Source organism: Streptomyces sp. NBC_01341 (genome assembly GCF_035946055.1).
GTDB lineage: Bacteria > Actinomycetota > Actinomycetes > Streptomycetales > Streptomycetaceae > Streptomyces.
This window is the reverse complement of the sequence record NZ_CP108364.1, coordinates 5,489,082-5,546,752: the sequence shown is the minus strand read 5'-3', so window position 1 is coordinate 5,546,752 and position 57,671 is coordinate 5,489,082. Positions and strand designations below refer to the sequence as shown.

The window sequence follows — 57,671 nt, the reverse complement described above, 5'->3', positions numbered from 1 at the left end:
TCCGGGTCGTCCTGGTCCGCGGCGGCGAGCCCGCACAACAGCAGGGACACCGCCACGAATCCGAGGAAGATGACCACGGCCAGGGACCGCGCGTCGATCGCGCCGCTCACCGGTTTCGCTCCGCCGGTACGGCTCTGTGTGCAGCTGAGGACATGCGCGCCATGGCACCAGCCGGGTCGTGTCCGGCACAGGGGACGGGAGCGGGACGCGGCGCGGGTACAGCCGGCGCGGTGAGGATCTGTGCGTCCGCACAGCCGGGTCGCTTGAACTCCGCTGTATACAGTCGGACGTGTGACGGGTCAGGACGTCGGCGTCCGGCACGCGCCGGGCCGCGCGGCGACCGCGCGGCCCGGCGGTGGCGGCGCGGCCTGCCGCCGGGCCGCCTGCCTGGGACGTCGCCCCGGCCCGGGGAGGGGTCAGCCCGCCAGCAGCCGACGGGCGGCCAGCGCCAGCGAGACCTCGACCGCGTCCGTGGGGCGGGTCAGGCAGCGCCCCGTCAGCTGCTCGAAGCGCCGCAGCCGGTTCAGCACGGTGTTGCGGTGGCAGTACAGACGGGCCCCGGCCCGCTGCGCCGATCCGTCCGCGTCGAGCCACGCGGTCAGCGTCTCGACGAGCACGTCACGGTCCGCCGGGTCGAGCGCGTCCAACTGCCCGAACACGCGGTCGGCGAGCGCGGCTCCCAGGCCGGGCGACGACACGACGAGTGCGGTGGGCAGGTGTTCGTCCAGCAGGACGGTTCCGCCGGAAGCGGGGCAGGCGCGGAGCGCCGTCTCTGCCAGGACGCGTGCGTCCCCGACGGAGGCGAGTCCGTCGACCACGGAACTGATGCCCACTCGGGTCCCCGGAGGCACCGTCAGTCGGGCTGCCAGCTCGGCGAGTTCGTCAACGGGCCCGGTACCCGCGTCCGTGCCGGGGCCGCCGGCCGTGGCGGCCCCTGACGGGTCCGTGCCTTCCTCCCCGCCCGCCACGCCGGCCTCCGCGGCGAGCGCGCCCGTACCGAGCGGGAGGACGGCCAGTTCCACGTCGCCCGCGGTGTGCCAGAGCGCCGGGACGCCCTCGGCCAGCGTCAGGGGCGGGCGCCCCGCGCCGTGCGGGGTCCGGCTCGGGCCCGTCACCGCGAGTACCGCGTACCGCCCCTGGACCGGCAGGCCCAGCATCAGCGCGGCGTCCGGCAGGTCCGCGATCCGGGCGGTGCCGTCCAGCAGGGCCGCCGTCATCAGTCGCTGCCGGTTCTCGCGGCGCCAGGACAGGCGCCGTTCGGCCTGCCGGTACGCCTCGGCCACGACCGCGCAGTGCTCGTCGACGAAGTTCCACACGTCCGCGGCGACATGGACCAGCAGCCGGGTGTCCTCGGGGTGGCGCCGGGCGGTGTCGTCGACCAGGTCCTGCCAGACCATCGCCCCGCCCATCCGGAAGGCGTGCATGACCGCGTCGAGGGGTACGCCCTGCTCGGCCCGGCTCTCGCCGATCCACCGGGAGGTGCGGTGGGCGGCCTCCCTGAACTCCCGTGGCTGGATCAGGGAGGCGACGTTGTGGCGCAGGGAGTGGTGGACCTCCTGCCAGATCTCGGCCGGCTCGGTCTCGATCGCGGCGCGATAGGCGGGCTCCTGCTCCCGCAGTGCCTCGACCAGTCGGTCGGTGAGCTCCGGCAGCGAGTCCAACAGCGTGCGGGCCGCCCGGTGGAGCACCGCTAGGGCCTCACGGTCGGCCAGGGAGCGGAAGCGGTGCGGCATCTGCGGGACCGGGGGCGGTCCGTGCAGCGCCCTGATCCGTGAACGTACGACCTGTGGCATGGCGGCCCTCCACCCGGAATCGGCCGGCTGCGGTTGGGCCGGCCCCGGCGTGCGCCCGGTCCCGCATTGGGCGGGCGCACACCGATCGATCCTGACGACCGCAGAATGGCATACCGCCCGGTCGGTACCTAGGGGTGTGCGCGGTTCTTCTCATCACGGTCCTGCAACCTCGCCCCGGACCCGCGGTCGAGCAGCCGCGCGAGTTCGGTCCGGGACCGGACGCCGAGCGCCGAGAACACGTTGCGGAGGTGGTGGTCGACGGTCCTGGGGCTCACCGAGAGCCGCACGGCCACCTCGCGGTTGGTCGCTCCCTCCGCGACGCAGCGGGCGATCCGCTGCTGCTGCGGGGTCAGTCCGGCCAGGGGGCCCGGCCCACCCCGGGCCGGGCCGTCCACCGCCTCCCCGGCGGCGCGCAGTTCCCCGCTCGCCCGGTCCGCCCACGCACGGGCCGAGCAGCGCTCGAAGCCCACCAGTGCGTCGCGCAGGGGGCCGCGCGCCTCGCGGGTGCGGCGCAGCCGGCGCAGCAGCTGGCCGTGGAGCAGCCGGGTGCGGGCGCGCTCGAAGTCGCCGCCGGCCCGGTCGTGGTGGACCAGCGCCTCCTCGTAGCGTGTCGCGGCCTCCTCGGGCGGCGCCAGCAGGGCGCGGCAGCGCGCCAGCTGCGCCGGGACCTGCGGATCGATGGTGCGGGCGGTCCACAGCGCGAACTCCTCGACCGCCACTGCGAGTTCAGCGGCTCCCTCGTCCGCGCGCCCGGAGAGCACCATCGCCTCGACGTAGCACGGCACCGCCAGCATCCGGGTGGCGAAGTGCCCGGTTCCCGGACCGGGCCTGACCAGTGGCCCGAGCCGGGCAGCCGCCTCACCGGGCCGTCCGGCCGCGAGATCCGCGCGGGCGACCGCCCAGGTGGCGAGCGTGGCCGCCTGGGCGAGGCCGTGGGGTCCCGCACCGGCCAGGGCCGCGTCGGCGTGGGCGGCACAGGCCTCGGCAGGTCCCTCCACGGAGGCCGCGAGCGCGAGCACGGCGTGCAGGTGCGTCGCGGCGTTGGGCTGCCCCGTGCGCCGTGCGGCGTGCAGTCCTTCCAGCGCGTGCGCCCGCGCCCTCGCGTGCCGGCCGGTCCGCAGTTCGGCGTAGGCGAGCTGTTCCAGTGCGTGCGGCAGCAGGGACTCGGGGCCCCGGGTGCGTACGGCGGCGAGCGCGCGGGCGCCCGCCCGGCAGGCGGCCTCGACCTCGCCGAGCACCAGCGCCGAGGCCGCCGCACGCAGGAGTTCACCCGCGTCGTCGGTGCGGTCCGCCGAGTCAAGGCAGCACCGCAGCAGCGCGTGGCCGCGGCCGGGGTGGCCGGCCAGCACGGCGCACATGCCGGCGCGGTACTGGGCCATGGGCCGGTCGGCGGCCTCCACGGGAATGCGGTTCATGGCGTCGAGGTAGGCGATGGCGTCGCCCATGGCCCACGCCGCCTCCGCCGCCCCGAACAGGGCGTCCAGGGTGCGGCGCGGATCGTGCGGGGCGAGGAGTCCGGCCGCGGTCAGGAGCGCCTCGCGGGCGTCGGCCGCCGGCCCGTCGCGCAGGGCGAGCATGCCGCGGACATACGACGCGGCGCCTCCGGCCACGTGCGGGCCGACGCGGGCCAGCATGGCGCGGGCCCGGCCGGTGTCACCGGCCAGCCTCGCCTGCTCGGCCGCGGCTGCGAAGCGTGCCCCGCGCAGGGAGTCGTCGGTGGAGAGCGCGGCGGCGCGGGCCAGCGCGGCGGAGCGTTCGCCGTGCGGGTACGGGGCGACGGCGGCCGCCTCCAGCCGCTCCGCGAGGGCCGCATCGGGCCCGGGCGCCGCACAGGCCCGCTGGACGAGGGCGGGCAGCGGTGGCGAGCCGGGACGTGTGAGCAGGCCCGCGAGCAGTTCGTGCACCGCACGGCGGAGGCCGGGCGGTGCCCGGTGCAGGACCGCACGGCGCAGTAGCGGATGGCTGAAGTGCACCCGGCTGCCCGCGCGTTGCAGGGCCCCGGCCGTCCCGGCGGGGGCGAACAGCACCCGGTCGAGCTGCGCGGTGGCGAGCCCGGCGCGGGCACCGGCCCGCAGCAGCAGGGCCGCGTCGGACCCGGCCCCGTCCGGCTCGTGTTCCTCCGCGGCGGCGGCGAGCAGCAGCAGGGTGTGGGTGTCGGCGGAGAGCCCGCCCAGGTGTTCGGCGTGGGCGTCGAGGACACTCTCGGCGCCGGGGAGGGGATACGGAAGCGCCGTGCGCCCCGCCAGCTGACCCGGGGTCAGGCGGCCGACGAGACCGGCCAGCAGCCGCGGGTTGCCTGCCGCCTCGCGCAGGAGCTCGCTGCGTACGACGGGGTCGACGTCGCCGGTGGCGGCGGTGAGCGAATCGAGCAGCGCGGTCGCCGCGTCGTCGTCGAGCGGGGCGAGGCGCAGCGCGGGCAGTCCGGCGAAGGCGGTCTCGTCGGCCGAGCCGATCACCACCGCGACCCGGCTGCCCGCGCCGAGTCTGCGGGCGGCGTATCCGAGGGCGGCTCGCGAGTCCGGGTCCCAGGCGTGGGCGTCGTCCACGCAGACCAGCAGGGGTTCCTCGGCCCCCAGGCCGCGCAGCACGGCGAGGAGCCCGCCCGGCGTGACGCCGGACCGCAGGAGTGTGTCGGGCAGCGGGCGCGGCGCGGAGCACAGCAGGGTGTGCAGCCCGCTGTGGGGCAGCCGTTGTTCGGTGGGGGCGGCGGCGGCGTACAGCAGGGTCCCTCCGTGCCTGCCGTGGTGCTCGGCGGCGGCGCGTCGCAGCAGGGCGGTGCGGCCCAGGCCGGGCGGCGAGGTCAGCACGAGTGCTCCGCCGTCACCTGCCCGGAGCCGTCCCAGCAGGGTGTCCAGGATGGCGAGTTCGCCGCTGCGGCCGTACAGCCGGGGCGGACTGTGCACGGTCGTCGATGGGGTCACCTCGTCGACGTTACTTCCGCGTAAACAGCGTCGGAAGGTGCGCGTCCGCTCCTGGTTCCCGGGCGGCCCTGTGCGGTGCGGGCTCCCAACAGAACGGCGCGGGCGCTGTGCGGGGGCACAGACGCGGCGCGTTCGGGTGCGGCACGCCCTTAGCGTCGCCGCATGACGGATGAACTGCGCACGCACGACGGCCTGACCCTGCGGTACCGGTCCTGGTCACGGGATCCGGACGGCGCCCTGCCGCCGGTCGTGCTGCTCCACGGCTTCGCCGCCCACGCCCGGCTGAACTGGGAGGGCCCCGGGGTCGTGGAGGCGCTGGTGGCGCGGGGCCGGCGGGTGTACGCCCCGGATGCGCGCGGGCACGGCGATTCGGACGGGCCGCACACCGACGCCTGCTACGGCGAGTCGCTGATGGCCCGTGACGTGCGGTTGCTCATCGACCGGATCGGCGCGGACCGGGTGCACGTGGCGGGGTACTCCATGGGCGCCGTGGTCGCGATCCTCGCCGCGGCCCAGGACGCCCGGATCAGCCGTCTGGTCGTGGGCGGGATCGGCGCGGGTGCGGTGGAGGTGGGCGGGCTCGACACCCGGGTGATCCCGCCGGACCTGGTGTCGGCGGCGCTGACGGCCGAGGACGCTGCGGACGCACCCGCGCGGACCCGGGCCTTCCGCGTCCTGGCGGACACGGCGGGCGGCGACCGGCTGGCGCTGGCCGCGCAGATACGTTCGGTGCACCGCGACGCGTTGCCGCTGGACCGGATCGTCGTCCCGACGCTGGTGCTCGCCGGTGCGGACGACCCTCTCGCGACCCGGCCCGAAGTGCTGGCCTCGGCGATCGCGGGCGCGGAGCTGGCCGTGCTTCCGGGGGATCACCTGACGGCTGTGCGCGATCCCGGATTCGCCGTGAGCATCGCGGGTTTCCTCTCCCGGGACCGAGCACACCCGCACACCTGAAGGGGCCGGACCGCGGTACGCGCGGTCCGGCCCCCGGTTCCCCCGTCGTCAGGAGGTGTGCGGGCAGGTGCCCCGGTACTCCGCGATGGTCAGGCTCGCCGAGGGCAGCGGGCAGAGGAACTGCTCGTAGCGGGTGTCGTTGTCGATGAAGCGCTTCAGCCACGAGATGCTGTACTTCGCGATCGTCGTGTTGGAGGAGTTCGGGGTGAAGTGGCTCGCCCCGCGCAGCTCCAGGTACGCCTTGTCCAGCGAGCTCGGCAGCGAGTTGTAGAAGGGCTCCGAGTGCGTGGCCACCGGGGCGACCGTGTCACCGTCCGCCCCGATGACCAGGGTCGGCGTCTGCACCTCGGGCCAGGTCTTGTCCGTGTTCCAGCCGGTCAGCGGGATGGCGGCCTGGAGCGACGGCCGGTCCTTCGCGGCTTCGAGTGTGCCGCCGCCGCCCATGGAGTGGCCCATCACACCGAGCCGCGAGGAGTCGATCCGCGTACGCGCGGAGCTCCTCTGGGTGAGGTAGTCCAGGGCGGCCAGCAACTGGTCGCCCCTGCTCGCCGGCTGGTCCACCGTCGTGTTGGTGTCGATGGTGAAGACCACGAAGCCCTGGGAGGCCAGGCGCGGTCCGAGCCAGGCGATGCTCGACTGGTAGGCGGTGAAGCCGGGCGCGATGACGACCGCGCCGAACGTCCCGTCCGCGGTCGACGTCGGGTAGTAGATCGTGCCGCCGCCGAACCCGCTGACGCTCAGCGAGGAGACGGTGGTCTGCGAGGTCGCGTAGGAGCCGCGGCTCGCCTCGATGCTGGAGTTGCTCGGAGCCGGGCCGCGCTCGTACGGGTTGTCCGCGGCCTGGGCGCCCGGTATCAGGGCGGTGACCAGGCCGGCGGTGGCCGCGGCGGCGGCCACGGCGAGCTTGACCGTACGGGAGCGGCTCTTCGACATCCGGTGGCGCGGGGAGATGTCGCCGGAGGGGAGGTGCTGCTGCACGAGGGGGGATCCTCTCGGTCGGGGCGGCACCGCACGCGCCGGCCCCCGGCCCGTCGTCCGGGGGCCTCGGGGGAGCACCGCGTGGGTGGCGCCGTCATTCGCTGACGCCGCCACTTTCGCGGTGCACCCCCGCCCAGGACATCGGCGAGATCGCCGGTCTTCGGCTCCCGGTCCGCTCCCCCGCGGGTCAGCGGACCGGGTGACCGGCCTCTCGCAGCGCACCCTTGACCTCAGAGATCCGCAGGTCACCGAAGTGGAAGACGGATGCGGCCAGGACCGCGTCGGCACCCGCGCCGACGGCCGGAGCGAAGTCCTCCAGCCGGCCAGCACCGCCCGAGGCGATGACGGGGACGGTGACGTGCGCCCGTACGGCCTCGATCATCTCGGTGTCGTAGCCGTCCTTCGTGCCGTCGGCGTCCATCGAGTTGAGGAGGATCTCCCCGGCGCCGAGCTCGGCAGCCCGGTGCGCCCACTCGACCGCGTCGATGCCGGTGCCCTTGCGGCCGCCGTGCGTGGTGACCTCGAAGCTGCCCGTGGGGGTGCGGCGGGCGTCGACGGAGAGCACGAGCACCTGCCGTCCGAACCGCTCCGCGATCTCACGGACGAGGTCGGGGCGGGCGATGGCCGCTGTGTTGACGCCGACCTTGTCGGCCCCGGCCCGCAGCAGCTTGTCGACGTCGTCGGGGGTGCGGACGCCGCCGCCGACGGTGAGCGGGATGAAGACCTGCTCCGCGGTGCGGCGCACCACGTCGTAGGTCGTCTCGCGGTCACCGCTGGACGCGGTGATGTCGAGGAACGTCAGCTCGTCGGCGCCCTCGGCGTCGTACAGCTTGGCCATCTCGACGGGGTCACCCGCGTCGCGCAGGTTCTGGAAGTTGACGCCCTTGACGACCCGGCCGTTGTCGACGTCGAGGCACGGGATGACCCGTACGGCGAGGCTCATCGCTCACCCGCCCGGTAGGCCTCGACCTCGACCTCGACGACGAGGGACGGGTCCACCAGACCGGCCACGATGATCATCGAGGCGGCGGGGCGGACGTCGTCGAACAGCTCCTTGTGGGCGCGGCCGACCTCGTCCACGTCGCGGGCGTGGGTGAGGTACATCCGGGTACGGACGACGTCCTCGCGTCCCAGGCCCGTCTGCTTCAGCGCGTCGAAGGCGACCTGGAAGGAGGCGACGGCCTGCTCGTACGGACCGCCCCGGGCGATCTCGCCGTTGACCACGGAGGTGCATCCGGCCACGAGGACCAGACCGCCCGGGAGCTCCACCGCGCGGGAGTAACCGAACTTCTCCTCCCACGGGGCGTCCGAGGAGAAGCGGCGCACGGAGTCCGTCATGCGGAGACCGCCTTCAGTGCCTCCTCGAGCGTGAACGCCTTGGCGTACAGCGCCTTTCCGACGATCGCGCCCTCGACACCCTCCGGGACGAGCAGGGAGATCGCCCGCAGGTCGGCCAGCGAGGAGACGCCGCCGGAGGCGACGACGGGCCGGTCGGTGGCCGCGCAGACGTCGCGCAGCAGGCCCAGGTTCGGGCCCTCCAGCGTGCCGTCCTTGGCGATGTCGGTCACCACGTACCGGGCGCAGCCCTCGGAGTCGAGGCGGGCGAGCGTCTCGTAGAGGTCGCCGCCGTCGCGGGTCCAGCCGCGGCCGCGCAGGGTCGTGCCGCGGACGTCGAGGCCGACGGCGATCTTGTCGCCGTGCTCGGCGATGACCTTGGCGACCCACTCGGGGGTCTCCAGGGCGGCGGTACCGAGGTTCACGCGGCGGCAGCCGGTGGCGAGGGCCGCCTCCAGCGAGGCGTCGTCGCGGATGCCGCCGGAGAGTTCCACCTTGATGTCCATCGCGCCGGCGACCTCGGCGATCAGGGCACGGTTGTCGCCGGTGCCGAACGCGGCGTCCAGGTCGACGAGGTGAAGCCACTCGGCGCCGGAGTTCTGCCAGGCGAGGGCCGCCTCGAGCGGCGAGCCGTAGGAGGTCTCGGAGCCGGATTCGCCGTGCACGAGGCGGACGGCCTGGCCGTCGCGCACGTCTACGGCGGGGAGCAGTTCAAGCTTCGGCATTACAGCGTCTCGATCCAGTTGGTCAGCAGCTGGGCGCCGGCATCGCCGGACTTCTCGGGGTGGAACTGGGTGGCCCACAACGCGCCGTTCTCGACGGCCGCGACGAACCGCTCTCCGTGCGTCGCCCAGGTGACCTTGGGGGCACGGATCTTGGCGTTGGTCACTTCGAGGGACCAGTCGTGCGCCGCGTACGAGTGCACGAAGTAGTAGCGCTCGTCGCGGTCGAGGCCGGCGAAGAGCCGGGAGTCCTCGGGGGCCTCGACGGTGTTCCAGCCCATGTGCGGGACGATGTCGGCCTTCAGCGGGCCGACGGTCCCGGGCCACTCGTCGAGGCCCTCCGTCTCCACGCCGTGCTCGATGCCGCGCTCGAACAGGATCTGCATGCCGACGCAGATACCCATGACGGGCCGGCCGCCGGACAGCCTGCGCCCGATGATCCATTCGCCGCGGGCTTCCTTCAGCCCCGCCATGCAGGCCGAGAAGGCACCGACGCCGGGGACGAGCAGCCCGTCCGCGTTCATGGCGGTGTCGAAGTCGCGGGTGATCTCCACGTCCCCGCCGACATGGGCGAGGGCCCGCTCGGCGGAACGGACGTTGCCGAAGCCGTAGTCGAAGACGACGATCTTCTTCTTGTCGCTCACAGATTCCTCAGTCCCGGGGTCACTGGATCCGCAGGATGCCGGAGACCAGGCACATCACGGAGCCGAATCCGAGGAGCACGACGACGCCCTTGGGCATGCCCTGCTTCCAGAAGGAGTAGACGCCGCCGGCCAGGAAGAGGCCGACGACGATGAGAATGGTGTTGAGGCCGGTCACAGCGCGCCCTTCGTGGAGGGCAGGATGCCTGCGGCGCGCGGGTCGTGCTCGCTGGCGTAACGGAGCGCGCGGGCCAGCGCCTTGAACTGGCACTCCACGATGTGGTGGGCGTTGCGGCCGTACGGGACGTGGACGTGCAGGGCGATCTGCGCCTGGGCGACGAAGGACTCCAGGATGTGCCGGGTCATCGTCGTGTCGTACTCGCCGATCATCGGCGCCATCTTCTCCGGCTCGGTGTGCACCAGGTAGGGGCGGCCGGAGAGGTCGACGGTGACCTGGGCGAGCGACTCGTCCAGCGGGACCGTGCAGTTGCCGAAGCGGTAGATGCCGACCTTGTCGCCCAGTGCCTGCTTGAAGGCGGCGCCGAGTGCGAGGGCGGTGTCCTCGATGGTGTGGTGCGAGTCGATGTGCAGGTCGCCCTCGGTCTTGACCGTGAGGTCGAAGAGTCCGTGCCGGCCGAGCTGGTCGAGCATGTGGTCGTAGAAACCGACCCCGGTCCCGACATCGACCTTGCCGGTGCCGTCGAGATCGATCTCGACGAGCACGGAGGTCTCCTTGGTGGTCCGCTCCACCCTGCCTACGCGGCTCATGCGTCGTGCTCCTTCTTCAGTTCGCGCACCGCATCGAGGAACGCGTCGTTCTCTGCCGGGGTTCCCGCGGAGACCCGCAGCCACCCCGGTACGCCGTTGTCCCGGACCAGGACGCCCCGGTCGAGGATCTCCTGCCAGGCGGCGTGGCTGTCGGCGAAGCGGCCGAACTGGACGAAGTTGGCGTCCGAGTCCGTCACGGCGAAGCCGAGCTCCCGCAGCCCGCCGACCAGCCGGTCGCGCTCGCTCTTGAGCTGCGCGACGTACCCGAGCAGCGTATCGGTGTGCTCCAGGGCGGCGAGCGCGGTGGCCTGGGTGACGGAGGACAGGTGGTACGGCAGGCGCACCAGCTGTACGGCATCGACGACGGCCGGGGCCGCTGCGAGGTAGCCGAGGCGCAGGCCCGCGGCGCCGAAGGCCTTGGACATGGTGCGCGAGAGCACCAGGTGGGGGCGGCCCTCGATGAGCGGGAGCAGCGAGGGGTGGTGGCTGAACTCGCCGTACGCCTCGTCGACGACGACCATCGAGGGCCGTGCCGCCTGGGCCGCGTCGTACAGGGCGACGACCGTGTCCGCGTCGACGGCGGTGCCGGTGGGGTTGTTGGGCGAGGTGATGAAGACGACTTCCGGCCGGTGCTCGGCGATGGCCTTCTTCGATGCCTCCACGTCGATGGTGAAGTCCTCGTTGCGCGGGCCGGAGATCCAGCCGGTGCCGGTGCCGCGGGCGATGAGGGCGTGCATGGAGTACGAGGGTTCGAAGCCGATCGCGGTGCGCCCGGGTCCGCCGAAGGTCTGCAGCAGCTGCTGGAGGACCTCGTTGGAGCCGTTGGCCGCCCAGACGTTGACCGCGGCCACCTCGTGTCCCGCGGTGCGGGTGAGGTAGCGGGCGAGCTCGGTGCGGAGTTCGACGGCGTCGCGGTCGGGGTAGCGGTTGAGGTCGCGGGCGGCCTCGCGGACGCGCTCGGCGATGCGGTCGACGAGCGCGTCGGGCAGCGGGTAGGGGTTCTCGTTGGTGTTCAGCCGGACGGGTACGTCGAGCTGGGGCGCGCCGTACGGGGACTGGCCGCGGAGCTCGTCGCGGATCGGGAGCGCGTCCCAGGCGTTGCTGCTGTTCGTCACGCTTGCGGAACCTTCCAGCCGAACCTGGCCTTGAGCGCGGCGCCGTGGGCGGGGAGGTCCTCCGCCTCGGCCAGGGTCACCACGTGGTGGGTGACGTCGGCGAGGGCGTCGCGGGTGTAGTCGACGATGTGGATGCCGCGCAGGAAGGACTGCACGGACAGGCCCGAGGAGTGGCAGGCGCAGCCGCCGGTGGGCAGGACGTGGTTGGAGCCGGCGCAGTAGTCGCCGAGGGAGACGGGCGACCAGGGGCCGACGAAGACGGCCCCCGCGTTGCGGACCCGGTCGGCGACGGCGGCGGCGTTCTCCGTCTGGATCTCCAGGTGTTCGGCCGCGTACGCGTCGACGACCCTGAGCCCGTCCTCGATGTCGCGGACGAGGACGATCGCGGACTGGCGGCCGGCCAGCGCGGGCTCGATCCGGTCGGTGACGTGCCGGGTCGCGGCGACCTGGGGCTTCAGCTCGGCCTCGGTGGCCGCGGCGAGTTCCTCGGAGTCGGTGACGAGGACGGCCGCGGCCATCGGGTCGTGTTCGGCCTGGCTGATCAGGTCGGCGGCGACGTGCACGGGGTCGGCGCTCGCGTCGGCGAGGATCGCGATCTCGGTGGGACCGGCCTCGGCATCGATGCCGACACGGCCCTTGAGGAGGCGCTTGGCTGCGGCGACGTAGATGTTGCCGGGCCCGGTGACGAGGTTCACGGGCGGGCAGTCCTCGGTGCCGTACGCGAACATCGCGACGGCCTGGGCGCCGCCGGCGGCGTACACCTCGTCGACGCCGAGGAGGGCGCAGGCCGCGAGGATCGTGGGGTGCGGCAGGCCGCCGAACTCCTTCTGGGGCGGGGACGCGACGGCGATGCCCTCGACGCCCGCCTCCTGGGCCGGTACCACGTTCATGACGACGGACGAGGGGTAGACCGAGCGGCCGCCGGGGACGTAGAGCCCGACACGCTCGACGGGCACCCACTTCTCGGTGACGGTGCCGCCGGGCACGACCTGGGTGGTGTGCGTGGTGCGGCGCTGCTCGCGGTGGACGAGGCGGGCACGGCGGACGGACTCCTCGAGCGCCGCGCGCACGGCGGGGTCGAGGGCTTCCAGCGCCGCTCCGACGGCGTCCGCCGGCACCCGGACCGAGGCGATCCGCACGCCGTCGAATTTCTCTCCCCACTCGATCACTGCCGCCGAGCCACGATGGCGTACGTCCTCGCAGATGGGCCGCACCGTCTCCAGGGCGGCTTCCACGTCGAACTCGGCACGGGGCAGCAGGTCGCGCAGGGCGCCGCCCTCGGGGAGGGCGGTACCGCGCAGATCGATTCGAGAGATCACACCGCAATTCTCTCAGACCGGTTACGGCGCCCGGTCGCCCGTATCACTGGCTGATACATGCCCCGGCTGTCACTGCTGACCGTTAGCGTTCACGTCGTCACACAGTGGGAAGAACGGCTGTACGAAGCGCGGGGCGGTCCGCGCGGGCGGAGGTGGGGCAGTGACCGAGCCGCACGACGGCGAGATCCCGGACGGGCTCAGCGCGGCGGAGCTGGGCATGTGGCAGTCGTTCCGGAACGGCACGACCTACGATCTGCGTTCCCACGACCCGGTGCGTGACGATCCGTTCGCGCCGCACGTCTGGGGACCGGAGCGGAGCGTCGGCGCGAGGACGGTCGCGCGGCTGCTGCTGAGCGGGCCGGCGGCTCGGCCCGGACGGGTGGCCGCACTGAAGCTCCGGGGGGTGCGCATCACCGGGAAGCTGGACCTGGCGGGCGGGCGTGTCTCGCCGTACGTGGAGCTGACGGGCTGCCGCTTCGAGCAGGAGGTGGTCCTGCCGGAGTGCCACTTCACGACCCTGCGGATGGTGGGCTGCGCGGTGCCGCGCCTGGACGCGGCGCGGCTGCACACGGAGGGCGACCTGCATCTGCCGCGCTGCCGCATCGAGCGCGGTATCCGCCTGACCGACGCCCAGATCGGTACGGACCTGCTGATCAACCAGCTGTTCGCCGGTCCGGACCGGCGCGGGCGCGCCTTCGTCGGCGACGGCATGTCGGTGGCGCAGGACCTGCAGGCCGAGATGATCGACACGCGCGGCGAGCTGAGCCTGCGCGGGGCCAAGGTCGGCGGTTCGCTGAGCCTGCGCGGCAGCAGGCTGCGCGCCTCCGACGGGCGGCGGGCGCTGAACGCCCCGCAGCTGAGTGTGGAGCGCACGCTGTACATGACGGAGGCCTGGGTCAGCATCGAGACGGGGAACCAGGGCACCACACCGCCGTACGGCATCGCGCGCGGCGGCGGCCCGGCCCGCGGGACGCGGGCGCAGGTCTTCACGTGCCGGGGCGCGGTGCGCCTGGACGACGGCCGGTTCGGGGACGCGGTGGACCTGCACAAGGCCCGTTTCGTCCTCACGGGCCGTGAGGAGCTGTCGCTGCGCAGGATCGTCACCCCTGAGCTGCGCTTCAACGCGGAGCGCCCCCGTGAGGGCCGGGTCGTGCTGAACGGTGCGAGGGTGGTGACGCTGATCGACGTGTCGACCAGCTGGCCGGGCCCGGGCGGTCTGGCGATGGGCGGCTTCGTCTACGAGAACCTCGTGCCGTACGGCCACTTCCCGCTGTCGAGGCGCCTCGACTGGGTGCTGGCCGCGACCCCGGAGTACGTACCGGAGCCGTACGAGCGCCTCGCGACGGTACTGCGCAACTGCGGCGAGGACGCAGACGCCCGCGAGGTGCTGCTGGCCAAGCAGCGGCGCAGGCGCGAGACGCTCCCGCCGGCGGGCAGGATCTGGGGCTATCTGCAGGACTGGACGGTGGCGTACGGCTACCGTCCGGGCCGCGCGCTGGTGTGGATGGCGGTGCTGTGGGCCGCGGGGGCGGTGGCCTTCTCGCAGTACCGACCGGAGTCGATCAAGGGGAGCGAGCATCCTCAGTGGAATGCCGCGCTCTACGCACTGGACCTGCTGGTCCCGGTGATCGATCTCGGGCAGGACGGCTACTGGCTGCTCGAGGGCGGCTGGCAGTGGACGGCGGCGGCGCTCGTGCTGCTGGGCTGGATACTGGCCACGACGGTGGCGGCGGGGGCCTCCCGGCTCCTGCGGCGCGGTTGACCGCCGCTCCCCCGCCGGACCCGGCGGATCCCTGCCGGCGCAGGGATCGAAAGGTCTGTCGAGACCCGGCAGGACGGGCGGTGCGCGACCACCGTACGGTCGGGATCGAGCCGATGCGGAACGTTTCCTTTGCTTTTTCTTGACTCGATGCGGGGCAACCCTCCCACTCGCCACAGAAGCTTCACAGTGGCCCTCTGGCGCCGCCCCGACCTGCGCTTTTCAATGGTCTGCACCATGGCTTCCCTCCGTGCACTGCTGAGTTCCGCGCGCACGTTCCGGTACGGCCCCGGGCTCGCGGCCGGGCTGCCGTCCGACGACGCGGTGCTGCTCGACGCGCCCGACGAGCAGCTCTCCCCCGCGCTGGTCGCCGCGGCCGTGGGGGACTTCGGCCCGGCGGCCAAGCTCCTGGCCACGACCAGGGACGCCGCCGACTGGGAGACCCGCGACCGCTGCCTGTCCCGGCTCACCGCCTTCGCCCGCGGCCGGGACGGCTGGCTGACCGGCTGGCTGGCCGCCTCCCCGCGCGATCCGGACGCCCTGCTCGTCAAGGCCGAACTGGCGGTCCGCCGCGCCTGGGATTCCCCCGCGCACGCCGAGCTGCTGCGCGAGGTCGGTCCGCTGATCACCGCGGCGGCCGAGGCCGACCCGAGGGACCCCGTGCCGTGGCGGCTCGCACTCGACCACGCCCGTGGCACGCACGCCCCGCACACGGTCTTCGAGTCGCTGTGGGAGCAGGCGGTTCGCCGCTCCCCGCACCACTACGGCAGCCATGTCGCGGCGCTGCGGTACCTCTCGGCCGCCTGGTACGGCTCGCACCGGGAATGCTTCGACTTCGCCGAGCGGGCGGCGGAGGACGCCGCCGCCGACTCCCTGGTGCAGGCGCTGCCCGCACGGGCCGCGTTCGCGCTGCTGCGGGACGAGAAGGCCGCCGCACGGGTGACCTCGGTGCAGCGGGACAGGATCGACGCCGCCGCCGACCTCGCGATCGGGCTGTCCGCCGGGTTCCCGGCCGGTGACCCCTGGCCGGCCGAGGTCCGCAACCTCCTCGCGTACGTCCTGGTGGCCCGGGGCCGCACGACGGAGGCGGTGGAGCAGTTCCGGCTGATCGGGCCGTACGCCACGTCGTTCCCGTGGGCCTCGGTGGCCGGCGAGGCGCTCGGCGGATTCCTCGACGCGCGGGCGGACGCCCGGCTCCGGGCGTCGCCTTCCGTGTACGCGCGGCGCAGGCCGGAACACAGCGGGCGCCGCGGCCATTAGGCTTGCCCGTTGTGACCACCGCTCGCCTGCCACTCTTCCCGCTGAACGCGGTGCTGTTCCCCGGCCTCGTGCTGCCGCTCAACGTCTTCGAGGAGCGTTATCGCGCCATGATGCGCGAACTGCTCGCGATCGACGAGGACGAACCGCGCCGGTTCGTGGTGGTCGCGATCCGCGACGGCCGCGAGACGGCACCGACGGCCACCGGCATGCCGGACACCGTATCCGCGGCGCCGCCCGCGGAGCGGGCACCGGCCGACGGCTTCGGACCCGATCCCATCCAGACCTTCCACCGGGTCGGCTGCGTCGCGGACGCGGCGAAGATCCGCGAGCGCTCCGACGGAAGTTACGAGGTCCTGGCGACCGGCACCACGCGGGTCAGGCTGCTCTCCGTCGACACGAGCGGTCCGTTCCTGACGGCCGAGGTCGAGGAGCTGCCCGAGGATCCGGGGGGCGCCGAGGGGGACGACGAGGCGGCGGCCGAGGCCGGGGCCCTGGCCGAGGGGGTCCTGCGGGCCTTCCTCAGCTACCAGAAGCGGCTCGCGGGGGCGAGCGAGCGGTCCCTGACGACCGGCGCGGACCTGCCCGACGACCCGTCCGTGGTCTCCTACCTGGTGGCAGCCGCGGCGGTACTGGACGTGCCCGCGAAGCAGCGGCTCCTCCAGGCGCCGGACACCGCGACCCGGCTGCGCGAGGAGCTGGCGCTGCTGCGCAAGGAGACGGCAGTCATCCGGCACCTGCCGTCGCTGCCCGCGATCGACCTGACCCGCGCTCCCACGCACCCCAACTGACCCGAGGACCGGCCCGGTGGCGAAGAAGTCCAGGAAACAGCAGCCCGGCGGAACCCCGGCCACCGTCGCCCTGACCTCGGCCGGCACCGCCTTCACGGTCCACTCCTACGACCACGACCCGTCGTCGCCGTCCTACGGCGAGGAGGCGGCCGAGGCGCTCGGGGTCGCGCCCGACCGGGTGTTCAAGACCCTGGTCGCGGAGGTGGACGGCGAGCTGGTCGTCGCCGTCGTCCCGGTCGCCGGCTCCCTGGACCTCAAGGCCCTGGCGTCGGCGGTGGGCGGCAAGCGGGCGGCCATGGCCGACCCCGCCGCGGCGGAACGCACCACGGGTTACGTACGGGGCGGGATCTCTCCGCTGGGCCAGCGCAAAAGGCTGCGCACGGTGCTCGACGCGTCGGCCGGGGCGCACCCGACCATCTGCGTCTCGGCGGGCCGCCGCGGTCTGGAGGTCGAACTGTCGCCGTCGGACCTGGCGGCCCTGACCGGCGCGGCCCTGGCCCCGATCGGCCGCGGCTGACCCGCGCGGACGTCCGTCAGGAGCGCTCGGGCCACTGTCCCGGCGTGCCGCCGTGCTCGGGATCGGGGCCCACCGGCCCCGGACCGAACGCCGACGCGGGCCCTGCGGCGGGCGGGGCCGACTGCTCCGGCGCGGCCGACGACGGCTCCCCGTAGGGCACGCCCCACTCGGGCTCGGGGTCCTTCGGGCCGAACAGTGCCGTCAGTCCCAGGTGCACGATCATCGCGGCGATCGGCCAGGCGAGCACGGCCGCCCCCACCGCGTGCAGTTCGAGAGGTGCGTCGAAGGTGACGCCCTTGCCGACCTCCTTGGCGTGGGCGACCACGTCCGAGGTCGGCCCGAACCAGGTGCCGATCCCCCACGCGAGCAGCGAACCGAGGAGCCCGCCCAGGGCGAGCCCCACCACCAGCGGGATACCCCCGCGCCGGCGGAGGACGAAGACGGCGACGGCCGACACCAGGCCGAAGGCCAGGGCGAGCAGCACGAACGTGCCGTCCGCGCCGATGGCCTGCTCGCCTTCGCTGTTCTTCAGGAACACGGCCGTCTCGTCGGAGACCAGGGGCACCCGGGGCGCCAGCAACAGCCACAGCAGCCCGAGCGCGACACCGGCGACCGTCAGCAGCACGGCGACCACGGCGCCCTGCCGCAGCTCCGCGCGTCGCTCGGACGCCTCCGGCTTCTCTCCGCCGGGCACGGCGTGGGACCCGGACGGCGGATCCTGCCACGGGTCGTGGGGCTGGGGCTCGTGCGGCGGCGTCAAGGGTGCTGTCACGGTGCCATCGTGCCAGGCCGCCCCGCGTACCGCCTCACCGGACCGCCGCTGGAAGGACCACACCGGCGCTCGGGCCGCCGCACCCCGCCAGGGGTGCGGAACGGGTCAGCGCACGGCCGCCCGGCGGTACGCCCATGTGGCCACGGCCAGCGACAGCACGCCGACGGCAGCGCACACCGCGAGGTCCAGACCGACGACCGCCCAGTCGGGGTGGGCGTCGAAGGAGCGGGACAGCGCCTCGACGCCGTACGTCGACGGGAGCAGGTCCCGCGCCCAGCCGACGGGGCCGGGCAGTCGCTCGGCCGGCAGCACGCCCAGCAGCAGCGCGGCGGACATGCCCAGCTGTCCGAGCAGGGTCGCCAGCTCCTGCCTCGGTGCCAGCAGCCCGAGCGCGGCGCCCAGCCCCGAGAGGGCGGCGCCGGAGAGCGGGATGACGGCGACGAGCACCCAGAGGTGGGTCATGGGCAGCCCGAACAGCACGCTTCCCGCCACCGCCGTGACGATCGTGCCCGGCACCGTGAACGAGGCGTACGCACCCGCCGCCCCCAGCACCACCGCGGCCGGCGGCACCGGGAGTGTGGCGTAGTGGTCGAGGCCGCCGTCGGCCCGCAGCCGGCCGAAGTACTGGGCGAGCAGGTTCAGCGCCACGAAGGCCACGACCAGGACGCTCGACCCCGCGACCACGGCCCGCGCCTCGGCACCGCCGTCGACGACCCCGCGCATCAGCACCATGATCCCGATGGACTGGAACGTCGCGACGAACAGCAGCGGGATCCGGGCGACCCTCGCCCGCGAGAGCTGCGCCCGGTAGACGGCCGCGAGCGAGGGCAGCAGCCTGGCCCTCGGCGCGAGGACGGCGGGCGCGGTACGGGCGGCCCTGCCGGTCCGGACCGCGGAGGTCCGCACCTTCGGCCCCGTCATCTTCGCGGACTCCGTGGGAACGATGCTCGTCACCTGGCGCTGCTCCCGTTCGACTCCGACTCGTATCCCGACACGCTGACCGTCACACTCACGCCTTCACCAGTCCCTCGGTGGCCCTGGCCGCGTCGCCGCCGAGCGCCAGGTAGACGTCCTCCAGGCTGGGCGTGGCCAGGGTGAAGTCGTCCAGCGAGGAGAACGCCGCCCCGCCGGTCACCGCGGCCACCGCGGCCCGCGCCTCGTCGGGCCCGAGCCGCAGCACCCACCGGCGCCCGGACTCCTGCGCGGAGGCGCGCAGCGCGGCGACCTCGGGCACGTCCAGCGGCGCCCGCTCGCGCCACACCAGTTCGACCCGGACCTCTCCGGCCACCCGCTCCTTGAGCCCGGCCGGGGTGTCACAGGCGATGACCTTTCCGCGTTCCATGACGGCGACCCGGTCCAGGACCGTCTCCGCCTCGATCACGTTGTGGGTCACGAGCAGCACCGTCGCGCCGTTCTCCTCCCGGCGCCGGTCCACGGCGGACCAGACGGCGCGCCGGGCCACGGGGTCCATCCCGGTCGTCGGCTCGTCCAGCACCAGGACGGGCCGCTCACCGACCAGCGCCGCCGCGAAGCAGGCGAGCCGCCGCTGGCCGCCGGACAGCTTGTTCAGCGGCCGCCCGGCGAGCGCGGTCAGCCCCAGCTCCTCCAGCACGTCGTCGCGCGCGGCCCGCGCCTGACGCACGGGGAGGCCCCTGAGGCGCCCGGTGGTCTCGGCGGCGAGCGACACGGTCAGCTCGTCGAGGGCGGTGGACTCCTGCCCGAGGTAGCCGATGAGGCGTGAGGCCCGCTCGGGGTGGCGCACAAGGTCGTGCCCCAGCACCTCGACGCTCCCGGAGTCCGGGCGCATCAGCCCGGTGAGCTGGCGTACGAGCGTGGTCTTGCCCGCACCGTTCGGCCCGAGCAGACCGAAGATCTCGCCGCGCCGGACATCGAGACCGACGCCGTCGGTCGCGCGCACCTCGGGGGTGGCGGCCCGGCCGCGCCGGGCGCGGACGGCGGGATAGGTCTTCACCAGATCACGCACCGCGCACACGGTCCCGGTCCCGGTCTGCGCCTGTGCTGTGCCCGTACTCACGAGGAATGAGCCTACGGGGTCGGATGCCCCGGATTGCGCCCGGGGCCGGGCAGTGCCGCCCTTTCGGCGCCGGGGTCAGTTCCCCGCGGGAGCGTGTTCGGCCGCTGCCCGGACGTCGATCTCCCGCCAGAACCCGGCACGGATGGCATAGCGGTCGTGCTCGTCGATCTGGTCGTCCTTGTGCGCGAGCAGCCCGAATCGTGCCGCGTATCGCAGGAGCTCGCCGTCGATGCGGTGCGGGATGCGGGGGTACATGGTGGACAGTTTCTGCAGGTGGACCGTCTCCGGGAGGCGTTCCATCCAGCGCCGGGCGAAGACCTGGCCGACCTCGAAGGGGTCACCGCCGACGGTCGTGATGTCCTCCTCACGGTCCGCCCAGCGCTGCTCGGCACTGGTGAGCTGGGCCAGGGTCGGCAGCGACGCGGTCTCGGCCGGCTCCCCCAGGGGACCTCCGCGTTCCACCCAGCCCTTGTCCGACGACCAGCGCAGAGTGGCGTTGCCGACGGGCGGCTGCACGGGGTGGTGTGCGGCCTGCGGCCCGGGGGCGCGCAGGCTCGCGAGGTCCTTGGGGGTCGGGACGCCCTTGTGGCCGGGCGGGGGCTGGTTGTGGGGGGCGGCCTCCTCGGCCGCCGCACCGGCGCCGTCGCGGGCCGCGGCCTGTGCCTCCGACGCGCGCTCGGCCGAGGCCGCGAGCGCGGCCTCGGGCAGCGGCGCGGAGAGGATCGCCGCGATCTCGGGACGGGGTACCGGCGGCGGGGCGCAGATTCCGCCCGTCTCCTTGGCACGTACGGCCTTGGTGATCCACGCGCGGTCCAGCACGCGCCGCTCGTCGGCCTCCGCGACCAGGTCCTCGGACTGGTTGTAGTCGCCGTCGGCCGCCTGCACGGCCCACAGGTGGACGGCGACGCCGTGTTCCTTCGCGGACATGAGCCCCGGCAGCAGATCGCCGTCACCGGTCACGAGCACCACATCGGAGCAGGCGCGGTTTCTGGCCAGCTCGGTGAGCTCGGCGTGCATGGCCGCGTCGACACCTTTCTGCGCCCACCGTCCATCACTCCGTGTGAGGGCTCCCAGCCGGACCGTGACTCGTGGCATGACGCGCAGCCGCCGGTGCTCGGGCTGCGGCACGCGGTCGGGAGCGCCGTCGAACCAGTAGATGCGCAGCAGCGGCTGTTCCGTGTCGGCCTCGGCCCGCTCGCGGAGCCCCTGGATCAGCGCCGCGTGGTCCACGGTGATGCGGGAACGGGCGGGTTCTCCGGCCAGCAGACTCGCGGCTGCGCCCAGCAGGTAGCCGGCGTCCACCAGGACGACGCAACGGTCCACGCGTTCCACCCTCTTCCGGGAATTCGTGAGCGGATCAGCGTGGCCCGGGTACGGGGGTCGGTCTGCTCACCCGGGGTTCGCTCACTCAGGGTTTCCTTCGAGTCTGCCCGACGGCGAGGGGGTTGAGGTCCGGAACTCGATCATCGGCGTGGCGGATCCGGAAAACGGCGCATCATACCTTCCGAATCACGTTGAGTGATGATCCAACATGCGGCTTATACGGTGCTATGTGAGTCTGACAGCGGTTCTGGACCCCCCGGATCCCTCTCCCTCACAGGAGGCATCAGCACCATGGCCAAGAACAAGAACCGCAAGCAGGGCAGCCAGCACGACCGCGCGTCCGCCGCCGAGCGTGGCGCGGAGGAGGCCAAGTCGACGGCGTACGAGTCGCAGACCCAGCCGCAGTCGCAGGCTCAGGGCAGCCCGTCCGACGTTGCCCGCAAGCACCAGAAGCGCTTCGGCCACAACTGACCGCCGGCAGGGCCGGCAGGCCGAGAGGGGCGCCCCGCCGACCGGCGGGGCGCCCCTCTCGCGGGTGCGGGGTGACGGCCGTCAGCCGGCCAGGCAGGACGGGCCGAGGAGCACCTTGAGGTCGCCGAAGAGGGCGGGGTCCGGCTTGACGCGGTGCCGGTCGAGCCGGAGCACGGTGGTCTTGCGCGGGCCCTGGAGCCTGATGCGCACCTCGGTGTCGCCCCGGTGGTTGCTGAGGACCTCACCGAGCCGGCTGACCATGGGCGGGGTGACCCTGACCGTGGGGATGGTCAGCACGACGGGCGCGTTCGACCCGGCGTTGGAGATGTCGGGGACCTGCATCTCCATCGCGACGAGGCGCGGCACGTCCTCCCGCTTGTCGAGGCGGCCCTTGACGAAGACGACGGTGTCCTCGACGAGCTGCGTGGAGACCAGCTGGTAGGTCGCGGGGAAGAACATGCACTCGATGGAACCCGCGAGGTCCTCGACGGTGGCGATGGCCCAGGCGTTGCCCTGTTTGGTCATCTTGCGCTGGAGGCCGGAGATGATGCCGCCCACGGTGACGATCGCCCCGTCGGAGTGCTCCCCGCCGGTGAGCTGCGAGATCGCCGCGTCCGACTTGTCGGACAGGACGTGCTCCAGCCCGAAGAGCGGGTGGTCGGAGACGTAGAGGCCGAGCATCTCGCGTTCCTGCGCGAGCAGGTAGGACTTCTCCCACTCGATGTCGGAGAACTCGACGTCGAGGCCGAAGCCCGGTTCGTCGCTCGCCTCGTCGCCCATGCCGCCGAAGAGGTCGAACTGCCCCTCGGCCTCCTTGCGCTTGACCTGCACCACGTTGTCGATCATCGGCTCGTGGTGGGCGACGAGCCCCTTGCGGGTGTGCCCCATCTCGTCGAAGGCGCCGGCCTTGATGAGCGACTCGACGGTCCGCTTGTTGCAGACGACCGCCTCGACCTTGTCGAGGAAGTCGGGGAATGTGGAGTACTTCCCCTTCGCCTTGCGGCACCTGATGATCGAGTCCACCACGTTCTGCCCGACGTTGCGGACGGCGGTCAGCCCGAAGAGGATCACGTCGTCACCCTGGGCGGCGAAGTTCGACTCGGACTCGTTTACGTTCGGCGGGAGCACCTTGATGCCCATGCGCCGGCACTCGTTGAGGTAGACCGCGGACTTGTCCTTGTCGTCCTTCACGGACGTCAGCAGGGCCGCCATGTACTCGGCGGGGTAGTTCGCCTTGAGGTAGGCGGTCCAGTAGGTGACCAGGCCGTACGCCGAGGAGTGCGCCTTGTTGAACGCGTACCCGGCGAAGGGCACCAGGACGTCCCACAGCGCCTTGATGGCCGCGTCGGAGAAGCCGTTCTTCTTGGCGCCGGCCTCGAACAGGACGAAGTTCTTCGCCAGCTCGTCGGCCTTCTTCTTGCCCATCACGCGACGCAGGATGTCGGCCTCGCCGAGCGAGTAGCCGGCGACGATCTGGGCGGCCTTCTGGACCTGCTCCTGGTACACGATCAGGCCGTACGTGAGCCCGAGGACCTCCTTGAGCGGCTCCTCCAGCTCCGGGTGGATCGGGGTGATCTCCTGCCGGGCGTTCTTGCGCTCGGCGTAGTTCGTGTGCGAGTTCATGCCCATCGGGCCCGGCCGGTAGAGGGCCGAGACGGCGGAGATGTCCTCGAAGTTGTCGGGCTGCATCTGGCGCAGCAGCGAGCGCATGGGCCCGCCGTCGAACTGGAACACCCCGAGCGTGTCGCCGCGGCAGAGCAGCTCGTACGTCTTCGGGTCGTCCAGCGGCAGGGCGAGCATCTCCAGCTCGACCCCCTTGTTGGCCTTCACCATCTTGATGGCGTCGTCCATGATCGTCAGGTTGCGCAGGCCGAGGAAGTCCATCTTCAGCAGGCCGAGCGACTCGCACTGGGGGTAGTCCCACTGCGTGATGGTGACGCCGTCGGTGTGCCGCACCCAGACCGGGGCGTGGTCGACGATCGGCTCGCTGGACATGATCACGCCGGCCGCGTGCACACCCATCTGCCGGACGAGGCCCTCGACGCCCTTCGCGGTGTCGATGACCTTCTGGACGTCCGGCTCGTTCTCGTACATCCCCCGGATCTCGCCCGCCTCGCTGTAGCGCGGGTGCTTCGGGTCGGTGATGCCGCTGAGGTCGATGCCCTTGCCGAGGACGTCGGCGGGCATGGCCTTGGTGAGCCGGTCGCCCATCGCGTACGGGTAGCCGAGGACGCGCGCGGAGTCCTTGATCGCGTTCTTGGCCTTGATCTTGCCGTAGGTGCCGATCATGGCGACCTTGTCGGCGCCGTACTTCTCGGTCACGTACCGGATGACCTCGACGCGCCTGCGCTCGTCGAAGTCGATGTCGACGTCGGGCATGGACACACGCTCGGGGTTGAGGAACCGCTCGAAGATCAGTCCGTGCGTGATCGGGTCGAGGTCGGTGATGCCCATGGCGTACGCGACGATCGAACCGGCGGCGGAGCCTCGGCCGGGGCCGACCGCGATGCCGTTGTTCTTGGCCCACATGATGAAGTCGGCGACGACGAGGAAGTACCCCGGGAACCCCATCTGGATGATGATGTCCATCTCGTACTCGGCCTGCTTCTGCCGGTCCTCGGGGACGCCGCCCGGGTAGCGGCGGCCCATGCCGACCCTGACCTCCTCCTGGAACCAGGTGACCTCGGTGAAGCCCTCGGGGATCTCGAACTTCGGCATGAGGTCGCGCTTCTCGAACATGCCCGCGGTGTCGATCTGCTGCGCGACCAGCAGGGTGTTGGCGCAGCCCTCCTGCCAGGCGTCCGAGGAGTCGACGCCGTACATCTCGTCCGTCGTCTTGAGGTAGTAGCCCGTGCCGTCGAAGCGGAAGCGGTCCGGGTCGGAGAGGTTCTTGCCGGTCTGGATGCAGAGCAGGGCGTCGTGCGCGGTCGCCTCGTTCGCGTACGTGTAGTGCGAGTCGTTCGTCACGAGCGGCGGGATGCCGAGCTTCTTGCCGATCTCCAGGAGCCCGTCGCGGACCCGGCGCTCGATCTCGATGCCGTGGTCCATCAGCTCCAGGAAGTACCGGCCCTCGCCGAAGATGTCCTTGTAGTCGGACGCGGCCTGCACCGCCTCGTCGAACTGTCCGAGCCGCAGCCGGGTCTGCACCTCGCCGGAGGGGCACCCGGTGGAGGCGATGAGGCCCTCGGACCACTGGGAGATGGTCTCCTTGTCCATGCGGGGCCACTTCTGCAGCCAGCCCTCGGCGTACGCGTCCGAGGAGAGCTTGAACAGGTTGTGCAGTCCGGTGCTGTTCGCCGCCCAGATCGTCTTGTGGGTGTAGCCACCGGAGCCCGAGACGTCGTCGCGCTTCTGGTGCGGCTGGCCCCACTGGATCTTGCGCTTGTGCTTGCGCGACTCGGGCGCGACGTAGGCCTCGATCCCGATGATCGGCGTCACCCCGGCCTTCTTCGCCGAATGGAAGAAGTCGTACGCCCCGTGGAGGTTGCCGTGGTCGGTCATGGCGATGTGCGACATGCCCATGTCGTTGCACGCCTCGAACATGTCCTTGAGCCGCGCGGCACCGTCCAGCAGCGAGTACTGGGTGTGGACGTGCAGGTGCGTGAAGGGCGGCTTGCTCACTGCGCTGTGCCTCCGGAATTCGGGAACGGGTGGGGCGCGGAGCGCCTCTGCGACGAGTGGTGATCGGGCGACGGCCGGGAGATGACGGCTTGGGGGGACAGCGTGGAAGTCTACGTCTCCGAGGTGACAAGCGGCGGGCACTCCGGGGTACGGTCGCGCGTTGGTAGACCGGGACGCCCGTCCCATTTGTCATGAACGCAATGCACCCAGGAGGCACCCAGCGATGTCGGACACGCAGACCGGCGCAGAGCAGCGCGGGGAGCAGATTCTCGCCGTTTTCGACACCGCGTTCGGCGAGCTCCTCGCCGCGGATCCCGCAGCCTTCCGGGTCAAGTTCCGCAAGATGGCGGGTTCCGCGTTCGCCTTCTACCGGGGCTCGGCCGGCCTGTTCTACTCCGACCTGGACCGCGAGCAGAACGGCGGCCCGTACCTGGACGAGCGGACCAGCCGGGTCTGGATCCACGGCGACCTGCACGCCGAGAACTTCGGCACCTACATGGACGCCAACGGCCGCCTCGTGTTCAACGTCAACGACTTCGACGAGGCCTACGTCGGCCCGTTCACCTGGGACCTCAAGCGCTTCGCCGCCTCCGTCGCCCTGATCGGCTACGCGAAGGCGCTGGGCGACGACCAGATCTCCGAGCTCGTCCGGGTCTTCGCCGCCGCCTACCGTGAGCGGATCCACGCACTCGCGACGGGCGCCAAGAACGACGAGGTGCCGCCCTTCACCCTGGACACCGCGGACGGCCCGCTGCTGGGAGCGCTCCGCGTGGCCCGTTCCCTCACCCGGTTCGGCCTGCTGGACTCGATGACGGAGATCCGGGACTTCGAGCGCCGCTTCGGGGCCGGCGGCGGTGCGATCGACCTGGACGCCGCCACGCGCTACAAGGTCCTCGCCGCGTTCGACGGCTACCTGGAGACGCTGCCGGAGTCGAGCCTGACCCGGCCCGACTCCTACCGGGTCAAGGACGTCGTCGGGCGGCGGGGCATCGGCATCGGATCGGCCGGTCTGCCGTCGTACAACATCCTCCTGGAGGGCAACAGCGACGCCCTGGAGAACGACGTCGTGATCTACCTCAAGCAGGCGCAGACCCCCGCGGTCTCCCGGCACATCACCGACGCGGCCGTGCGTGAGTACTTCCAGCACGAGGGGCACCGCACGGTGATCTCGCAGCGCGCGCTCCAGGCCCACGCGGACCCGTGGCTGGGCTGGACCGAGCTGGACGGCTCCGGTCAGCTGGTCGCCGAGGTCTCCCCGTACGCGGTGGACCTGGACTGGTCCGACATCGACGAGCCCGAGGAGATCGCGGCGGTGGTCGCCGACCTCGGCCGGGCCACGGCGACGATGCACTCGGCGGCCGACGACGAGAGCGGTCACTCGCTGGTGCCGTTCTCCACCGAGCGCGCCATCGACGCGGCCATCGCGGCGGACGAGGAGGGCTTCGCGGAGCTGCTGGTCGACTTCGCTCACAGCTACGGCGCGCGGGCCCGTGCCGACCACCAGATCTTCGTGGACCTCTTCCGCAACGGCCGTATCCCGGGCCTGTAGGCCGGGCCCGGCAGGGTCCTTAGGGCTCGCTTACAGGAACGCATGGCACACTCTCCGGCGATGGACGTATCAGGGACCCAGATCAGAGCGGTACGCGCGGCGCTGTTCACCGCGCTCGTCGTCACGCTCTCCTCCGCGTCCCATGTGCTGCTCTCCCGGGTCCCTCTGCCGGTGACGGCGGTCGCCCTGCTGGCTGCCGCCGTCTTCGCCGCGGCCTTCGCACTGGCGGGCCGGGAGCGCGGTTTCGGGGCGATCGCCGGGCTGCTGGTTCCGCTGGAGCTGGCGGCCGACACGGTGTTCACCACGGGCCAGCACCTCTGCTACGGCGCGGCGGGCGGTCCGATCGCGGGGCCGCTGCGCTCCGTGGGCGTCGACGTGCTCTGCGGCGGTGAGGCCGGGGCGGGCCCCGACGGGATCTCCGGTGTCGCCTCAGTCGGCACACCGCTGGCCGGGGTGGCCGCCGCCGGCGCCGGCGGTCACGCCGCCCTGCTGGCATCGCCCGGACCGGCCGTGCCGTGGCTGCTGCTGGCCGCGCACGTCTCGGTCGGGCTGCTGGCCGCGGCCTGGCTGCGCCGCGGGGAGTCGGCGCTCGCCGGGCTCCTGCGCTCCGCGGCCGACTTCGCCTTCCGGCCGCTGCTGACCGCCGCCGCCGCGACCCGTGCGACGGGACGGCGCACCCGGCCGGGCATCAGCCGCGCCGCCCGCCCCCACCCGCTCGCCCCTGCCCGCTTCCTCGTGCACTCCGTGGGACGGAGGGGCCCTCCGCGCTCGGCCCGCACCTTCGCCTGAGTACGCGGAAGGACCCCTGAGTCACCCCCACACCTACGGAGTACACCCATGAGCAACCGCAACAGCCAGGCCAACAAGTCCGCCGCCCGCGAGCGGCTGCGCGTGGAGCGCGAGCGCCAGGTCAAGAAGGACAAGACCCGCAAGCAGATCGTCGTCGGCGTCTCCGTCCTCGCCGTGCTGGCGATCGCGGGCGGCGTCAGCTACGGCGTGATGCAGCTGAACAAGCCCTCCGCCTGGGAGGCCGCGGCCGACGCGAAGAACGTCACCGCCCCGAAGAACACCTCGGGCGCCGACGGCACGACCGTCGTCATCGGCAAGGCCGACGCCAAGAAGACCCTGGAGCTGTACGAGGACTCGCGCTGCCCGATCTGCGCCACCTTCGAGCAGACGGTCGGCAAGACGGTGACCGGCGACGTCGACGCCGGAAAGTACAAGATCAAGTACGTCGGCGCGACCTTCATCGACAACTCGGACAGCGGCGAGGGTTCGAAGAACGCCCTGAGCGCACTGGGCGCGGCGCTCGATGTGAGCCCCGAGGCCTTCCTGGAGTACAAGGCCGCGCTCTACTCCGCGAAGTACCACCCCGAGGAGACCAGCGACAAGTTCGCCAAGGACAGTTACCTCATCGAGGTGGCGGACACGGTGGACGCGCTGAAGGGCAACGCGGCGTTCAAGAAGGACGTCGAGGACGGCACGTACGACGCCTGGGCGATCAAGATGTCCAAGGCGTTCGACAAGAGCGGCGTCCAGGGCACCCCGACCCTGAAGATGGACGGCAAGACACTCACCGCGGAGGGCAGCAAGAACGCCCCCATGACGGTGGCCGACTTCGACAAGGCGATCACCGCGGCTCTCAAGGGCTGACGGGAGAACCGCCGCCCGCCGAGGGCGACGGGAACAATTCCAGGCGTCATCCGGCCAACGGGCGGGCGAACGTACCCAGTTCGCCCGCCCGTTCGCTCTACTCGCCAGTAGGGTCATCGTCCGTGACCAGACACCTCTCAGCAGCACCCAGCCGCCGCACGGTCGTCAAGGCCGCCGCCGCCACCGCAGTCGCCGCTCCCGTCCTCGCGGCCGCCACCGCCGCACAGGCGGCCGACGGCCCTGCCTTCCTGCACGGCGTCGCCTCCGGGGACCCGCTGCCCGACGGGATACTCCTGTGGACCCGCGTCACCCCCACCCCGGACGCGGTGCCCGGTTCGGGCCTGGGCGCCGACACGGAGGTGGACTGGGAGATCGCGGAGGACAAGGCGTTCTCCCGGATCGCCACCCGGGGCACGACGGTGGCCCGGGCGGCCTCCGACCACACCGTCAAGGCCGACGTCCGCGGGCTGCGCCCCGCCACGGCGTACTGGTTCAGGTTCTCGGCGCGCGGCACCGGGCAGACGGTGCTCTCCCCCGCGGGCCGCACCCGCACGGCGCCCGCCAGGGACGCGGCCGTCCCCGGGGTCCGCTTCGGCGTCGTGTCCTGCGCCAACTGGGAGGCGGGCTGGTTCTCGCCGTACCGGCACCTGGCGGCCCGTGCCGACCTGGACGCCGTCCTGCACCTGGGCGACTACATCTACGAGTACGCGTCGGGCAGTTACCCCACGCAGGACACGGTCGTACGCCCGCACGCCCCGTCGCACGAGATCCTCACCCTCGCCGACTACCGCACCCGGCACGCCACGTACAAGACGGACACCGACCTCCAGTCCCTGCACGCCGCCCACCCGGTGATCGCGATATGGGACGACCACGAGTTCGCCAACGACGCCTGGTCGGGCGGGGCGGAGAACCACACCCCCGGTACCGAGGGCGCGTGGACCGCCCGGGTGGCCGCGGCGAAGCAGGCCTACTTCGAGTGGATGCCGGTCCGCGCCTCCACGGAGGGGACCGTATACCGGCGCCTGGGCTTCGGCAGCCTGGCCGAACTGCACCTGCTCGACCTGCGCAGCTTCCGGTCCGAACAGGCGTCGGTCGGCAACGGTGCCGTGGACGACCCGGAGCGTTCGATCACCGGGCGGGCTCAACTGGACTGGCTGAAGGCCGGGCTCGCCGGATCGGACGCCGCGTGGAAGCTGGTCGGCACCTCCGTGATGATCTCCCCGGTCGCCTTCGGCGCACTCCCGGCCCATCTGCTGGCCCCCCTCGCGGAGCTGCTGGGACTGCCCGCGGAGGGGCTGGCGGTCAACGTCGACCAGTGGGACGGCTACACGGACGACCGCAAGGAGCTCATCTCCCACCTGCGTGACAGGGGGATCCGCAACACGGTCTTCCTGACCGGGGACATCCACATGGCATGGGCCAACGACGTCCCCGTGAAGGCGGCGACCTACCCGCTGTCCGCCTCGGCGGCGACCGAGTTCGTCGTGACCTCGGTGACCTCGGACAACCTGGACGACATCCTGCGGGTGGCACCCCAGACGGTGTCGCTCGTCGCGGCAGCGGCGGTGAGGACGGCCAACCGCCATGTGAAATGGGTCGATCTGGACTCGCACGGCTACGGCGTCCTCGACGTGACGCCCGAGCGCTCCCAGATGGACTACTACGCCGTGTCCGACAAGACCGCCAAGGACGCGACGTCGTCCTGGGTCCGTTCCTACCGCACGCTCAACGGCACCCAGAGGATCGAGCGGGTCAGCGCCCCCGTGCGCTGACCGCCGGCGCTCCGGCGGGGCCGCACGCCCAAGGGTGCGCCGCCCCGCCGACGGCCTACAGCGTGGCGAGGAAGCCGATCGAGACCTTCCAGGTCAGGTCGGCGGCGGCCTGGTCGAAGTCGGGCAGGTCCGGGTCGGTGTAGAGGTGCCCTGCCCCGGGATAGCGGTAGACCTCGACGTCGGCCCCCGTCCGCTGCATCTGGAGGTACCAGCTGTTCAGCCAGTCCGGCGACTCGAAGGCGTCGGGGTCGGCGACGTGCAGCTGCACGGGCAGCTCGTCGACCGAGGCGCTCTCCGCGATGTCCGACGTCCCGTGGAGCAGCAGCAGGCCGCGGGCCTTCGCGTCACCGAGTGCGAGGGTCTGCGCCACCGACGCGCCGAAGGAGAATCCCGCGTACACGAGGCCCTGGTCGGAGTAGGGCGCGGCGGCCAGCACGGCCCGCTTGAGCAGCTCGTCCTTGCCCACCTGGTCCTTGAAGGCCATTCCCTCCTCGACCGTCCCGAAGGTGTGCCCCTCGAAGAGATCGGGCACGCGCACCTCGTGCCCGGCTGCGCGCAGCCGGTCGGCAGACGCGTGCACGGCCGGCCTCAGACCGTAGGTCGAGTGGAAAAGCATGATGTTCATGCGGTCCATGGTGCCAGGCGCGCCCCCGACTCTTGGAGGACGACGGAATGGAGAACGTACTGCGGCCGCTGCTCGTGGTGGGCGGGTCGCTGGTGATCACCCTGCTGGTGGGCTGGCTGGTGGACCTGCTGCTGCGGCGGGCCGACAGCAGGCATCACGAGACACCCGTCTGGGGCCTGCTGAGGCGCTGCCGGCCACCCCTTCAGCTGGTGCTGTGCACGGCGCTGCTCAGGGCCAGCTACGGCCAGCTCCGGCTGGAGATCGTGCTGGAGCACCGGCCCGGGATCAGCCAGGTGCTGACCCTCGTGCTGATCGCGGCGTCGGCCTGGCTGGTCATCCGCGTCGCCGCCACCGTGGTGCAGTCCTCGTACGCGCGTTACGCGACGGGCACCCGTGATCCCGCCCGTGTCCGACGGGTCCGCACCCAGGTCACGCTGATCCAGCGCGTGGTGACCGCCGTGGTGGCGACGGTGGCCGTCGCGGCGATGCTGCTCACCTTCCCGGCGATGCGCACCGTCGGCACGTCGATGCTGGCCTCCGCCGGTGTCCTCGGCATCGTCGCCGGTGTCGCCGCCCAGTCGACGCTCGGCAACCTCTTCGCGGGGTTCCAGATCGCCTTCGGCGACATGGTGCGGATCGGTGACACCGTGGTGGTGGACGGCGAGTGGGGCACCGTGGAGGAGATCACCCTGACCTTCCTCGCCGTGCGGACCTGGGACGAGCGGCGTATCACCATGCCCGTGTCGTACTTCACGAGCAAGCCGTTCGAGAACTGGTCGCGTGGCGGGGTGCAGATGACCGGCACGGTCTTCCTCCAGCTGGACCACTCCGCGCCGATCCCGGCGATGCGGGACAAGCTCCGCGAGATCCTCGGTGAGTGTGCCGCCTGGGACGGCCGTGACTGGTCCCTGGCCGTGACCGACACCACCCCGTCGACGATCCAGGTGCGGGCCGTGGTCACGGCGAAGGACGCGGACGACATCTGGACGGTGCGCTGCGCCGTGCGGGAGCAGCTGATCGGCTGGCTTCGCGACCACCACCCGTACGCGCTCCCGCGGATCGTGACATCGCCCGCGGCGCTTCCGCCCGGGGACCACTGGCGGGAGCTGACCGGCGCCGAGCCTGGCCGCACGTCCACCAACGGGTGGTCGGCCGACCAGGACAAGGCCCCCCGCACCGGGCGCGGCTGACGCTCCCAGGCCGGCGGCGTCAGCGGAGGCTGCGCACGTCCAGGTACCGCCGCACCCGGTCCACGACCTCCGGGTCCGAACCGGGCTCGCTGCGGGCCGAGAGCACCTCGTGGCGGGCGGCGGACAGCAGTTCGCGCTGCACCCGGCCCACAGCCCTGACCCGCTCTGTACGCCGGGCGTAGGCCTCCCGCCGCTCCTCGTCGACCATGTCGGGGCTGATCCGGGCCCCGATGTCGTACGCAGCGCGCTGCAGCCGTTCCAGGACCTCGTCGGGGAAGTCCTCGGCGTCCTCGATCTCCTTGAGACGCCGCTTGGCCGCCTTCGCCGCCCGGATCGCCGGTTCGCGTTCCAGGGCCTGCTCCGCCGTCGTGTCCGCCCGGACACCGAGCGTCGCCGAGCACACCGCTGACGCCGACGACGTCCTCGGGCGGCTCACCGGCCGGTCGTTCTGGCAGATCGTCGACACCCTCGTGACGGGTGTCGCCTTCGGCCCGATCAACAGGTCAGGCGCCCAGCCTGTCACGCCGGACCGGTGGACCGGTGGCAGCCCCGGCGGGCCGTACGGTCAGAGCGGGCGGCGCATCGCGCGGTGCGGCATCCCGGCGTCGTCGAACTCGGGGCCGTACGCGCGGTACCCCAGCCGCTCGTAGAAGCCGAGGGCGTGCGTCTGGGCGTGCAGGTCCACGCGGGCCAGGCCCAGCGTGCGTGCCTCGTCCTCGATGGCGCGGACCAGGGCCGCTCCGACACCGAGGCCGCGGGCGGCGCGAGTCACCGCGAGCCGTCCGAGCGAACCGGCCGTGAGGTCGCCGTCGGTGCGGTCGGCCGCCGCCGCGCCGTGCAGCAGCCTTCCCGTGCCGAGCGCGGAACCGTCCGAGGCGACGGCGAGGACGTGCACCGCCGTGGCGTCGTGGGCGTCGTACTCGATGTCCTCGGGCACGTGCTGCTCGCCGACGAAGACTTCCTTGCGCACCTGGAAGCAGGCCGCGAGATCGCTCTCCTCCAGTGCCCTGCGGGTGGTGTACGCGGCGGTACCGGAACTCATTCGCTCTCCGCCGCGATGGTGTCGAGGGCCTGGCGGAGGTCGTCCGGGTAGGTGCTGGCGAACTCGACCCAGCTGCCGTCGGCGGGGTGCTCGAAGCCCAGACGGACCGCGTGCAGCCACTGCCGGGTGAGGCCGAGGCGCTTGGCCAGCGTGGGGTCGGCGCCGTACGTCAGGTCGCCGACGCAGGGGTGCCGGTGCGCCGACATGTGCACCCGGATCTGGTGGGTGCGCCCGGTCTCCAGCTTGATGTCGAGCAGGCTCGCCGCGCGGTAGGCCTCGATGAGGTCGTAGTGCGTCACGGAGGGCTTGCCCTCGGCGGTGACGGCCCACTTGTAGTCGTGCTGCGGGTGACGGCCGATGGGGGCGTCGATCGTGCCGCTCATCGGGTCGGGGTGCCCCTGGACCAGCGCGTGGTACTTCTTCTCGACGACACGGTCGCGGAACTGGGCCTTGAGCAGGGTGTACGCCCGCTCGGACTTGGCGACGACCATCAGCCCCGAGGTGCCGACATCCAGCCGGTGCACGATGCCCTGGCGTTCCGCGGCGCCCGACGTGGAGATGCGGTAGCCGGCCGCCGCGAGGCCCCCGATGACGGTGGTGCCGGTCCAGCCGGGGCTGGGGTGGGCGGCGACGCCGACCGGCTTCATGATGACGACGATGTCGTCGTCGTCATGGACGATCTCCATGCCCTCGACGGGCTCGGCGACGATCTGGACCGGGGCGGCTGCCTGAGGCATCTCGACCTCCATCCAGGCGCCTCCGTGCACCCGCTCGGACTTCCCGGCCACCGCACCGTCCACCTGCACCTTCCCGGCGGCGGCCAGCTCGGCGGCCTTCGTGCGGGAGAAACCGAACATGCGGGAGATGGCGGCGTCGACACGCTCGCCCTCCAGGCCGTCGGGTACGGGCAGGGTGCGGACCTCGGGATACGTACTCACCCGTCGAGTATGCCTTGCGCCCGCTAGTCCTTGTGCACGGTGCCGTCGGGGTCCAGGCCCTTGAAGGAGAGGATCACGATGAGGATTCCGCCGCACACGATCGCGGAGTCCGCGAGGTTGAAGACGGCGAAGTGGGCGGGGGCGATGAAGTCGACCACAGCGCCCTTGAAGACCCCCGGAGCGCGGAAGATCCGGTCGGTGAGGTTGCCGAGCGCCCCGCCGAGCAGCAGGCCGAGCGCGATCGCCCAGGGCAGGCTGTAGAGCTTGCGGGCCAGCCGGACGATGACGATGATCACGACGGCGGCGATGGCCGTGAAGATCACGGTGAACGCCTCGCCGATCCCGAAGGCGGCGCCCGCGTTGCGGATCGCGTCGAACTTGAGCCAGTCTCCGAAGATCTCGATGGGCTCCTCGTGCTCCAGCTTCGCGACCACGATCATCTTGCTGATCAGGTCCAGCAGGTAGGCGAGGACCGCCACCCCGAGGAGCACCAGGATCTTCTTCCTGCCACGCCCGGCGCCCGTGCCGTCGCGCCCGGACTCGGCCGGGTCCTCGGAGGACTTGTGGGGCTCAGCCCCGTCGGCCCCCTCGGCATCGGGGATGTCCGGCGTACCGATGATGCGCTCCGCCTCTGCCACGTGAGTCCCTCAACCTAGGTGCCTGACTGAGGACGAGGGTACGACACACCCGGGCTGTCCGGGGTCTCAGGCCCCGGACAGCCCGGCGTCCGGGTCACTGGCCCCGCCGCTCCTGCTTCTGCTTGTCCTCGACGCAGAGCGTGGCCCGGGGGAAGGCCTGCATCCGGGCCTTCCCGATGGGGTTGCCGCAGACCTCGCAGAGGCCGTACGTCCCGGCGTCAAGGCGGGCGAGGGCGCGCTCCGTCTGGTCGAGCGTCTCCTGGGCGTGGGCGGCCAGGGACAGCTCGTGCTCACGGGTGATGTTCTTCGTGCCGGTGTCGGCGTCGTCGTCCCCGGCCCCGTCCCCGGAGTCGCGCATCAGGCCCGCCAGGGCCGCTCCCGAGGCCTCCAGCTCGCTGCGCAGCCGGGCGGCCTCGCCGGTCAGCTCCGACCGGGCCGCGTCGACCTCCTCCGGCGTCCAGGGGTCCTCCCCGGGCCGGACCGCGAGTTCCCCGGGAGCCGTCGCGGCGGCGCGTGCCTGGGGCACCGCCGTGGCGGCGCCCTTTCCGACAGCCGTGGTCCGGCCGGCGCTCTTCTTGGCTACCACCGTGTGGGCTCCTGTCTGCTCTGCGGCATCCGCCGCCCCCGTTGCCTTCTTCGAAGCCTTTTTGGCTGCGCTCTTCTTGGCCGTGCTCTTCTTCGCCGTGCTCTTCTTCACGGGCCCGTGGTGCGCCGCCTCGTCGGGTGGACGCTCCGCGGCCTTCTTCGCCGTCCTCCCGGCCGCCTTCTTCGCCGGCTTCCTCACCGGCTTCTCCTGGGCCGCCTCCGCGGCGTCCTGCTCGCCGTCGCTCCCGGGGCTCTCCCCGGCAGCCGCGGCCGTGGATCTCTCGGACGCCGTTCTCGATCCGGCGGTCTTCTTCGCCACCATGGCCGCGGCCCCTTCACATAGTGTGATCTTGCACGCGAATCGTGCTGGGACGATAAATCGACCCCAGCTCCGCGGCAACGGGGCACGCCGCCGGTTCGCCCCTCCCCGCGTCCGGGCGGTGGCGCGCCTCCAAGCGTTGTGCCCAGCTCCCCGCGGGGTAATCCGCCCGGGCCCACCCTCCGGGACCGCTTCCGGACTCCTGCCGGGCCGCCTGGCCATTCGGGTCACGCCCCGCCCGGCGGATAAACCGGTCGGCCGTCGCCCGTACGGGCCCGTACACTGGCCGCAGCGAGAGGCATGGACGGGACGAGTAGCGTCGTACGCAGCCGGCAGCGACCCGGGGACGGTGGAAGCCCGGGGGCGAGCGCGTCGTGAAGATCACCCCGGAGCCGCCGGAAGAACGCTCTGGACGCGTGGGCTCCGCCCGCGGGCACAGGGCCATTAGACCCGGCGTCGCGACCCCAATGAGGGGGCCACGGGCGCACGCCCGGGGCCAAGGAGGGTGGTACCGCGGGAGCCCTGGCTCTCGTCCCTCCGACGGAAGTGGAAGACGTCCGCCGGAGGAAGCCCGCACATGACATCGCCGCAGTACCGCCAGGTACCCGCCCAGGTCGACCTGCCCGCCCTCGAGCACGCCGTGCTCGACTTCTGGCGCGACGGCAAGGTCTTCGCCAAGAGCCTCGACCAGTCCGAGGGCCGCCCCGAGTGGGTCTTCTACGAGGGCCCGCCGACCGCCAACGGCATGCCCGGCGCCCACCACATCGAGGCCCGCGTCTTCAAGGACGTCTTCCCGCGCTTCCGCACCATGCAGGGCTATCACGTCGGCCGGAAGGCCGGCTGGGACTGCCACGGCCTGCCGGTCGAGCTCGCGGTGGAGAAGGAGCTGGGCTTCAACGGCAAGAAGGACATCGAGGCGTACGGCATCGCCGAGTTCAACGCCAAGTGCCGCGAGTCCGTGACGCGCCACACCGACGCCTTCGCCGAGCTCACGACCCGCATGGGGTACTGGGTCGACCTGGACGACGCCTACCGCACCATGGACCCGGAGTACGTCGACTCCGTGTGGTGGTCGCTGAAGGAGATCTTCAACAAGGACCTTCTGGTCCAGGACCACCGCGTCGCCCCCTGGTGCCCCCGCTGCGGCACCGGTCTCTCGGACCACGAGCTCGCCCAGGGCTACGAGACGGTCGTCGACCCCTCGGTCTTCGTGCGTTTCCCGCTGACGAGCGGCCCGCTCGCGGGCGAGGCGGCACTGCTGGTCTGGACGACGACCCCCTGGACCCTGGTCTCCAACACCGCCGTCGCCGCGCACCCGGACGTCACCTACGTCGTCGCGACGGACGGCGAGGAGAAGCTGGTCGTCGCACAGCCGCTGGTCGAGAAGGCTCTGGGCGAGGGCTGGGAGCTCACCGGGCAGTCGTTCACGGGCCGGGAGATGGAGCGCTGGACCTACGAGCGGCCGTTCGAGCTGGTGGAGTTCCCGGCCGAGGCGCACTTCGTCGTCAACGCCGAGTACGTGACGACCGAGGACGGTACGGGTCTGGTCCACCAGTCCCCCGCGTTCGGCGCCGACGACCTCGTGGTCTGCCGGTCGTACGGCCTGCCGGTCGTGAACCCGGTCCGCCCCGACGGCACGTTCGAGGAGGACGTCCCGCTGGTCGGCGGCGTGTTCTTCAAGAAGGCCGACGAGGCGCTCACCGAGGACCTGGCGGCACGCGGCAAGCTCTTCCGCCACGTCCCGTACGAGCACAGCTACCCGCACTGCTGGCGCTGCCACACGGCCCTGCTCTACTACGCGCAGCCGTCCTGGTACATCCGCACGACGGCGGTCAAGGACCGGCTGCTCCAGGAGAACGAGAAGACCAACTGGTACCCGGACTCCGTCAAGAACGGCCGCTTCGGCGACTGGCTGAACAACAACGTCGACTGGGCGCTGTCGCGCAACCGCTACTGGGGCACACCGCTGCCGATCTGGCGCTGCGAGGACGACCACCTCACCTGCGTGGGCTCGCGCGCGGAGCTCACCGAGCTGACCGGAGCGGACCAGTCGGACCTGGACCCGCACCGCCCGTTCATCGACGAGATCACCTTCACGTGCTCGCACGCGAACTGCCAGTTGGAGGCGTACCGCGTCCCCGAGGTCATCGACGCCTGGTACGACTCGGGTTCGATGCCGTTCGCGCAGTGGGGATACCCGTACAAGAACAAGGAGGTCTTCGAGAGCCGTTACCCGGCGCAGTTCATCTCGGAGGCCATCGACCAGACGCGCGGCTGGTTCTACACGCTGATGGCGGTCGGCACCCTCGTCTTCGACAAGTCGAGTTACGAGAACGTCGTCTGCCTGGGCCACATCCTCGCCGAGGACGGCCGCAAGATGTCCAAGCACCTGGGCAACATCCTCCAGCCGATCCCGCTGATGGACCAGCACGGCGCCGACGCCGTCCGCTGGTTCATGGCGGCCGGCGGCTCCCCCTGGGCAGCGCGCCGGGTGGGCCACGGCACCATCCAGGAGGTCGTCCGCAAGACGCTCCTCACCTACTGGAACACGGTGGCCTTCCAGGCCCTGTACGCCCGTACGTCGGACTGGGCGCCCTCGGCGGCCGACCCGGCGCCCGCCGAGCGCACCGTCCTGGACCGCTGGCTGCTGAGCGAGCTCGGCACCCTGGTCGACGAGGTCACCAAGGCGCTGGAGGCGTACGACACCCAGCGCGCCGGCAAGCTGCTCTCGGCGTTCGTCGACGACCTGTCCAACTGGTACGTCCGCCGCTCGCGCCGCCGCTTCTGGCAGGGCGACAAGGCGGCCCTGCGGACGCTGCACGAGGTCGTGGAGACGGTCACCAGGCTGATGGCTCCCCTGACCCCGTTCATCACGGAACGGGTCTGGCAGGACCTGATCGTCCCGGTCAGCCCGGACGCCCCGGAGTCGGTGCACCTGTCCACGTGGCCGAAGGCGGACCCGGCCTCGATCGACCCCACGCTCTCCTCGCAGATGGCCCTCGTACGCCGCCTGGTCGAGCTGGGCCGGGCCACGCGTGCCGAATCGGGGGTGAAGACCAGGCAGCCGCTGTCGCGGGCCCTGGTCGCGGCCTCGGGCTTCGAGTCCCTCACGCCCGAGCTCCGCGCCCAGATCACCGAGGAGCTGAACGTCTCCTCGCTGGCGTCCCTCGCCGACTCCGCCGGTCCGGCGGGCGGCGGCTCGCTGGTCGACACCACGGCCAAGGCGAACTTCCGCGCACTGGGCAAGCGCTTCGGCAAGGGCGTCCAGGCGGTGGCCAAGGCCGTCGCGAACGCTGACGCAGCGGCGCTGAGCCTGGCTCTGCGCGAGGGAACGGCCTCGGTGGAGGTGGACGGCGAGCGGGTCGCCCTGACCCCCGACGAGGTCATCATCACGGAGACCCCGCGCGAGGGCTGGTCGGTGGCCTCCGACTCGGGTGCGACGGTCGCCCTGGACCTGGAGATCACCCCGGAGCTGCGGGCCGCCGGACTGGCCCGTGACGCGATCCGGCTGATCCAGGAGGCCCGCAAGAACAGCGGCCTGGACGTGGCCGACCGCATCGCGGTGCGCTGGACCTCCACGTCCGCCGAGACCGCGCAGGCCCTGGCCGCGCACGCGGCTCTGATCGCGGACGAGGTGCTCGCCCTGGACTACGCGCAGGGCGAGGCGGACGACACGTACGGCACGCCGTTCGAGGACGAGGGCCTGGGGCTGGTCTTCCGCCTCCGCAGGACCCAGCACTGACCGCACCACCCGAAGGGGCCCGGCCGGAGCACATCCGGCCGGGCCCCTTCCCGTTCCCCCACCGGTTCGCGCTCCCACCGGGCCCCTGCCCCCCCCCCGACGCCGGGGGCAGGGGCCGGCCCGGTCACGGGAAGCGGGCGGGCCGGGAAACAGGCCCCGCACCGCCGGGCCACCTGCGGGGCCGCACGGCAAAGGGCCGGGCCCCGGGGAAAACCCCGGGGCCCGGCCCTTTGCCTGCCGACGGCTACGCGCTCAGCGAGCGCCTACCGATCAGTTGTCGTCCTCGTCGATGAGGAACCCGCGCATCGGCGACGGGGCCTGCTGCATCGGCTGCGGCGCCTGCGGCCGCACCGGTGCCATCGGCTGCGTCATCGCGGGCGACATCTGCTGCTGGCCGCCGCCGTACGACGGGCCACCGCCCATCGACTGCTGGCCGCCACCCATCTGCTGGCTGCCGTGACCACCGTGGTTGCCGCTCATGGTGTGTCCCATCGCACCCGCACCGGCCGGGGCCAGCGAAGGCGACGGCGGCAGTGAAGCGGCGGCGGGCGTCCGCGGCGGAGCAAGCGAGTCGTCGGCCTGGGTCTCCAGCTGGCGCAGCTGGCTCTCCAGGTAGGACTTCAGGCGGGTCCGGTACTCGCGCTCGAAGCCGCGCAGGTCCTCGACCTTGCGCTCCAGCGTCGCGCGGGCCGACTCCAGCGAACCCATCGCCACGCGGTGCTTCTCCTGGGCGTCCCGCTCGAGGGCGTCCGCCTTGGCGCGGGCGTCACGCTCGAGGCCCTCGGCACGGCTGCGCGCCTCGCCGACGATCTTGTTGGCCTCGGAACGGGCCTCCGCGATCGCCTGGTCGGCGGTCTGCTGGGCAAGGGAGAGGACTCGGGCGGCGCTGTCGCCACCGGGGCCCTGACCGGGCTGCTGCATCTGCTGCTGCTGCTGCATCTGCTGCATCTGCTGCTGCTGGTGACCGCCCATGGGGCCGCCCTGCATCGGGCCGCCCATGGGGCCGCCCTGCATCGGGCCGGGGCCGTGCGGGCCCTGCGGACCGGGGCCGTGGCCACCCTGGGGGCCGTGGCCACTGGGACCGGCAGGCAGCTGCGGAGCTCCACCGGGCAGCTGGGGGGGACCCATCTGCGGGGGCTGCTGCTGCTGTACCGGCGGACCAGATATGGCAGCGGGCACAGGCGCACCGGGCCGGTCCTGCTGCTCCGGCGGTTTGCGCATTCCCTGCTGCTGCTGGTTCTGCTGGTTCTGCGCGGCCGCACGCGTGGCGGCGGCCAGCTTGGCGCGCAGGTCCTCGTTCTCACGAAGCAGACGTGTCAGCTCCGATTCGACCTCGTCGAGGAAGGCATCGACCTCGTCCTCGTCATAGCCTTCTCGGAGGCGAACGGTCGTGAACTGCTTGTTCCGCACGTCCTCGGGGGTCAGCGGCATCTCTTCTTCACCTCTACGTAGTCGTCGGCAGTCGGCAAGACCGTATCGTTCACACGCTGCTCGCAAGCTTGCCCACGATGCTGAGCAGAATGTAGACGATGATCATCAGAACGAAGAAGGACAGGTCAAGTGCCACGCCCCCGAGACGCAACGGCGGTATGAACCGCCGCAGAAGCTTCAGCGGTGGATCGGTGACAGTGTAAGTGCCCTCGAGAACGACCACCATCGGCTTGCCTGGCTGCCATGACCGTGCGAACTGGAAGACGTAGTCCATCACCAGCCGGAAGATCAGCACGATGAGGAAACACATCAGCGCGATATAGACCACATCCAGTGCGACGCCCATGTCCCGCGGTTCCCTCTCCCCTGGCTCTCGTAGCCCCGGCCACCCGGCCGGTGTTTGTTCCCTGTGTTCTCAGCTCTGGTTGAAGAACCCGCCCTCTGCGATGCGGGCCTTGTCCTCCGCCGTGACATCGACGTTAGCAGGCGACAACAGGAACACCTTCTGCGTCACTCGTTCAATGCTCCCATGGAGACCGAAGACGAGTCCCGCGGCAAAGTCGACAAGTCGCTTCGCATCCGTGTCGTCCATCTCCGTGAGATTCATGATCACCGGAGTGCCCTCGCGGAAGTGTTCCCCGATGGTACGGGCCTCGTTGTAGGTCCTGGGGTGCAGCGTGGTGATCCGGTAGGGCTCACGCTCGGACACGACCTTGGGCATGATCACCGGTGCGTTCTTCTCCATGTTCGGGCGTTCAGGTGTGATGGATGCCACGGGTGCGATTCGGGCGGGTCGTCCGCTTTCCGCCGGGAGCTGAACCGGCTCACGGGGTGCGGGTGGCTGCACCGCTCGTACCGGTTCGTCCCGTTCCCGCTCCACCTGATGCGCGGGCTGGTGCCGCCGCCGGTCCCGCTCGGGCTCCGGCTCGGGTTCGAATTCGTCGTCGGGGTCGAACCCCGGACCGTCGTACCCATCGTCCTCCACGAGGCCGAGGTAGACCGCCATCTTGCGCATCGCGCCGGCCATGCTCCGAGTCCTCCGCTCTGTGGTGGATCGGCATTCGTGTCACCAAGTGCCCGAGATCCACTCCGGCCTGCCCGCCAGGAGCGGGAATGACCATATTTTCTGCTGTGGTCCGACTTGCTTCGCGACGTTACCCGAGCCGGGGTCGGACTCCGAGCACCGCCGTACCGACGCGTACATGTGTCGCTCCGGCCGCGACGGCGTCCTCGAGGTCCGCACTCATACCGGCGGACACCATGTTCGCAGCCGGATGGTTCCCGCGCAGCCTTGATGAGAATTCCATCAGCCGGTCGAACGCGGCCCGTTGCCGGCCCGCGTAGGGTCCGGCGAGCGGGGCCACGGTCATCAGGCCGTCGAGCCTGAGTCCTTGAGCGGCCTCCACCGCGGCGGCCAACTCCTCGACCCCGTCCGGTGCGACCCCGCCCCGGTCACCGCGTGCGCCGCTCTCGGCGTCCAGGGCGACCTGGATCAGGCAGCCGAGCTCGCGCCCGTCCTTCTCGGCGGCCGCCGAGAGTGCGGTGACGAGCTTCACCCGGTCGACCGACTGGACGATGTCCGCGTAACCGGCCACGGAACGGACCTTGTTGGTCTGGAGCTGCCCGACGAAATGCCAGGTGAGGTCCAGATCCGCACATGCGGCCGCCTTCGGTGCCGCGTCCTGGTCCCGGTTCTCGGCGACGTGCCTCACGCCGAGCCCGTGGAGGATACGCACATCGCTCGCGGGGTACGTCTTGGTGACCACGATGAGGGTCACCCCTTCCCGGTCCCGGCCGGCCGAGGCACAGGCGGAGGCAATGCGTTCCTCCACCTGCGCCAGGTTCGCCGCGAGTTGGGCCCTGCGATCCGTCATGTCCATCAGTCCAACCAGACATATCCGGCGAGCCGACCCGTGGTGCGGTCGCGGCGGTACGAGAAATGGTCGCCGGACTCCAGGGTGCAGAACGGCGAAACGTGCCGGTCGCCGACGCCGAGCTCGTCGAGCTGGGCGTGGACTCCGGCCGTGACGTCGACCGCGGGCGTTCCCCAGCTGGTCCTGGACCACGCCGCCGGGACGGCCCCGGCGACATCGGCACGCATCTGTTCCGGCACCTCGTAGCACCGTCCGCAGACGGCCGGTCCGGTGTGCGCCACGATGCGGGCCGGGTCCGCTCCGAGCGCGGTCATGGCCTCGACCACGGCCGGGACGACCCCCGCCACCAGGCCGGGCCGTCCCGCGTGGGCGGCCGCGACCACACCGGCCGCGGCATCGGCGAGCAGGACGGGCGTGCAGTCTGCGGTGAGCACCGCGAGCGCGAGTCCGCGCCGTGCCGTCACCACCGCGTCCACGGCGGGGATGTCCGAGACATCACCCCAGGGGCCGTCGACGACGGCCACGTCCCGCCCGTGCACCTGGTTCATCCAGACGACACCGGCCGGGTCGAGCCCCAGGGAACGGGCCGCGCGTTCACGATTCGTACGGACGGCGGCCGGGTCGTCGCCGACCGCGCCGCCGAGATTGAGCTCCGCGTACGGAGCGGCGCTCACTCCGCCCCACCTGTCGGTGAAGGCGAAATGGGCGCCGCCCGTCGAGGACTCCACGGTCTTCACCGTGTCGTGCGGACCTATCACTTCAAGAAGTCCGGTACGTCCAGCTCTTCGGCCTGGCTGTCCTGGTAGGGACGGGCCGTGGGCACGTGCGGCGGGGAGGCCGGCGGAAGCGAGCTCTCGTTCGCCACCGGTACCGGCTCGGCCGGCGCCTTCGGCTCCTCGCGCGGCGGCACGGAACCCAGGCCGCCCGTCGGACGGGCCGGCTCGGCGGTCCGGGCCGGCGGGGCCGGCTCCTCGCGCTTGCCGGCGCCCGCTCCGAGGACGGTCTCCCGGCGGGCCGGCGGCTGTCCGCCGTCGAAGCCCGCGGCGATGACGGTGACACGCACCTCGTCGCCCAGCGCGTCGTCGATGACCGCACCGAAGATGATGTTCGCCTCCGGGTGGGCCGCCTCGCTCACCAGCTGGGCTGCCTCGTTGATCTCGAAGAGACCGAGGTCGCTGCCACCGGAGATGGAGAGCAGGACACCGCGGGCGCCGTCGATGGACGCCTCGAGGAGCGGCGAGGAGATCGCCATCTCCGCCGCGGCGACCGCACGGTCGTCGCCGCGCGCCGATCCGATGCCCATGAGTGCCGATCCGGCCTCGGACATGACCGACTTGACGTCGGCGAAGTCGAGGTTGATCAGCCCCGGGGTCGTGATGAGGTCGGTGATGCCCTGGACACCCGAGAGCAGCACCTGGTCGGCCGACTTGAACGCGTCGAGCACGCTGACCTGGCGGTCCGAGATGGACAGCAGCCGGTCGTTGGGAATGACGATGAGGGTGTCGACCTCTTCGCGGAGTTCGGCGATGCCGTCCTCCGCCTGGTTCGCGCGCCGCCGGCCCTCGAAGGTGAACGGGCGGGTGACCACGCCGATCGTCAGGGCGCCCAGCGAACGGGCGATGTTGGCGACGACGGGTGCGCCGCCGGTGCCGGTGCCGCCGCCTTCTCCGGCGGTGACGAAGACCATGTCGGCCCCCTTGAGGACCTCCTCGATCTCCTCACGGTGGTCCTCTGCCGCCTTACGACCGACGGCCGGGTTCGCCCCGGCGCCGAGGCCGCGGGTGAGTTCACGGCCGACGTCGAGCTTGACGTCGGCGTCGCTCATCAACAGTGCTTGCGCATCGGTGTTGATCGCGATGAACTCGACGCCCTTGAGACCGACCTCGATCATTCGGTTGATGGCATTGACACCACCGCCGCCGACACCGATGACCTTGATGACTGCGAGGTAGTTCTGCGGTGCTGCCACGTCGAAGGCCTCTCGCCTCGAGTTACGTGTCGTCGCTTCGCGGTAGTCCCGCCGCGACGACGGATGCCGATTGGGTCGGTCCGAACGCCGACCCAAACCCTAACGTTGAAGTTTAGGGTTACCAGTGTGTCTGCTTCTTGGACTCTTCCGAACAGGACACTAAGTCGACAAGTGGCGCACGTTCAACGAACACGCCGAACCTCCCGTTTTTCTTTTCACCCTATGTGATCACCCGTAGCGCTGACCAACCAGGGGGCTGGCCAGGCCAAACGCGCGTCAACTCTTGGACGCGGCAGGCGCGGTGGGGGCACTCACGTCGAAGTGTCCTGCTTTGGGAGACGCTTTCATGAGTGCGGCGAGCACCCGCGCCTTCGCGGGCCCCTCCTCACTACTGCCCCACATCACGGTGCGTTCACGGGTCAGCTTCAGGAGGGCCGAGTCGTACGAGGTGATCCGTACGGATTCGGTCTCCCCGGCCACCCGTTCCGGGAGGTCCCCCGCGACGCGGACCGCTTCCCGCAGCAGCCGGTCGGCGCCGAACCGGCGCAGGCCGGCCGAGCGTTCAGGCGCCAGCTCCAGCAGAGGCACGTGCCGGGGCGCTTCGTCCACGGTGGCGAAACGCACGCCCTTCGCGTCCACTTCGATGAACTTCCCGCCCTTTTCGACCAGTAGGACCGGCTTCCGTTCGGTCACCTTAAGGGCAATTCCGTGCGGCCATGACCGTACGACATCCACCGAGTCGATACGAGGCAGCTTCTGGCGCAACCGGTCCGCGATGGCGCCCGTGTCGACGGAGACCAGGGGATCCCCGACCGGGGCCCCCGCGGCGGCCTCCACCTCGGCCCGGGTGAGGACCTCGGTCCCCGTGGTCGTCACCCGCTCCAGGCGCAGCCAGGACGACCCGTAGAGGACCCAGAGGGTGCCGGCCGCGGTCAGCACGACGCCGGCCGCGGCCAGGACGAGTCGCGTACGGCCTGTCAGCCGACGCTCCTGGGGGCTGATGTGGGGCGGGCGGGCCGGGGTGTCGGCCCGCTCGGCCTCGCCGCGCTGGGCGGTCGTCGGTCCGGCCACGCTCGCTCCTTCGCCGGACCCGGGGCGCACGCCCCGGGTCCGCACCGCCTCACGCCTGGCGGCGTGAGGCAATCGCCTCGTACACCATGCCGACGAGGAGGTCGTCGGCGTCCCGTCGCCCGAATTCCGCGGCCGCACGGGACATCTCGTACAGCCGGTGCGGATCCGAGAGCACCGGCAGGACGTTGGCCTGCACCCACTCGGGGCTCAGTGCCGCGTCGTCCACCAGCAGACCGCCGCCCGCGTTGACCACCGGCTGGGCGTTGAGCCGCTGTTCGCCGTTGCCGATCGGCAACGGGACGTAGGCGGCGGGCAGCCCGACTGCGGTGAGCTCGGCGACGGTCATCGCGCCCGCGCGGCAGAGCATCATGTCGGCTGCGGCGTACGCGAGGTCCATCCGGTCCACGTACGGTACCGGGATGTAGGGCGGCATACCGGGCATGTTGTCGACGCGCGGCAGTTCGTTCTTCGGGCCGACCACGTGCAGGATCTGGATTCCCGACCGCTGGAGCAGCGGTGCGATGCGCTGGACGACCTCGTTGAGGTGGCGCGCGCCCTGGGAACCACCGGAGACCAGCAGGGTAGGCAGGTTGGGGTCGAGACCGAAGGCCGCCCGTGCCTCGGGGCGTGCCCGGGCCCGGTCCAGGGTGGCGATGGTGCGCCGCAGCGGGATGCCGATGTAGCGGGCGCCGCGCAGCTTGCTGTCAGGGGTGGAGACCGCGACCCCGTGGGCGTAGCGGGAACCGATCTTGTTGGCCAGGCCCGGCCGGGCGTTGGCCTCGTGGACCACGATCGGGACACCCGCGCGCTTGGCGGCGAGGTACCCCGGCAGGGCGACGTAGCCGCCGAAGCCGACCACGCAGTCCGCCTTGGTGCGCTCCAGGATCTGCTCGGCCGCCTTGATGGTGCCGCGCAGCCGACCCGGGACGGTGATCAGCTCGGGCGTGGGCTTGCGCGGCAGCGGCACGGCGGGGATCAGTGCCAGGTCGTACCCCCGCTCGGGTACGAGCCTGGTCTCGAGTCCGCGTTCCGTGCCGAGGGCAGTGATTCCCACGGTCGGGTCCTGCCTCCGCAGGGCGTCTGCGAGGGCAAGCGCGGGCTCGATGTGCCCGGCGGTCCCCCCGCCGGCGAGTACGACATGCACCGAAATTCACCGCTCTCCGGACGGACGCTTCGTGACGCGCCGTCTCATCGTCTTCCATCTGACCCCGGGCCTCCGCATGGCCAGGGCCGCTCTCGCCGAGGGATCCTCCCGCGCGAAGGCGATCATGAGCCCTACCGCGAACATGGTCGGCAGCAGGGCCGAGCCCCCGTAGGAGAACAGGGGGAGCGGGACACCGGCGATCGGCAACAGACCGAGCACCGCACCGATGTTGATCACGGCCTGCGCCGTGATCCAGGTGGTCACGCCTCCCGCTGCGTACCTCACGAAGGGGTCCTCCGTGCGTCCGGCCACGCGGATACCCGCATAGCCTAGAGCCGCGAAGAGGGCCAGCACCGACAGCGTCCCCGCCAGGCCCAGTTCCTCCCCGGTGATGGCGAAGATGAAGTCGGTGTGGGGTTCGGGAAGTTGCCCCCATTTTTCCACACTCGCGCCGAGTCCGGAACCGAACCATCCGCCGGACGCGAGCGCGTAGATTCCGTGCACCGCCTGCCAGCAGGAGTCCCCGGGGCCGGGCTCGGAGGCGCCGATGCAGCCGAGCCGGGACATCCGGTTCGGGCTGGTCTTGATCAGCACGAAGCCGATGAGCACGGCGGAGGCCAGCACGCCGGCGAAGAGTCTCGTGGGGGCGCCGGCCAGCCAGAGGAGGCCGAAGAGGATCGCGGTGAGGATGATCGCCGTGCCCATGTCCCCGCCGAGCATGATCAGCCCGAGGAGCATGAAGGCGACCGGGACGAGCGGCACCAGCATGTGTTTCCACTGCGCAAGCAGCCGTTTGTCCTGTTTGCGGGCGAGCAGGTCGGCCCCCCACAGGATGAGGGCGAGCTTGCCGAACTCGCTGGGCTGGAGCTGGAAGGGACCGCCGAGGTAGATCCAGTTCTGGTTGCCGTTGACCGACATCCCTATCCCCGGCACCTGGACCAGGATCATCAGGAAGACCGTGCCCATGAGCAGCGGGTAGGCCAGTGCGCGGTGGAGCTTGACGGGCATCCTGGAGGCCAGCAGCATCAGCCCGGCCCCGATCACGGCGGCGATGAACTGCTTGCGGAAGAAGTACGTGCTGGGCCTCGACAGCTCCAGTGCCTTGATGCTCGAGGCGGAGTAGACCATGACGAGGCCGAGGACGGTGATCAGCATCCCGGCACCGAGGATGAGGTAGTACGCCGTCAGGGGGCGGTCCCAGGCCCTCCGTGCCCGCTCGAACATCCCTCGCACGCCGTGGTCGCCGCGCGGCCGGGGCGGTGTGCTGCCGCCACGCGCCCCGCCACGGGGCGTCGGGGCCCTCCGGGGGCCGGCGGCGGGCCGGCTCCGCAGAGCGAGCCCTGGGGGCAGTCCCGGGCCCGCGGGCAGCGGTCCGGCGGGCACGGGCGGAGTGGGCCCCCGGCCGGTCGCCGCGTTCGTCCGTGAGCGGCCCGCTCCGCGCGCGGCTGAGCTCTCGTCGGCCGGCATAGTCGCTGTCCCCTCCACTGCTCGTGCCCGGGGCTGCGGCCGGGGCGCCCGTGCCCACCGCCGGTGCCGCTCGTGCCCGGGTTCTCCGGGAGGTTACGGCGCGGCGGCCGGGTCCGTCAGGCGCTCTCGCCGGCGAGTTGGCGGACCGCGTCCGCGAACGCCTCGCCCCGCTTGTTGTAGTTGACGAACATGTCCATCGAGGCGCAGGCCGGGGCCAGCAGCACGGTGTCACCCGGCATCGCCAGCCGTGCCGCCTCACGGACCGCCGCGGACATCGCCCCAGTGTCGGTCCGGTCGAGGTCGACCACCGGTACCTCGGGGGCGTGTCGCGCCAGGGCTTCACGGATCAGCGCCCGGTCGGCGCCCATCAGCACGACGCCCCTCAGCCGCTTCGCCGCCCCGGTGACCAGTTCGTCGAAGGCTGCGCCCTTGGCGAGACCGCCGGCGATCCAGACGATCGGTTCGTAGGCGGCGAGGGACGCCTCGGCGGCGTGGGTGTTGGTGGCCTTGGAGTCGTCGATGTACGTGACGCCGCCCACGTCTGCGACGTGCTCGATGCGGTGGGCGTCCGGGCGGAAGGCCCGCAGCCCGTCCCGTACCGCGGCGGGTTCCACGCCGAAGGCGCGGGCCAGCGCCGCCGCCGCCAGGGCGTTGGCGATGTTGTGCGGGGCCGGCGGGTTCACGTCGCCGACCTCTGCCAGTTCCTGGGCCTGCTTCTGCCGGTTGGCGACGAAGGCACGGTCGACGAGGATGCCGTCGACCACACCGAGCTGGGAGGGCCCGGGCGTGCCGAGGGTGAAGCCGATCGCCCGGCAGCCCTCCTCGACGTCGGCCTCGCGTACGAGGTCCTCCGTGGCCCCGTCCTGCGCGTTGTAGACGCAGGCGACGGTGTTGCCCTCGTAGACCCGGCCCTTGTCGGCGGCGTAGCCCTCCATGGAGCCGTGCCAGTCCAGGTGGTCCGGGGCCAGGTTGAGCACGGCCGCCGAGTGGGCGCGCAGCGAGGGCGCCCAGTGCAACTGGTAGCTGGAGAGCTCGACGGCGAGTACGTCGTACTCCTCGTCGCCGAGCACCGCGTCCAGCAGGGAGACTCCGATGTTGCCGACCGCGGCGGTGCGCAGACCGGCCGCCTCCAGGATCGAGGCGAGCATCCGTACGGTCGTCGTCTTGCCGTTGGTCCCGGTGACCGCCAGCCACGGCGCGGCGCCGGGGCCGCGCAGCCGCCAGGCGAGCTCGACGTCGCCCCACACCGGGACGCCCGCCCCGGCGGCCGCCAGGAAGAGCGGCTTGCCCGGCTTCCAGCCGGGGGCCGTGACGACGAGCTCGGTGGACTCGGGCAGGGTGTCGCCGTCCCCGAGGCGCACGGTGATGCCGAGCGCCTCCAGTTCGGCGGCCTGGGCGCGGGAGCGCTCGTCGTCGCCGTCGTTCACGACGGTGACGAGGGCGCCCCGCTCGTGCAGGGCGCGGGCGGCGGGGACACCGCTGACCCCGAGCCCCGCGACCGTGACGCGCTTGCCCTGCCAGTCCACATCGCTCACTTCTTTGCTGCCCATCCCGCGTAGAAGAGGCCGAGTCCGACGATCACGCACATGCCCTGGATGATCCAGAAGCGGACCACCACAAGGACTTCGGACCACCCCTTGAGTTCGAAGTGGTGCTGGAGCGGCGCCATCCGGAAGACGCGCTTGCCGGTCATCTTGAACGAGCCGACCTGGATGACCACGGACATCGTGATCATCACGAAGAGGCCGCCGAGGAGGGCCAGCAGGAACTCCGTACGGGAGCAGATGGCCAGACCCGCGAGCGCACCGCCGAGGGCGAGGGAACCGGTGTCACCCATGAAGATCTTCGCGGGCGAGGTGTTCCACCACAGGAAGCCGAAGCAGGCGCCCATCAGGGCCGAGGCGACGACGGCGAGGTCGAGTGGGTCTCTGACCTCGAAACACGCCTGGGGGTTGGTCAGGGTGGTCGCGTTGGCGCAGGACTCCTGGAACTGCCAGAGGCCGATGAAGGTGTACGCGCCGAAGACCATCACGGACGCACCGGTGGCGAGGCCGTCCAGACCGTCCGTCAGGTTCACGCCGTTGGACATCGCAAGGATCATGAACAGGGCCCAGACGCAGAAGAGCACCGGGCCGATCGACCAGCCGAAGTCCTCGACGAACGAGAGCCGGGTCGAGGCGGGGGTGTTGCCGCGGGCGTCCGCGAACTGGAGCGAGAGCACCGCGAAGGCGATGCCGACGATCAGCTGGCCGGCCATCTTGGCCTTGGCCCGCAGACCGAGCGAGCGCTGCTTCACGATCTTGATGTAGTCGTCGAGGAAGCCGACGAGGCCCATCCCGGCCATCAGGAACAGCACGAGGACACCGGAGAAGCGCATCTCCTCGCCGGTGATCACCTTCGCCAGGACGTACGCGATGATCGTCGCCAGGATGAAGGCGATACCACCCATGGTGGGCGTGCCCTTTTTACTGCCGTGGGTACGCGGGCCGTCGTCCCGGATGAACTGCCCGTAGCCCTTGCGGGCCAGAAGTTTGATCAGCAGCGGTGTGCCGACCAGCGTCAGGAAGAGCCCTATGGCCCCTGCGAAGAGGATCTGTCTCATCGGACGGCGACCTCGCCCTCGGTCGTCTCGAGCAGAGCCATGGCGACCTTCTCCAGGCCGACCGACCGGGACGCCTTCACCAGCACGACGTCTCCCGGGCGCAGTTCACTGCGCAACAGGTCGACGGCCGCCTGTGCGTCGGACACGTGCACCGACTCCTCACCCCACGAACCCTCGTTATATGCGCCCAGTTGCAGCCAGGAGGCTTCTTTTCCCCCGACAGCGACGAGCTTGCTGACGTTGAGCCGGACGGCGAGCCGTCCGACCGCGTCGTGCTCGGCGAGCGACGCGTCACCGAGCTCGGCCATCTGACCGAGCACCGCCCACGTGCGCCCCCCTCCCGCCCGTCGGGCCTTGCCCATGGCAGCCAGCGCACGGAGTGCGGCTTTCATGGATTCGGGGTTCGCGTTGTAGGCGTCATTGACGACCGTCACACCGTCCGGACGCTCGGTGACCTCCATGCGCCAGCGGGAGAGGGTGCCCGCTCCGGAGAGCGCATCGGCGATCTCAGTCACGGACATGCCCAACTCATGGGCGACGGCGGCCGCGGCGAGCGCGTTCGACACGTGGTGCTCACCGTACAGGCGCAAGGTCACGTCGCTGCACCCGGTGGGTGTGTGGAGCGCGAAAGCGGGGCGGCCGTCCTCCGTGAGCCGCACGTTCTCTCCCCGTACGTCCGCTTCCGTGGCCTCTCCGAAGAGGATCACCCGGGCTTTTGTGCGGGAGGCCATGGCTCGTACCAGGGGGTCGTCGGCGTTGAGTACGGCGACCCCGTCCTCCGGGAGGACCTCGACGAGCTCGCCCTTGGCCCGTGCGATCGCCTCGCGGCTGCCGAACTCCCCGAGGTGGGCGCTGCCCACGTTGAGGACCAGACCGATCCGGGGCGGTGTCAGGCCGGCGAGATAGTGGATGTGGCCGATGCCCCGGGCGCCCATCTCCAGCACGAGGTGGCGCGTTTCGGCCGTCGCGCGCAGAGCGGTGAGCGGCAGGCCGATCTCGTTGTTGAGCGACCCCGGGGTCCACACGGTGGGCGCCTTGCGTTCCAGCAGCTGGGCGATGAGGTCCTTCGTGGACGTCTTGCCCGCCGAACCCGTGAGCGCGACGACGGTGGTACCGAGGCGCTCCACGACGGCGCGGGCGAGCGCGCCGAGTGCCGCCACGACGTCGTCGACGACGATCGCCGGGACACCGACGGGGCGGGCGGCGAGCACGGCTGCCGCGCCCGCTTCGACGGCCCGTTGCGCGTAGTCGTGGCCGTCGACGCGCTCGCCCGCGAACGCGGCGAACAGGGAGCCCTGCCGCACCTCCCGGGAGTCGATGACGACGGGGCCGGTGACGGTGACGGACGGGTCCGGGACGTCGTGCGGCTGCCCGCCGACGATTCCGGCGATCTCGGCGAGGGAAAGGGCGATCACTTGGTCATCCCTGACTGTTGTTCTCGTGGGTGTGTGCGCGGGCTTCCGGGGCGGGCGTGCGCCCCAGGGAAGCTTCGATGGCCTCGCGCAGGATCTTGCGGTCGTCGAAGGGGCGGACCACTCCGTGGATGTCCTGGCCCTGCTCATGGCCCTTTCCGGCCACCAGCACGGTGTCTCCGGGCTCGGCACGGGCGACCGCCGCCGCGATGGCCGCGGCCCGGTCGGCGTCCACGAGCACGTCGCCGCGCTCGTGGACGGGCACCTCGGCGGCGCCGGAGAGCATCGCCGCGAGGATCGCGAGCGGGTCCTCGGAGCGGGGGTTGTCGGAGGTCAGCACGGCGGTGTCGGCGAGCCGTGCCGCCGCGGCGCCCATCGGGCCCCGCTTGGTCGTGTCCCGGTCGCCGCCGCAGCCGAGCACGATGTGCACCCGGCCCTCGGTGACCTTCTGCAGGGAGCGCAGGACGGACTCGACGGCATCGGTCTTGTGCGCGTAGTCCACGACCGCGAGGTACGGCTGACCGGCGTCGACGCGCTCCAGCCTGCCCGGGACGCCCGGGACGGCGGCGACGCCGTCGGCGGCGATCTGCGGGTCGACGCCCGCGACGGCCAGCGTCACGATCGCGGCCAGGGTGTTGGCCACGTTGAACGGGCCGGGCAGCGGGGCTCTGGCCGTGATGCGCTCACCCTTGGGGCCGATCACGGTCAAGGTGCTGTCCTGGGGGCCGACTTCGACGTCCTCGGCCCGCCAGTCGGCGTCCGGGTGGCCCTCCGCGGAGAAGGTGACGACCGGGATGGACGCCTCGTCGACCAGCCTGCGGCCGTACTCGTCGTCGAAGTTGACCACACCGAGCTTGCTGCGCTCCGGGGTGAACAGCTGCGCCTTGGCCTGGAAGTAGTCCTCCATGCCGGAGTGGAACTCCATGTGCTCCGGGCTGAGGTTGTTGAACACGGCGACGTCGAAGACACAGCCGTCGACCCGGCCGAGGACCAGGGCATGACTGGAGACCTCCATGGCGACCGCCTCGACGCCTCGTTCGCGCATGACGGCGAAGAGGGCCTGGAGGTCGGTGGCCTCGGGGGTGGTGCGCTCGGACTTGATGCGCTCGTCGCCGATCCGCATCTCCACGGTGCCGATCAGTCCGGTGCTGCGTCCGGCGCCGCGCAGCCCACCCTCGACGAGGTAGGCCGTGGTGGTCTTGCCGGACGTGCCGGTGATGCCGATCTGGAGCAGTCCGGCACCCGGCCGCCCGTAGATCTCCGCGGCGATGTCGCCCATCCGGCCGCGCGGGTTCTCGGTGACGAGGACCGGGAGGCCGGTGGCTGCGGCGCGCTCGGCGCCCGACGGGTCGGTGAGGATCGCGGCCGCTCCGAGGCCCGCGGCCTGGGCCGCGAAGTCGGCGCCATGGAGGCGGGCACCGGGCAGGGCCGCGTACACGTCCCCCGGACGGACCGCCCGGGAGTCGTGGGTGATGCCGGTGACCTCTCCGGCATCCTGCGGTCCGGCACCGAGCCGGGCTGCCAGCTCTCCAAGGGACGTCGGCCGCAGCCGGTCCGGTCGGGGCGCTCCCGGGTAGTTCACAGGCGCGTCCTTCTGAGTGGTTTGGAACTGATCAGCGTGGGGCACGGCGGTGAGCGTACCGGGCGGACCCGGCCTCTCGCGAAGTGAGGGGCCAGGGTTGCGGAACTTCTCGTTCCGGTTCCCGGGATCGGGGGTGATGGTCGTCACTGAGGTTCCCCCGAGTCACTCGCCGGGTCTGAAGGAGACCGGAAGCCTGGCGGGATCGCTGCCGGACGGCGCGGCCTGGAGGGTCTTGAGCGCGAACTCCATGACCTTCTTGTAGATCGGGCCGCAGATCTGGCCGCCGAAGTAGCTGCCCTCGGTGGGGTTCTGGATGGCGCAGTAGACGGCGATCTGCGGGTCGTCGGCGGGGGCGAAGCCGGCGAAGGAGGCGGTGTAGCCCTTGTAGATGCCGCGTACGGGATCCACACGGTTGGCCGTGCCCGTCTTGCCCGCGACCCGGTAGCCCTGGATGTGCGCCTTGGCCCCGGTACCCTCCCGGTCGTCCACCACGGACTCCAGCATCTTCGCCAGGGTCCTGGCCGTCTTCTCGCTGACCACCCGGGTGCGTTTCGGCGCCTCGGACGCCGTGTACCGGCCTTCGCCGTCCTTGGTCCCGCGCACCAGCGTCGGCTCGATCCGGACCCCGCCGTTGGCGACCGTCTGGTAGACGGACGCGGCCTGCATGGCGTTGAGCGAGAGCCCCTGGCCGAAGGGGATCGTGAACTGCTGGGAGGTCGACCAGTCCTGCGGCTTGGCGAGGATGCCCGGGGACTCGCCGGGGTAGTCGAGGCCCGTGGTGCTGCCGATGCCGAATTTACGCAGGTAGGAGTACAGGACCTTGTTGGCTTCGCTCTGGGTCTTCCCCAGCTGGCCGGTGGCCAGGATGGTGCCGATGTTGCTCGATTTCGCGAGTACGCCGTTGAGCGTGAGGTACCAGGTGGGGTGGTCGATGTCGTCCCTGAAGAGCCGGTCGCCCCGGTGCAGCCGGTTGGGCACGGTCACGTGCGTACCGGGTGTGGCGGCTCCTTCCTCCAGCACCGCGGCCATGGACATGACCTTGCTGGTGGAGCCGGGCTCGTAGACGTCCTGGAGCGCCGCGTTGCCCAGGGCGGTGGAGTCGCTCCGGGTGAGGTCGTTCGGGTCGTAGCCGGGGGCGTTGGCCATGGCCAGGACCTCGCCGGTCCGCGTGTTCTGGACGATGACGTAGCCGCGGTCCGCCTTCGACTTCTTGACCTGGTCGGCCATGGCCCGCTGGGCGGCCCACTGGATGTCACGGTCGATCGTCAGCTCGACGTCGGTGCCGGCGACGGCGGGGATCTCCTTGGATCCCGCGGTCGGCACGGGACGGCCGCCGGCCTGGGCGTACCGGATCTTGCCGTCCTCGCCCTGGAGCCGCTTGTTCAGCTGTGCCTCCAGGCCGCCGCCGCCCTTGCCCTCGGCGTTGACGAAGCCCAGTATCCCGGCGGCGAGATCTCCGTTCGGGTAGACCCGCTTGGTCGTCGGCTCCTGGAGGACCCCGGCCAGCACGTTCGCACCGGGGCCGCCCTTCGCCCTGTCCTCGGCGGCCTTCTCCGCGAAGGCGGCCTTGAGGTCCTTGATCTGCTTCCACACCTGCGGGGTCTGCCGCCGCGCCAGGACGGTGTAGCGGCTCCTGGGCGCCGACAGCTTCTTCGCGAGCTCGGCGGCGTCCTCGTCGAGGATCGGCGCGAGGAGGGCCGCCGCCTGCTGCGGCGCGTCCGGGGCCTTGCTGTCCTCGGGGGTGAAGAGCTTGGGGTCGGCGGTGATGTCGTGCGCGTCCACGCTGGTGGCCAGGGCGATGCCGCTGCGGTCGGTGATCTCGCCACGCTCGGCGGCGATCGTGTACTCGAGGTAGCGGTTCTTCTCGGCCATGGCCGAGTACGCTCCGGCGTCCACGGCCTGGACCTGGAGCAGCCGTACGACGAACGCCAGCATGACGAGGGTGAGGCAGAGGCTGATCAGACGCAGCCGGGGCCGCGGGCTGCCGAGGCGGATGGACTGCTGGGAGCCGCTCCGCCGCTTCGTGGCGACCGGACGCCGGGTGCGCCGCACCTCGGGGCGGACGGCCGGGCGCGAACGGCCGGATCCGGACGCGTTACGGGAGCGCGCGGGGCCGGGCACACGACGGCGCGGCGGTTCCTTGGACGGCACTGCGTCACCTGCCGGGGCTGATCGGGGGCGAAGTCGTCGGTGTCTGCGTCGTCGGGGCCGCCGAGCCCGGGGCCGGCGGGGGCGAGGAGCCGGCCGCGGACGGAGTGGCCGTCGGCTCGGGCAGACTCTCCGTCGATGCCGGTGCTGGTCCCGGGACGGTGACGGGCGAGGGATCTGCGGTGGCCCGCTCGCGCACTCCGCGCACGGTGCCGTCCGGGTTCAGGAACGCGGGGCTGCCGCCGGGGACCATGCCGAGCTCCCTGGCCCTGCGCTCCAGGGCGTCGGGCTCGGAGTAGCTGTCGACGCCGCGCTGCAGGGCCTGCTGCTCGTCGGTGAGCTCGGTGGTCTCCCGCTTCAGCTTGCTCAGCCTGAACGATCCTTCGTTGAGCGCCGAGTTGAGCAGCAGGAGCGAGATCAGGCCACCGGCGAGCAGGAGCACGACCAGGAGGACGAAGGGGGTGCGGGCGGCGGTGCTCGGGCCCGACGGCATGAGCCGGGCGAGCCTGCCCGCCCGCCCCTTCCCCTGCTCGGCCGTCCTGGTCACCGCGGTGCCACCGGTCCTCCCGGCGTACGGCCGGCCGTACGGGGACCGTTCATCGCTCCTCCTCGCGGATCCGCTGGGCGCCTCGCAGCCGGGCGGGGGCGGCGCGCCTGTTCTCGGCCACCTCCTCCTCCGTGGGCAGTTCGGCTCCGCGGGTCAGCAGCTTCAGGCGGGGCTGGTAACGCTCGGGGACGACGGGCAGTCCGGGCGGCGCCGTGTTCGCGGCACCGGCCGCGAACACCTGCTTGACCAGCCGGTCCTCGAGGGAGTGGTAGGACAGGACGGCGATCCGGCCACCGACGGCGAGGCTGCCGACCGCCGCGGGAACGGCCCGCTCCAGCACGGTGAGTTCGCCGTTGACCTCGATGCGCAGCGCCTGGAAAGTGCGCTTGGCCGGATTGCCGCCAGTGCGCTTGGCGGCCTGCGGCAGGGAGTCCCGGATCAGTTCGACGAGGCGGGCGCTGTTGCTGAAGGGCTCCTTCTCGCGTTCACGCACGACCGCCGAGACGATTCTCTTCGCCTGCTTCTCCTCGCCGTACGCACGCAGGATCCTGACCAGTTCGCCCGGCGGGTAGGTGTTGAGCACCTCGGCCGCGCCGATGCCGGTCGTCTGGTCCATGCGCATGTCGAGCGGAGCGTCCTGCGCGTAGGCGAACCCGCGGTCGGCCTCGTCCAGCTGCATCGAGGAGACGCCCAGGTCGAAGAGGACGCCCTGGACCTTGGGGATCCCCAGCCGGTCGAGCACGTCGGGGAGTTCGTCGTAGACGGCGTGCACCAGGGTGGCGCGGTCGCCGTAGGGGGCGAGGCGTTCACCGGAGAGCCGCAGCGCCTCCTTGTCCCGGTCCAGGGCGATCAGCCGGACGTCCGGGAAGGCGGCGAGAAGGGCCTCGCTGTGCCCGCCGAGCCCGAGGGTGCAGTCCACGACGACCGGGGGTGCCGCCCCCGGGCTCGTCGCCTCCAGAGCCGGGGCCAACAGGTCCAGGCATCGCTGGAGCATCACCGGGACATGGCGGGTCTGGCTCAAAGCGCCCTCTCAGGCTCTGTCCCGTGACGGCCGCACGTGCGGTCTGGTCCCCGCCCGCTCGGAAGGGGAGGTCCGCCGGCGCCGGGGAAGGAGGCGTCGGCCGACCGCGAGCGGGCAAGGGCCGGGCCGCATGTACGCCGCACATCACGGGAACGCGAAACATGTAGAAATATGCAGTATGCGCAGGCGTGTCGGTAACTTCGCGTCACTTTAGTCCACCCTGCCATTCGATCCATTCCCGATCAACGAACCGCG

The 57,671-nt window shown here is 71.7% G+C and carries 50 protein-coding genes and 1 pseudogene (1 of these 51 only partly in view); 12 read left to right on the top strand and 39 right to left on the bottom strand.

Annotated elements, in window-relative coordinates; translation table 11 throughout:
• The 3 genes from OG206_RS24380 to OG206_RS24370 all read right to left on the bottom strand — a co-directional run.
• Positions 1-110, bottom strand: partial view of a sodium/solute symporter gene (locus tag OG206_RS24380; protein WP_327119564.1) — the beginning only. The gene continues 1,495 nt to the left of window position 1, outside the view; 110 of the gene's 1,605 nt are visible here — the first part of the coding sequence; its start codon is at positions 108-110; its stop codon lies beyond the left edge, outside the window.
• 306 nt (positions 111-416) lie between these two features.
• Positions 417-1,793, bottom strand: coding sequence for a PucR family transcriptional regulator (locus OG206_RS24375; protein WP_327119562.1), 1,377 nt, complete (start codon positions 1,791-1,793; stop codon positions 417-419).
• A 128-nt stretch (positions 1,794-1,921) separates the two neighbouring features.
• Positions 1,922-4,714 (bottom strand): LuxR family transcriptional regulator, encoded by a 2,793-nt coding sequence (locus OG206_RS24370; RefSeq protein ID WP_327119560.1) that lies wholly within the window; start codon positions 4,712-4,714, stop codon positions 1,922-1,924.
• Positions 4,715-4,876: 162 nt separating this feature from the next.
• Here OG206_RS24370 and OG206_RS24365 point away from each other — a divergent pair, with 162 nt between their 5' ends.
• The gene (locus OG206_RS24365; protein WP_327119558.1) at positions 4,877-5,668 is read left to right on the top strand and encodes an alpha/beta fold hydrolase; all 792 of its coding nucleotides are present in this window, start codon (positions 4,877-4,879) and stop codon (positions 5,666-5,668) included.
• A gap of 48 nt (positions 5,669-5,716) precedes the next feature.
• Here the strand turns inward: OG206_RS24365 and bdeA are convergent, their stop codons facing one another.
• From bdeA to hisD, 9 genes are all read right to left on the bottom strand, one after another.
• Entirely contained in the window at positions 5,717-6,646 is a 930-nt protein-coding gene (gene bdeA / locus OG206_RS24360; protein ID WP_327119556.1) for a bis(hydroxyethyl) terephthalate hydrolase, read from the bottom strand.
• 187 nt (positions 6,647-6,833) lie between these two features.
• On the bottom strand, positions 6,834-7,589 hold the full coding sequence (hisF, locus tag OG206_RS24355; RefSeq protein WP_327119554.1) for an imidazole glycerol phosphate synthase subunit HisF: 756 nt from the start codon (positions 7,587-7,589) through the stop codon (positions 6,834-6,836).
• Positions 7,586-7,984, bottom strand: coding sequence for a RidA family protein (locus tag OG206_RS24350; RefSeq protein ID WP_327119552.1), 399 nt, complete (start codon positions 7,982-7,984; stop codon positions 7,586-7,588). Before OG206_RS24350 ends, hisF begins: the two co-directional genes overlap by 4 nt.
• On the bottom strand, positions 7,981-8,706 hold the full coding sequence (priA, locus tag OG206_RS24345; RefSeq protein WP_327119550.1) for a bifunctional 1-(5-phosphoribosyl)-5-((5-phosphoribosylamino)methylideneamino)imidazole-4-carboxamide isomerase/phosphoribosylanthranilate isomerase PriA: 726 nt from the start codon (positions 8,704-8,706) through the stop codon (positions 7,981-7,983). Before priA ends, OG206_RS24350 begins: the two co-directional genes overlap by 4 nt.
• Positions 8,706-9,347, bottom strand: coding sequence for an imidazole glycerol phosphate synthase subunit HisH (hisH, locus tag OG206_RS24340; RefSeq protein WP_327119548.1), 642 nt, complete (start codon positions 9,345-9,347; stop codon positions 8,706-8,708). Before hisH ends, priA begins: the two co-directional genes overlap by 1 nt.
• A 19-nt stretch (positions 9,348-9,366) precedes the next feature.
• A complete protein-coding gene (locus OG206_RS24335) occupies positions 9,367-9,522 on the bottom strand; it encodes a hypothetical protein (RefSeq protein ID WP_327119546.1) in 156 nt (51 codons plus the stop codon).
• Positions 9,519-10,112, bottom strand: a complete 594-nt coding sequence (gene hisB, locus OG206_RS24330; RefSeq protein WP_327119544.1) for an imidazoleglycerol-phosphate dehydratase HisB — start codon at positions 10,110-10,112, stop codon at positions 9,519-9,521. Before hisB ends, OG206_RS24335 begins: the two co-directional genes overlap by 4 nt.
• Positions 10,109-11,227 (bottom strand): histidinol-phosphate transaminase, encoded by a 1,119-nt coding sequence (locus OG206_RS24325; protein WP_327119542.1) that lies wholly within the window; start codon positions 11,225-11,227, stop codon positions 10,109-10,111. Before OG206_RS24325 ends, hisB begins: the two co-directional genes overlap by 4 nt.
• Positions 11,224-12,546 (bottom strand): histidinol dehydrogenase, encoded by a 1,323-nt coding sequence (gene hisD / locus OG206_RS24320; protein WP_327119540.1) that lies wholly within the window; start codon positions 12,544-12,546, stop codon positions 11,224-11,226. The genes OG206_RS24325 and hisD overlap by 4 nt, the downstream gene beginning before the upstream one ends.
• 160 nt (positions 12,547-12,706) lie before the next feature.
• Between hisD and OG206_RS24315 the strand changes: the two genes are divergently transcribed.
• From OG206_RS24315 to ybaK, 4 genes are all read left to right on the top strand, one after another.
• Complete coding sequence (locus OG206_RS24315) at positions 12,707-14,308, top strand: oxidoreductase (protein ID WP_327119538.1); 1,602 nt, start codon at positions 12,707-12,709, stop codon at positions 14,306-14,308.
• A gap of 222 nt (positions 14,309-14,530) precedes the next feature.
• Entirely contained in the window at positions 14,531-15,565 is a 1,035-nt protein-coding gene (locus OG206_RS24310; protein ID WP_327119536.1) for a hypothetical protein, read from the top strand.
• Positions 15,566-15,576: 11 nt separating this feature from the next.
• A complete protein-coding gene (locus OG206_RS24305) occupies positions 15,577-16,353 on the top strand; it encodes an LON peptidase substrate-binding domain-containing protein (RefSeq protein ID WP_327119534.1) in 777 nt (258 codons plus the stop codon).
• 16 nt (positions 16,354-16,369) lie between these two features.
• On the top strand, positions 16,370-16,870 hold the full coding sequence (gene ybaK / locus OG206_RS24300) for a Cys-tRNA(Pro) deacylase (RefSeq protein ID WP_327119532.1): 501 nt from the start codon (positions 16,370-16,372) through the stop codon (positions 16,868-16,870).
• Between the two features lie 16 nt (positions 16,871-16,886).
• Here ybaK and OG206_RS24295 read toward each other — a convergent pair whose 3' ends face one another.
• From OG206_RS24295 to OG206_RS24280, 4 genes are all read right to left on the bottom strand, one after another.
• Positions 16,887-17,642 carry an ABC transporter permease gene (locus tag OG206_RS24295; RefSeq protein ID WP_327119530.1) on the bottom strand — a complete coding sequence of 252 codons (756 nt, stop codon included), beginning with the start codon at positions 17,640-17,642 and terminating at the stop codon, positions 16,887-16,889.
• 105 nt (positions 17,643-17,747) lie between these two features.
• Entirely contained in the window at positions 17,748-18,596 is an 849-nt protein-coding gene (locus tag OG206_RS24290) for an ABC transporter permease (RefSeq protein WP_442805892.1), read from the bottom strand.
• A gap of 55 nt (positions 18,597-18,651) precedes the next feature.
• Positions 18,652-19,635 carry an ABC transporter ATP-binding protein gene (locus OG206_RS24285; RefSeq protein ID WP_327122387.1) on the bottom strand — a complete coding sequence of 328 codons (984 nt, stop codon included), beginning with the start codon at positions 19,633-19,635 and terminating at the stop codon, positions 18,652-18,654.
• Positions 19,636-19,752: 117 nt separating this feature from the next.
• Positions 19,753-21,009 (bottom strand): NYN domain-containing protein, encoded by a 1,257-nt coding sequence (locus tag OG206_RS24280; protein ID WP_327119528.1) that lies wholly within the window; start codon positions 21,007-21,009, stop codon positions 19,753-19,755.
• Between the two features lie 282 nt (positions 21,010-21,291).
• Here OG206_RS24280 and OG206_RS24275 point away from each other — a divergent pair, with 282 nt between their 5' ends.
• Positions 21,292-21,471 carry a hypothetical protein gene (locus OG206_RS24275; RefSeq protein ID WP_103760328.1) on the top strand — a complete coding sequence of 60 codons (180 nt, stop codon included), beginning with the start codon at positions 21,292-21,294 and terminating at the stop codon, positions 21,469-21,471.
• Positions 21,472-21,552: 81 nt separating this feature from the next.
• Here OG206_RS24275 and dnaE read toward each other — a convergent pair whose 3' ends face one another.
• Positions 21,553-25,092 (bottom strand): DNA polymerase III subunit alpha, encoded by a 3,540-nt coding sequence (dnaE, locus tag OG206_RS24270; protein ID WP_327119524.1) that lies wholly within the window; start codon positions 25,090-25,092, stop codon positions 21,553-21,555.
• 223 nt (positions 25,093-25,315) lie between these two features.
• Between dnaE and OG206_RS24265 the strand changes: the two genes are divergently transcribed.
• The 4 genes from OG206_RS24265 to OG206_RS24250 all read left to right on the top strand — a co-directional run bounded on the left by OG206_RS24265 (position 25,316) and on the right by OG206_RS24250 (position 30,069).
• Positions 25,316-26,641 carry a DUF2252 domain-containing protein gene (locus tag OG206_RS24265; protein WP_327119522.1) on the top strand — a complete coding sequence of 442 codons (1,326 nt, stop codon included), beginning with the start codon at positions 25,316-25,318 and terminating at the stop codon, positions 26,639-26,641.
• A 60-nt stretch (positions 26,642-26,701) separates the two neighbouring features.
• Positions 26,702-27,430: a hypothetical protein gene (locus OG206_RS24260; RefSeq protein ID WP_327119520.1), complete on the top strand. Its 729-nt coding sequence runs from the start codon at positions 26,702-26,704 to the stop codon at positions 27,428-27,430.
• A gap of 48 nt (positions 27,431-27,478) precedes the next feature.
• On the top strand, positions 27,479-28,294 hold the full coding sequence (locus OG206_RS24255) for a DsbA family protein (RefSeq protein ID WP_327119518.1): 816 nt from the start codon (positions 27,479-27,481) through the stop codon (positions 28,292-28,294).
• A 122-nt stretch (positions 28,295-28,416) separates the two neighbouring features.
• Positions 28,417-30,069, top strand: a complete 1,653-nt coding sequence (locus tag OG206_RS24250; protein ID WP_327119516.1) for an alkaline phosphatase D family protein — start codon at positions 28,417-28,419, stop codon at positions 30,067-30,069.
• A 55-nt stretch (positions 30,070-30,124) separates the two neighbouring features.
• Here OG206_RS24250 and OG206_RS24245 read toward each other — a convergent pair whose 3' ends face one another.
• Positions 30,125-30,703, bottom strand: coding sequence for a dienelactone hydrolase family protein (locus tag OG206_RS24245; protein WP_327119514.1), 579 nt, complete (start codon positions 30,701-30,703; stop codon positions 30,125-30,127).
• 38 nt (positions 30,704-30,741) lie between these two features.
• Here OG206_RS24245 and OG206_RS24240 point away from each other — a divergent pair, with 38 nt between their 5' ends.
• Positions 30,742-31,884 (top strand): mechanosensitive ion channel family protein, encoded by a 1,143-nt coding sequence (locus OG206_RS24240; RefSeq protein WP_327119512.1) that lies wholly within the window; start codon positions 30,742-30,744, stop codon positions 31,882-31,884.
• A gap of 19 nt (positions 31,885-31,903) precedes the next feature.
• Here OG206_RS24240 and OG206_RS24235 read toward each other — a convergent pair.
• The 5 genes and pseudogenes from OG206_RS24235 to OG206_RS24215 form a co-directional block, all read right to left on the bottom strand.
• Positions 31,904-32,272: pseudogene (locus OG206_RS24235) on the bottom strand (Na+/H+ antiporter); the annotation flags it as partial.
• Positions 32,273-32,449: 177 nt separating this feature from the next.
• Positions 32,450-32,926, bottom strand: coding sequence for a GNAT family N-acetyltransferase (locus OG206_RS24230; protein ID WP_327119510.1), 477 nt, complete (start codon positions 32,924-32,926; stop codon positions 32,450-32,452).
• The gene (locus tag OG206_RS24225) at positions 32,923-33,864 is read right to left on the bottom strand and encodes an RluA family pseudouridine synthase (protein ID WP_327119508.1); all 942 of its coding nucleotides are present in this window, start codon (positions 33,862-33,864) and stop codon (positions 32,923-32,925) included. Before OG206_RS24225 ends, OG206_RS24230 begins: the two co-directional genes overlap by 4 nt.
• 23 nt (positions 33,865-33,887) lie before the next feature.
• Positions 33,888-34,502, bottom strand: a complete 615-nt coding sequence (lspA, locus tag OG206_RS24220) for a signal peptidase II (RefSeq protein ID WP_327119506.1) — start codon at positions 34,500-34,502, stop codon at positions 33,888-33,890.
• Positions 34,503-34,596: 94 nt separating this feature from the next.
• A complete protein-coding gene (locus OG206_RS24215; RefSeq protein WP_327119504.1) occupies positions 34,597-35,409 on the bottom strand; it encodes a TraR/DksA family transcriptional regulator in 813 nt (270 codons plus the stop codon).
• Between the two features lie 574 nt (positions 35,410-35,983).
• Here OG206_RS24215 and ileS point away from each other — a divergent pair.
• Positions 35,984-39,148, top strand: coding sequence for an isoleucine--tRNA ligase (gene ileS, locus OG206_RS24210; protein ID WP_327119502.1), 3,165 nt, complete (start codon positions 35,984-35,986; stop codon positions 39,146-39,148).
• A 270-nt stretch (positions 39,149-39,418) separates the two neighbouring features.
• On the opposite strand, the gene OG206_RS24205 is transcribed toward ileS, so the two are convergent.
• The 16 genes from OG206_RS24205 to rsmH form a co-directional block, all read right to left on the bottom strand.
• Positions 39,419-40,579: a DivIVA domain-containing protein gene (locus OG206_RS24205; RefSeq protein ID WP_327119500.1), complete on the bottom strand. Its 1,161-nt coding sequence runs from the start codon at positions 40,577-40,579 to the stop codon at positions 39,419-39,421.
• 49 nt (positions 40,580-40,628) lie between these two features.
• Positions 40,629-40,925, bottom strand: a complete 297-nt coding sequence (locus tag OG206_RS24200) for a YggT family protein (protein WP_327119496.1) — start codon at positions 40,923-40,925, stop codon at positions 40,629-40,631.
• Between the two features lie 69 nt (positions 40,926-40,994).
• Complete coding sequence (locus OG206_RS24195) at positions 40,995-41,606, bottom strand: cell division protein SepF (protein ID WP_327119494.1); 612 nt, start codon at positions 41,604-41,606, stop codon at positions 40,995-40,997.
• A gap of 127 nt (positions 41,607-41,733) precedes the next feature.
• Positions 41,734-42,453, bottom strand: coding sequence for a YggS family pyridoxal phosphate-dependent enzyme (locus tag OG206_RS24190; protein ID WP_327119492.1), 720 nt, complete (start codon positions 42,451-42,453; stop codon positions 41,734-41,736).
• Positions 42,454-42,458: 5 nt separating this feature from the next.
• Positions 42,459-43,181 (bottom strand): peptidoglycan editing factor PgeF, encoded by a 723-nt coding sequence (gene pgeF / locus OG206_RS24185; protein WP_442805891.1) that lies wholly within the window; start codon positions 43,179-43,181, stop codon positions 42,459-42,461.
• Between the two features lie 26 nt (positions 43,182-43,207).
• Positions 43,208-44,422: a cell division protein FtsZ gene (gene ftsZ / locus OG206_RS24180; protein ID WP_327119488.1), complete on the bottom strand. Its 1,215-nt coding sequence runs from the start codon at positions 44,420-44,422 to the stop codon at positions 43,208-43,210.
• Positions 44,423-44,698: 276 nt separating this feature from the next.
• Positions 44,699-45,493, bottom strand: coding sequence for a cell division protein FtsQ/DivIB (locus OG206_RS24175; protein ID WP_327119486.1), 795 nt, complete (start codon positions 45,491-45,493; stop codon positions 44,699-44,701).
• Between the two features lie 49 nt (positions 45,494-45,542).
• Complete coding sequence (gene murG / locus OG206_RS24170) at positions 45,543-46,637, bottom strand: undecaprenyldiphospho-muramoylpentapeptide beta-N-acetylglucosaminyltransferase (RefSeq protein ID WP_327119484.1); 1,095 nt, start codon at positions 46,635-46,637, stop codon at positions 45,543-45,545.
• Positions 46,638-46,643: 6 nt separating this feature from the next.
• Positions 46,644-48,104 (bottom strand): putative lipid II flippase FtsW, encoded by a 1,461-nt coding sequence (gene ftsW, locus OG206_RS24165; RefSeq protein ID WP_442805890.1) that lies wholly within the window; start codon positions 48,102-48,104, stop codon positions 46,644-46,646.
• A 116-nt stretch (positions 48,105-48,220) separates the two neighbouring features.
• The gene (gene murD / locus OG206_RS24160; RefSeq protein ID WP_327122385.1) at positions 48,221-49,639 is read right to left on the bottom strand and encodes a UDP-N-acetylmuramoyl-L-alanine--D-glutamate ligase; all 1,419 of its coding nucleotides are present in this window, start codon (positions 49,637-49,639) and stop codon (positions 48,221-48,223) included.
• On the bottom strand, positions 49,636-50,706 hold the full coding sequence (gene mraY / locus OG206_RS24155; protein WP_327119482.1) for a phospho-N-acetylmuramoyl-pentapeptide-transferase: 1,071 nt from the start codon (positions 50,704-50,706) through the stop codon (positions 49,636-49,638). Before mraY ends, murD begins: the two co-directional genes overlap by 4 nt.
• Positions 50,703-52,121: a UDP-N-acetylmuramoyl-tripeptide--D-alanyl-D-alanine ligase gene (locus OG206_RS24150; RefSeq protein ID WP_327119480.1), complete on the bottom strand. Its 1,419-nt coding sequence runs from the start codon at positions 52,119-52,121 to the stop codon at positions 50,703-50,705. Before OG206_RS24150 ends, mraY begins: the two co-directional genes overlap by 4 nt.
• Before the next feature lie 4 nt (positions 52,122-52,125).
• Positions 52,126-53,847 carry a UDP-N-acetylmuramoyl-L-alanyl-D-glutamate--2,6-diaminopimelate ligase gene (locus OG206_RS24145; protein ID WP_442805889.1) on the bottom strand — a complete coding sequence of 574 codons (1,722 nt, stop codon included), beginning with the start codon at positions 53,845-53,847 and terminating at the stop codon, positions 52,126-52,128.
• A 15-nt stretch (positions 53,848-53,862) separates the two neighbouring features.
• Positions 53,863-55,851 carry a peptidoglycan D,D-transpeptidase FtsI family protein gene (locus OG206_RS24140; RefSeq protein ID WP_327119476.1) on the bottom strand — a complete coding sequence of 663 codons (1,989 nt, stop codon included), beginning with the start codon at positions 55,849-55,851 and terminating at the stop codon, positions 53,863-53,865.
• A gap of 4 nt (positions 55,852-55,855) precedes the next feature.
• Entirely contained in the window at positions 55,856-56,395 is a 540-nt protein-coding gene (locus OG206_RS24135; RefSeq protein WP_327119474.1) for an FtsB family cell division protein, read from the bottom strand.
• 49 nt (positions 56,396-56,444) lie between these two features.
• Positions 56,445-57,416 (bottom strand): 16S rRNA (cytosine(1402)-N(4))-methyltransferase RsmH, encoded by a 972-nt coding sequence (rsmH, locus tag OG206_RS24130; protein ID WP_327119472.1) that lies wholly within the window; start codon positions 57,414-57,416, stop codon positions 56,445-56,447.
• Positions 57,417-57,671 lie beyond the last annotated feature (255 nt).

Excerpts from the sequence above, each read along its gene's own strand:
- OG206_RS24375 (WP_327119562.1), bottom strand. The coding sequence starts at position 1,793 with ATGCCACAGGTCGTACGTTCACGGATCAGGGCGCTGCACGGACCGCCC.
- OG206_RS24365 (WP_327119558.1), top strand. The coding sequence starts at position 4,877 with ATGACGGATGAACTGCGCACGCACGACGGCCTGACCCTGCGGTACCGG.
- hisF (WP_327119554.1), bottom strand. The coding sequence starts at position 7,589 with ATGAGCCTCGCCGTACGGGTCATCCCGTGCCTCGACGTCGACAACGGC.
- OG206_RS24350 (WP_327119552.1), bottom strand. The coding sequence starts at position 7,984 with ATGACGGACTCCGTGCGCCGCTTCTCCTCGGACGCCCCGTGGGAGGAG.
- priA (WP_327119550.1), bottom strand. The coding sequence starts at position 8,706 with ATGCCGAAGCTTGAACTGCTCCCCGCCGTAGACGTGCGCGACGGCCAG.
- hisB (WP_327119544.1), bottom strand. The coding sequence starts at position 10,112 with ATGAGCCGCGTAGGCAGGGTGGAGCGGACCACCAAGGAGACCTCCGTG.
- OG206_RS24310 (WP_327119536.1), top strand. The coding sequence starts at position 14,531 with ATGGTCTGCACCATGGCTTCCCTCCGTGCACTGCTGAGTTCCGCGCGC.
- OG206_RS24275 (WP_103760328.1), top strand. The coding sequence starts at position 21,292 with ATGGCCAAGAACAAGAACCGCAAGCAGGGCAGCCAGCACGACCGCGCG.
- OG206_RS24265 (WP_327119522.1), top strand. The coding sequence starts at position 25,316 with ATGTCGGACACGCAGACCGGCGCAGAGCAGCGCGGGGAGCAGATTCTC.
- OG206_RS24260 (WP_327119520.1), top strand. The coding sequence starts at position 26,702 with ATGGACGTATCAGGGACCCAGATCAGAGCGGTACGCGCGGCGCTGTTC.
- OG206_RS24255 (WP_327119518.1), top strand. The coding sequence starts at position 27,479 with ATGAGCAACCGCAACAGCCAGGCCAACAAGTCCGCCGCCCGCGAGCGG.
- OG206_RS24245 (WP_327119514.1), bottom strand. The coding sequence starts at position 30,703 with ATGGACCGCATGAACATCATGCTTTTCCACTCGACCTACGGTCTGAGG.
- OG206_RS24240 (WP_327119512.1), top strand. The coding sequence starts at position 30,742 with ATGGAGAACGTACTGCGGCCGCTGCTCGTGGTGGGCGGGTCGCTGGTG.
- OG206_RS24230 (WP_327119510.1), bottom strand. The coding sequence starts at position 32,926 with ATGAGTTCCGGTACCGCCGCGTACACCACCCGCAGGGCACTGGAGGAG.
- OG206_RS24215 (WP_327119504.1), bottom strand. The coding sequence starts at position 35,409 with ATGGTGGCGAAGAAGACCGCCGGATCGAGAACGGCGTCCGAGAGATCC.
- ileS (WP_327119502.1), top strand. The coding sequence starts at position 35,984 with ATGACATCGCCGCAGTACCGCCAGGTACCCGCCCAGGTCGACCTGCCC.
- OG206_RS24205 (WP_327119500.1), bottom strand. The coding sequence starts at position 40,579 with ATGCCGCTGACCCCCGAGGACGTGCGGAACAAGCAGTTCACGACCGTT.
- OG206_RS24200 (WP_327119496.1), bottom strand. The coding sequence starts at position 40,925 with ATGGGCGTCGCACTGGATGTGGTCTATATCGCGCTGATGTGTTTCCTC.
- OG206_RS24195 (WP_327119494.1), bottom strand. The coding sequence starts at position 41,606 with ATGGCCGGCGCGATGCGCAAGATGGCGGTCTACCTCGGCCTCGTGGAG.
- OG206_RS24190 (WP_327119492.1), bottom strand. The coding sequence starts at position 42,453 with ATGACGGATCGCAGGGCCCAACTCGCGGCGAACCTGGCGCAGGTGGAG.
- ftsW (WP_442805890.1), bottom strand. The coding sequence starts at position 48,104 with ATGCCGGCCGACGAGAGCTCAGCCGCGCGCGGAGCGGGCCGCTCACGG.
- mraY (WP_327119482.1), bottom strand. The coding sequence starts at position 50,706 with ATGAGACAGATCCTCTTCGCAGGGGCCATAGGGCTCTTCCTGACGCTG.